At 36.6% G+C, this 57,671-nt stretch carries 46 protein-coding genes (1 of these 46 running past the window's edge); 37 read left to right on the forward strand and 9 right to left on the reverse strand.

Annotated elements, in window-relative coordinates:
• Positions 1–694: the 3' portion of a diphosphomevalonate decarboxylase gene (gene mvaD, locus LKW28_RS09360; protein ID WP_229140101.1), read on the forward strand. Its footprint begins 281 nt before the window's first position; only the last 694 of its 975 coding nucleotides appear in the window; the start codon falls outside the window, past its left edge; the stop codon is at positions 692–694.
• A gap of 90 nt (positions 695–784) precedes the next feature.
• Positions 785–1,891 (forward strand): phosphomevalonate kinase, encoded by a 1,107-nt coding sequence (locus LKW28_RS09365; RefSeq protein ID WP_229140102.1) that lies wholly within the window; start codon positions 785–787, stop codon positions 1,889–1,891.
• A 574-nt stretch (positions 1,892–2,465) separates the two neighbouring features.
• Here the strand turns inward: LKW28_RS09365 and LKW28_RS09370 are convergent.
• A complete protein-coding gene (locus LKW28_RS09370; RefSeq protein ID WP_229140103.1) occupies positions 2,466–3,095 on the reverse strand; it encodes a homoserine/threonine efflux transporter in 630 nt (209 codons plus the stop codon).
• Positions 3,096–3,233: 138 nt separating this feature from the next.
• Between LKW28_RS09370 and LKW28_RS09375 the strand changes: the two genes are divergently transcribed.
• The 4 genes from LKW28_RS09375 (at position 3,234) to LKW28_RS09390 (ending at position 8,492) form a co-directional block, all read left to right on the forward strand.
• Entirely contained in the window at positions 3,234–4,061 is an 828-nt protein-coding gene (locus LKW28_RS09375; RefSeq protein ID WP_229140104.1) for a TrmB family transcriptional regulator, read from the forward strand.
• A 292-nt stretch (positions 4,062–4,353) separates the two neighbouring features.
• Entirely contained in the window at positions 4,354–5,676 is a 1,323-nt protein-coding gene (locus LKW28_RS09380; RefSeq protein ID WP_229140105.1) for a short-chain fatty acid transporter, read from the forward strand.
• A gap of 147 nt (positions 5,677–5,823) precedes the next feature.
• On the forward strand, positions 5,824–7,509 hold the full coding sequence (locus LKW28_RS09385) for a hypothetical protein (RefSeq protein WP_229140106.1): 1,686 nt from the start codon (positions 5,824–5,826) through the stop codon (positions 7,507–7,509).
• Between the two features lie 71 nt (positions 7,510–7,580).
• Positions 7,581–8,492 (forward strand): MBL fold metallo-hydrolase, encoded by a 912-nt coding sequence (locus LKW28_RS09390; RefSeq protein WP_229140107.1) that lies wholly within the window; start codon positions 7,581–7,583, stop codon positions 8,490–8,492.
• A 93-nt stretch (positions 8,493–8,585) separates the two neighbouring features.
• Here LKW28_RS09390 and LKW28_RS09395 read toward each other — a convergent pair whose 3' ends face one another.
• The 4 genes from LKW28_RS09395 to LKW28_RS09410 all read right to left on the reverse strand — a co-directional run bounded on the left by LKW28_RS09395 (position 8,586) and on the right by LKW28_RS09410 (position 13,005).
• Positions 8,586–8,969, reverse strand: a complete 384-nt coding sequence (locus LKW28_RS09395) for a helix-turn-helix domain-containing protein (protein ID WP_229140108.1) — start codon at positions 8,967–8,969, stop codon at positions 8,586–8,588.
• 557 nt (positions 8,970–9,526) lie between these two features.
• Positions 9,527–10,711: an NAD(P)/FAD-dependent oxidoreductase gene (locus LKW28_RS09400; RefSeq protein WP_229140109.1), complete on the reverse strand. Its 1,185-nt coding sequence runs from the start codon at positions 10,709–10,711 to the stop codon at positions 9,527–9,529.
• A 45-nt stretch (positions 10,712–10,756) separates the two neighbouring features.
• Complete coding sequence (locus LKW28_RS09405) at positions 10,757–11,173, reverse strand: DUF1641 domain-containing protein (protein ID WP_229140110.1); 417 nt, start codon at positions 11,171–11,173, stop codon at positions 10,757–10,759.
• Positions 11,174–11,634: 461 nt separating this feature from the next.
• Positions 11,635–13,005, reverse strand: a complete 1,371-nt coding sequence (locus LKW28_RS09410; protein ID WP_229140111.1) for a LysM peptidoglycan-binding domain-containing protein — start codon at positions 13,003–13,005, stop codon at positions 11,635–11,637.
• 338 nt (positions 13,006–13,343) lie between these two features.
• Between LKW28_RS09410 and LKW28_RS09415 the strand changes: the two genes are divergently transcribed.
• From LKW28_RS09415 to LKW28_RS09430, 4 genes are all read left to right on the forward strand, one after another.
• Entirely contained in the window at positions 13,344–14,321 is a 978-nt protein-coding gene (locus LKW28_RS09415; protein ID WP_229140112.1) for a S8 family peptidase, read from the forward strand.
• A 566-nt stretch (positions 14,322–14,887) separates the two neighbouring features.
• Positions 14,888–15,211 (forward strand): PadR family transcriptional regulator, encoded by a 324-nt coding sequence (locus LKW28_RS09420; protein WP_229140113.1) that lies wholly within the window; start codon positions 14,888–14,890, stop codon positions 15,209–15,211.
• On the forward strand, positions 15,204–15,761 hold the full coding sequence (locus LKW28_RS09425; RefSeq protein WP_229140114.1) for an HAAS signaling domain-containing protein: 558 nt from the start codon (positions 15,204–15,206) through the stop codon (positions 15,759–15,761). The genes LKW28_RS09420 and LKW28_RS09425 overlap by 8 nt, the downstream gene beginning before the upstream one ends.
• Positions 15,758–16,672 (forward strand): DUF4097 family beta strand repeat-containing protein, encoded by a 915-nt coding sequence (locus tag LKW28_RS09430; protein ID WP_229140115.1) that lies wholly within the window; start codon positions 15,758–15,760, stop codon positions 16,670–16,672. Before LKW28_RS09425 ends, LKW28_RS09430 begins: the two co-directional genes overlap by 4 nt.
• Positions 16,673–16,745: 73 nt before the next feature.
• Here the strand turns inward: LKW28_RS09430 and katG are convergent, their stop codons facing one another.
• Entirely contained in the window at positions 16,746–18,962 is a 2,217-nt protein-coding gene (gene katG / locus LKW28_RS09435; RefSeq protein ID WP_229140116.1) for a catalase/peroxidase HPI, read from the reverse strand.
• A gap of 407 nt (positions 18,963–19,369) precedes the next feature.
• On the opposite strand from katG, the gene LKW28_RS09440 reads away from it, so the two are divergent.
• From LKW28_RS09440 to LKW28_RS09555, 24 genes are all read left to right on the forward strand, one after another.
• Positions 19,370–19,816, forward strand: coding sequence for an SRPBCC family protein (locus LKW28_RS09440; RefSeq protein ID WP_229140117.1), 447 nt, complete (start codon positions 19,370–19,372; stop codon positions 19,814–19,816).
• A 78-nt stretch (positions 19,817–19,894) separates the two neighbouring features.
• Positions 19,895–19,984 (forward strand): AAA family ATPase, encoded by a 90-nt coding sequence (locus tag LKW28_RS09445; RefSeq protein WP_229140118.1) that lies wholly within the window; start codon positions 19,895–19,897, stop codon positions 19,982–19,984.
• Between the two features lie 17 nt (positions 19,985–20,001).
• Complete coding sequence (locus LKW28_RS09450; protein WP_229140119.1) at positions 20,002–21,798, forward strand: M3 family oligoendopeptidase; 1,797 nt, start codon at positions 20,002–20,004, stop codon at positions 21,796–21,798.
• Positions 21,799–22,104: 306 nt separating this feature from the next.
• The gene (locus LKW28_RS09455; protein ID WP_229140120.1) at positions 22,105–22,614 is read left to right on the forward strand and encodes a GNAT family N-acetyltransferase; all 510 of its coding nucleotides are present in this window, start codon (positions 22,105–22,107) and stop codon (positions 22,612–22,614) included.
• Positions 22,615–22,952: 338 nt separating this feature from the next.
• Entirely contained in the window at positions 22,953–26,732 is a 3,780-nt protein-coding gene (locus LKW28_RS09460; RefSeq protein ID WP_229140121.1) for an AAA domain-containing protein, read from the forward strand.
• 233 nt (positions 26,733–26,965) lie between these two features.
• Positions 26,966–27,940, forward strand: coding sequence for an NAD(P)H-dependent flavin oxidoreductase (locus LKW28_RS09465; RefSeq protein WP_229140122.1), 975 nt, complete (start codon positions 26,966–26,968; stop codon positions 27,938–27,940).
• Positions 27,941–28,266: 326 nt separating this feature from the next.
• Positions 28,267–31,638: a carbohydrate binding domain-containing protein gene (locus LKW28_RS09470; protein WP_229140123.1), complete on the forward strand. Its 3,372-nt coding sequence runs from the start codon at positions 28,267–28,269 to the stop codon at positions 31,636–31,638.
• 166 nt (positions 31,639–31,804) lie between these two features.
• Complete coding sequence (locus LKW28_RS09475; protein ID WP_229140124.1) at positions 31,805–33,520, forward strand: hypothetical protein; 1,716 nt, start codon at positions 31,805–31,807, stop codon at positions 33,518–33,520.
• Between the two features lies 1 nt (position 33,521).
• The gene (locus tag LKW28_RS09480; protein ID WP_229140125.1) at positions 33,522–34,757 is read left to right on the forward strand and encodes a DegT/DnrJ/EryC1/StrS family aminotransferase; all 1,236 of its coding nucleotides are present in this window, start codon (positions 33,522–33,524) and stop codon (positions 34,755–34,757) included.
• Positions 34,758–34,798: 41 nt separating this feature from the next.
• The gene (locus LKW28_RS09485) at positions 34,799–36,652 is read left to right on the forward strand and encodes a hypothetical protein (RefSeq protein ID WP_229140126.1); all 1,854 of its coding nucleotides are present in this window, start codon (positions 34,799–34,801) and stop codon (positions 36,650–36,652) included.
• Positions 36,652–37,719 carry an alpha/beta hydrolase family protein gene (locus LKW28_RS09490; RefSeq protein WP_229140127.1) on the forward strand — a complete coding sequence of 356 codons (1,068 nt, stop codon included), beginning with the start codon at positions 36,652–36,654 and terminating at the stop codon, positions 37,717–37,719. Before LKW28_RS09485 ends, LKW28_RS09490 begins: the two co-directional genes overlap by 1 nt.
• 87 nt (positions 37,720–37,806) lie before the next feature.
• Complete coding sequence (locus LKW28_RS09495; protein ID WP_229140128.1) at positions 37,807–39,225, forward strand: extracellular solute-binding protein; 1,419 nt, start codon at positions 37,807–37,809, stop codon at positions 39,223–39,225.
• Between the two features lie 64 nt (positions 39,226–39,289).
• On the forward strand, positions 39,290–41,254 hold the full coding sequence (locus LKW28_RS09500; RefSeq protein ID WP_229140129.1) for a heparinase II/III family protein: 1,965 nt from the start codon (positions 39,290–39,292) through the stop codon (positions 41,252–41,254).
• Positions 41,255–41,326: 72 nt separating this feature from the next.
• Positions 41,327–41,953, forward strand: a complete 627-nt coding sequence (locus LKW28_RS09505; protein WP_229140130.1) for a YesL family protein — start codon at positions 41,327–41,329, stop codon at positions 41,951–41,953.
• 207 nt (positions 41,954–42,160) lie between these two features.
• Complete coding sequence (locus LKW28_RS09510) at positions 42,161–43,072, forward strand: ABC transporter permease (RefSeq protein WP_229140354.1); 912 nt, start codon at positions 42,161–42,163, stop codon at positions 43,070–43,072.
• Between the two features lie 24 nt (positions 43,073–43,096).
• Positions 43,097–43,972, forward strand: coding sequence for a carbohydrate ABC transporter permease (locus LKW28_RS09515; RefSeq protein ID WP_229140131.1), 876 nt, complete (start codon positions 43,097–43,099; stop codon positions 43,970–43,972).
• 76 nt (positions 43,973–44,048) lie between these two features.
• Positions 44,049–45,662 (forward strand): extracellular solute-binding protein, encoded by a 1,614-nt coding sequence (locus LKW28_RS09520; protein ID WP_229140132.1) that lies wholly within the window; start codon positions 44,049–44,051, stop codon positions 45,660–45,662.
• A 129-nt stretch (positions 45,663–45,791) separates the two neighbouring features.
• Positions 45,792–46,808, forward strand: coding sequence for an NAD-dependent epimerase/dehydratase family protein (locus tag LKW28_RS09525; protein ID WP_229140133.1), 1,017 nt, complete (start codon positions 45,792–45,794; stop codon positions 46,806–46,808).
• The gene (locus tag LKW28_RS09530) at positions 46,809–47,861 is read left to right on the forward strand and encodes a dihydrodipicolinate synthase family protein (protein ID WP_229140134.1); all 1,053 of its coding nucleotides are present in this window, start codon (positions 46,809–46,811) and stop codon (positions 47,859–47,861) included.
• An 86-nt stretch (positions 47,862–47,947) separates the two neighbouring features.
• A complete protein-coding gene (locus LKW28_RS09535; protein WP_229140135.1) occupies positions 47,948–48,811 on the forward strand; it encodes a gfo/Idh/MocA family oxidoreductase in 864 nt (287 codons plus the stop codon).
• A 347-nt stretch (positions 48,812–49,158) separates the two neighbouring features.
• Positions 49,159–50,532, forward strand: coding sequence for a hypothetical protein (locus LKW28_RS09540; RefSeq protein ID WP_229140136.1), 1,374 nt, complete (start codon positions 49,159–49,161; stop codon positions 50,530–50,532).
• Positions 50,533–50,688: 156 nt separating this feature from the next.
• Positions 50,689–50,898, forward strand: coding sequence for a hypothetical protein (locus LKW28_RS09545; RefSeq protein WP_229140137.1), 210 nt, complete (start codon positions 50,689–50,691; stop codon positions 50,896–50,898).
• 81 nt (positions 50,899–50,979) lie between these two features.
• Complete coding sequence (locus LKW28_RS09550; protein WP_229140138.1) at positions 50,980–51,357, forward strand: SET domain-containing protein; 378 nt, start codon at positions 50,980–50,982, stop codon at positions 51,355–51,357.
• 183 nt (positions 51,358–51,540) lie between these two features.
• Positions 51,541–52,098 (forward strand): hypothetical protein, encoded by a 558-nt coding sequence (locus LKW28_RS09555; protein ID WP_229140139.1) that lies wholly within the window; start codon positions 51,541–51,543, stop codon positions 52,096–52,098.
• A gap of 38 nt (positions 52,099–52,136) precedes the next feature.
• Here the strand turns inward: LKW28_RS09555 and LKW28_RS09560 are convergent, their stop codons facing one another.
• Positions 52,137–53,468, reverse strand: a complete 1,332-nt coding sequence (locus tag LKW28_RS09560; protein ID WP_229140140.1) for an NAD(P)/FAD-dependent oxidoreductase — start codon at positions 53,466–53,468, stop codon at positions 52,137–52,139.
• A 149-nt stretch (positions 53,469–53,617) separates the two neighbouring features.
• On the opposite strand from LKW28_RS09560, the gene LKW28_RS09565 reads away from it, so the two are divergent.
• Together LKW28_RS09565 and LKW28_RS09570 are read left to right on the forward strand one after the other, a co-directional pair.
• Positions 53,618–54,346: a phosphate ABC transporter ATP-binding protein gene (locus LKW28_RS09565; protein WP_229140141.1), complete on the forward strand. Its 729-nt coding sequence runs from the start codon at positions 53,618–53,620 to the stop codon at positions 54,344–54,346.
• Positions 54,343–55,095, forward strand: a complete 753-nt coding sequence (locus LKW28_RS09570; protein WP_229140142.1) for an ABC transporter permease — start codon at positions 54,343–54,345, stop codon at positions 55,093–55,095. Before LKW28_RS09565 ends, LKW28_RS09570 begins: the two co-directional genes overlap by 4 nt.
• 124 nt (positions 55,096–55,219) lie before the next feature.
• Here LKW28_RS09570 and LKW28_RS09575 read toward each other — a convergent pair whose 3' ends face one another.
• On the reverse strand, positions 55,220–55,930 hold the full coding sequence (locus tag LKW28_RS09575) for a cell wall hydrolase (protein WP_229140143.1): 711 nt from the start codon (positions 55,928–55,930) through the stop codon (positions 55,220–55,222).
• A 176-nt stretch (positions 55,931–56,106) separates the two neighbouring features.
• Entirely contained in the window at positions 56,107–57,270 is a 1,164-nt protein-coding gene (locus LKW28_RS09580; RefSeq protein WP_229140144.1) for a M20 family metallopeptidase, read from the reverse strand.
• Positions 57,271–57,468: 198 nt separating this feature from the next.
• Here LKW28_RS09580 and LKW28_RS09585 point away from each other — a divergent pair, with 198 nt between their 5' ends.
• Positions 57,469–57,594 carry a YjcZ family sporulation protein gene (locus tag LKW28_RS09585; RefSeq protein ID WP_229140145.1) on the forward strand — a complete coding sequence of 42 codons (126 nt, stop codon included), beginning with the start codon at positions 57,469–57,471 and terminating at the stop codon, positions 57,592–57,594.
• Positions 57,595–57,671: the final 77 nt, after the last annotated feature.

The following is a 57,671-nucleotide window of genomic DNA, read 5'->3' on the forward strand; positions in this document are numbered from 1 at the left end:
CAAGGTGCCAACAGCAGCGGGATTTGCCTCATCTGCATCTGGTTTTGCAGCATTAGCTACTGCTGCCACAAAAGCCCTTGATCTTGATGTAGATAAAAAAGCACTATCACAAATTGCTCGTCAAGGTTCAGGGTCTGCTTGCCGTTCAATCTATGGCGGATATGTTGAATGGCAAAAAGGGGAAAGGGAGGATGGAACAGATTCATATGCCTCTCAGGTCTTAGACGGAAAAGACTGGTATCTTAGCATTCTTTCGGTTACTTTGTCATCTGAACCAAAACATATATCAAGCAGAGAAGGAATGAAACGGACAGTTGAAACATCACCATTTTACTCCAGTTGGGTTGTTGAGGCGGAAAAAGATCTCCAAATTGCAAAGGAAGCCATCAGGAAGCGTGATTTTGAAATGCTAGGAAATGTCGTGGAAGCCAATGCCTTAAAAATGCATGCCACAACACTTGGGGCCAACCCACCATTTTTATATTGGCAGAGTGGAACATTTGAAGTCATGCAAGAAGTTCAAAGCTTACGGCAATTAGGCATTCAAGCATATTTCACAATTGATGCCGGTCCGAATGTTAAGATTTTATGTCAGCCTGATGATGAGCAGTATATAAGGAAGAAAATGTTGAATTTGCAAACTGTTCAGGATGTGCACCTATGCCATCCGGGACCAAGTGTTTCACTTATTTAGGTAGGGACACGGGGACAGGTTCGTATCCCACCTTGGGACAATAAACCTGTCCCTCTGTCCCATAATCGATTTTTGGAGGGAAAATTCTTTATGACATATTCAGGATATCGTATAAAAGTACCAGGAAAACTTCTAATTGCAGGTGAATACGCGGTTCTTGAACCAGAACAGCAAGCAGTAGTTATTGCAGTTAACCGTTTTATTACAGTTACAATCGAACCAAGTACACAATACATCCTTTCACTGCCGGATTTAGATTTTGATTTTTTGACTTGGGAAAATAGCGGGAATACGATTCAACTTAGCGATTCGGATTCGCAATTACAGTTTATTCAACATTCGATTGAGGTCGCTACTCAATTTTTACAAGAAAGTTCAATCGATGTACGTCCTTTTCATTTAACAATCAATAGTGATCTTAATGACTCCTTAAGTGGTAGAAAATATGGGCTTGGCTCAAGTGCCGCTGTGGTTGTGGCTGTTATATCAGCTATATTAAAGCTGCATTGTACTGAAAATCCCTCACTTGATCAGATATTTAAACTATCTGCAATTTCCCATTTAAAAACACAAAAGAATGGCTCTGGGATTGATATTGCAGCCTCGACATATGGCGGCTGGCTAATGTATTCCTCTTTTCAACCCAAATGGGTATTAAATGAATTACAGAAAAGGACAAGACTCATCAATCTGGTTGAAAAGCCTTGGCCAAATTTATCCATCACCCCATTACATGCACCCACATGTCTTAAACTATATGTCGGCTGGACGAAAGAAGTCGCATCAACCGTGTCAATGATTAATAAGGTCAAAAGCTTTCAAAATAAGCAACCTAAAGAGTATTACCAGTTTTTAAAAAAAAGCTCTTTTGCTGTTGAAAGACTGCGGAAAAGCTTTGAGGAAAATGATTGCATGGGGGCTCTTTTAAGTCTATCAATAAACCGACAAGCCCTTAAGGAGCTAGGAGAGCATGCTGGCATTAAAATTGAAACCTTGGGGCTTGAAAAATTATTATCTGTAGCCTCAACATATGGCAGTTGTAAATCATCAGGGGCTGGAGGTGGCGATTGCGGAATTGTTTTCATGAAAGGCGAAGGACATAGGGAGGCGCTTTATAAGGAATGGAGAAAAGTAGGCATCATTCCTTTAAATTTACGTATTTCGGAACAAGGTGTAAAGGTGAAAAGGCGGGAGTAAAGGAATATCAACAATGAATACTTTTAATAAGAAGAAAGTATAAATGAGGAAAACAAAGAGGATCTAGATGTCATCGTAGATGCATTCAAACGCGGCATCTTTTTAAATGTTTTGTCAAAAATAAAAGGATTTCGGGAAAACCATCAAATCAATAAAGAGTTCAGTAGGATGTTAACATTAATTGAAGTTGCCAGTCATTCTCAAATAGGGGAAGGTAAGCAGGCCTCAGATATGATAGGAACATATATCAGGAACACGACAATAAATCGATTGATGAATTAATTTTATATGGAAATTTAGCATTCATGTGCGACTATAAACTTGTTCGGAAAATCATATCAGATGCAGTGGGCCAAATAGAAAGCAAAGAACCGGTTGATAAGAAAAAACAAATGATCAGGAGTTAGTTGCAGGTGCCCTTGGGGATACTATTTTATTTTTTCAAAATATCGGGAATAAGAAGAAACGTTTCTATGAAAATAAATTTGTAAAACTGGCTAATGAAAAAGCTCATAGAAGATAAATAGAAAAACCGTTCAGTTGACTGAACGGGAAAAGTGTTAGTATTTAAAATCTAAATTCCAGTTTTAACGCCAAAACCTACTAAAATTAGGCCAGTTGATTTTTGGAATACTTTTTGGAATTTTGAGTTATTTAACCATTTCTTTGCATAATCAATTACATAAACAAGGGTAAGAAACCATAATACAGCGAGTAAAGTAAGGATGGTTGCTAATAAAATCAATTGCTGATTTACATTTCCGTTCAAATCAATAAATTGGGGCATGATGGTTATATAAACCAAAACAGTCTTTGGATTAAGAATATTACTTAGTAAAGCTTGCATAAAGGACTCTTTATTATATCGACTTGAAGAAATAGTAGGTACATTTGCTTGGGCTTGAATGTCCTCTAGAGAAAATACACTCTTTGCAAAAAAACTTTTTATTCCTAAATAAATTAAGTAAGCAGCACCCAAATATTTGATTGTACTGAAAAGAATGACTGATTTTGCAATAACAACGGATAATCCAAGAATCGCAATAAGCGTCCAAAACGAAAGGCCAGTTGCCATCCCAAGAACTGTATAACGCCCAGCCTTTGACCCGTAGCGGAGTGTGTTCTTGATCAAGAGCATCGTATCTACCCCGGGTATAATAACCATCATTGCAGCAATTGATATGTATGTTAGTAAACTATCCATCTATTTTTCGCATCCTTTCCAATAGTGACTACATAGGTAACTACTTAAAAAGTATATCAGATCGACTTGGAAAAAATCAACAAAATTTGCTAAGATATTAGTTACATTGGTAGCGACTAAGGTTGTGGTGGAGGGTTTATGAAAGAAAACATTTTAGAAACGTTAAAAAATCTAAATTTTACTGAATATGAAGCGAAAGCGTATCTTACTTTATTGGAAGATTCACCATTAACTGGTTATGCCGTAGCAAAAAATTCTGGTGTACCTCGTTCGAAAATATATGAAGTTCTGGAATGTCTTACCTTACGGGGGGATATTCTTGTTAGTCCCGGAAATACAGCACAGTATATTCCTGTTCCTGCAAAAGAGCTAATTAAAAACCGTCGAATGAAAGCAGAAGAGAACTTTGAACTAGCGGAAAAATCATTGGCGGAATTTGAACGTTCCACAAATGACCGCGAAAATATCTGGAATATCACGGGACGCAATGAAATACTCGATAAGGTCAAAGATTGTATAGTATCTGCAAAAAAAAGAATTCTCTTGGAGGTTTGGAAAGAGGAATTTGAGGAATTGGAGCATGATCTAAGGCAAGCAGCAAAAAGAGGGGTCAACGTAACGATTATTGCTTATGGGGAAATTAACACTGATTTTGCTCATGTTTACCTACACTATATGGGTGACAAAATTACGGAGGAGTATGGTGGACGCTGGCTAGTTATTAGTGGAGATGATTCAGAAGTAGTAGCAGGAATTGTCTCGCTAGGTAAAGATAGCCGTGCAGCATGGTCAAGGCATGTAGGCTTAGTCATGCCAATTACTGAAGTCATGATTCATGATTTGTATATCATGGAAATAATGGAGAAACATAGAGAAATTTTAGAAGAAAGTTTTGGAGAAAACCTTGTCAATTTACGTCGGAAATTTTCGATCCATCCAGATTTCAAAAAACATTATATTAAATAAACTTGGACTTTTTTATCTGTTCTAAAGACTAGTAAAGGGGATGGTTTTAAGATGATGAAGGTTTTCGGTAACTTTTTCGGAGCAAATCAACAGCTCACCTTGGAAAAAATAAAAAAAAGTAAATAGGGACCTTTGGGGTTCGTTTTTTGGGGGTTAAGTGGTACATATACCGCAGCTTTGGTTGCGAAAAATAGACCTTTTATACTAACTTTTGTGAATCTCCCTACTCCTTTGTATATTTTAAAATTACTCCGAATATAATCAAGTTGAATACTTACAAGGGAGTGTGTAAATGGGGGTAGTAACAAGGTTTTTTGTCCGTCTCGTTCAACGTTTTCTTCCTGATGCCTTTATTTTTGCGATTATACTTACTTTCTTGGTGTTTGTCTTGGGGATCTTGTTTACAGATAGCGGACCGGTTAAGATGGTGACCCATTGGGGAACAGGATTTTGGGATTTACTTTCTTTTACGATGCAAATGGCTCTAGTAGTGGTAACGGGGTATGTCTTGGCCAACGCACCCATTATTAAGAATTTCCTTGCTCGATTGAGTAATTTGGCTAAAACACCGGGACATGCGGTTATGCTTGTAACTTTTGTATCTGCTATCGCTTGTTTAATTAACTATGGATTTGGACTAGTAGTTGGAGCGTTGTTTGCCATCCATGTGGCAAGGCAAGTACCATCCGCAGATTTTCGTATTTTAGTAGCTGGGGCATATAGTGGATTTTTAGTTTGGCATGGTGGATTTTCAGGATCAATTCCGTTGACAGTAGCAACCCCTGGTCATTTTTTAGAGAAAGACATGGGAGTCATTCCGGTAAGTGAAACTCTTTTTAGCCCAGCGAATTTATTTATTGTCGCAGCCCTAGTATTAACACTTCCGATATTTAATAGATTCTTGATGAAAAGCAGCAATGCGATTTACCAAGATCGATCCCGTTGGGTGATTCCAGAGGATTCAATTGATACAAAAGAAGTGGTAACCCCAGCCACTCCAGCAGAAAAAATTGAAAACAGTGTGATCGTTTCGATGCTCATCGGCATAATGGGTTTGGGCTTTATCGTCTACCATTTTGTTACCAAAGGCTTCGATTTAAATCTTAATATCGTAAACTTTATTTTCTTATTCTTAGGAATCATGCTACATAAAACACCGAAACAGTTCTTAGACACGGTAACGAACGGAGTAAAAAATGCAGGGGGCATTATCATTCAATTCCCCTTCTATGCCGGGATTATGGGAATGGTTACTTTTTCAGGACTATCCGAGGAAATGGCTTTGTGGTTTGCTTCATTTGCAAATGAGCAGACTTTGCCGTTCATTTCGTTTATCAGTGGAGGTCTTATCAACGTTTTTGTACCATCCGGTGGTGGTCAATGGGCAGTGCAAGGACCGATTATGATCGAAGCAGCGGCGGCAATAAATGCGGATATCGCGAAAACGGCCATGGGTGTTGCGTGGGGAGATGCCTGGACAAACATGATTCAACCATTCTGGGCCTTGCCTGCTTTAGCGATTGCCGGATTGCATATTCGGGATATCATGGGGTTCTGTGTCATGATTCTATTTTATAGCTTTATTCCGATTACAATAGGATTATTATTGTTTTAATGCGAGGCAAACGGGCGTACCGTTTGCCTTTTCTATATCTCAATATTGCTTAATTATTAGAAACTGATGAATAAATGTATTCATTACAAAAGAAACTTTTTATGATGTTATCCGTATATACAGTTATGAAACTTGAAAGGAGACAATATGGAATCAATTTTATTATTTTCAGTCATTATCGGGTTGGCTTCAACTCTTATCCTCTTTCCGTTTTTACAAAATACGAACAAAAAGGAAAAGGAACAGAAAGCTAAACCCCATACCGGCCTTCTCCTGATTGGTACGGTTTTAACTACTACTTTCATCTTTATTTTTTTCTATCTGACAAATCTTGACCGAAACTTTTCTTCGGTTTGGCTTTTAGCGCTTGTTGTTACTGCTGTTGGTGCATTCTTTGCAACGGGATTTGAAAGAATGGTCAAAGGGATTTTATTTCTAGGAAGTCTTCTCTTCAGTATCTATTTAGGAACGGCTTTCCTATTCAATGCCGACGAAAAGTATGAAGTTTCCAGTATGGCTCAAGAAACGGAGATTGAGGTGTTTGATGAAACAAAAACACCAGCTAGTGTTCCACCGCAGTTTGCGCGTAATAAAATGAAAAAAGCGTTTGGTCAAGTTCCAAATACGAGTTACTATGAGCTTGGAAATTTACAAATTCAGAAGGTAAATAATGACTATGTTTATATCGCACCAATTGAATTTTCTGGACTTTTTAAATGGTGGAAAGGGGAACGTACTCCAGGCTATTTCACGATTAGTGCCACGGATTCGACTGATAATCCTAAGTTTGTGAAGGCAGAAATGTCTTATACGCCATCCTCTTATTTTCATAAGAATTTAGAACGGCATATGCGCATGAAATATCCAAATATGATCTTTTACGGGGAGCCTCAATTGGAAATCGATGAGGAAGGAAAACCCTATTATATCCGCTCTTATGGGAATTTTATTTCGGCACGAAACGGCTTTGAGGTCCATGGAATAGTACTTGTTGACCCAGTCACAGGAAAAACGGAAATGTTTGCATTAGCAGATGTCCCTGAATTTATTGATGGAGCCGTATCTCCGGAAGTAGTTAGTTTGCAAAATAGCTATTTTGGGAATTATGTAAATGGATTCTGGAACAGCAAGTTTGGTAAATCTGATGTAAAACTTCCTTCTGATGAAGGAACGGAAGCGAATGTAAGTCCAATTTTTGATGAAAATGGAGATATGTATTATTTCACTGATTTTACCAGTCCGAAGGAAGGGGTCGATTCAATGCTAGGCTATTCCCTCACGAATTCAAGAACAGGGGAGGCTACTTATTTTACTGGTAACTTACAAGAATCATATATGGATTCGCAGGGCGCTCTTCAAATTATCGAAAAGAAATTCATTGAAAAGAAATGGGATGGCGAAATGCCGATTCTCTATAACTTTTATGGAGAAGCTAGCTGGTTAACCCCCGTATTAGATGCGAATGGGTTTTTACAAAACTATTTTATCGTTTCTGCTGCCAATCCGGAAATCTCCGTGTATGGAAATACGCCAAATGAAGCATTAAAGCTATATAAAACGGCTTTGCAACGTGGTGGAGGAAAGGTTGATGGCACCTCAAAAGCGGAAGAAAAGCAAATAAGCGGGAAAGTCGTGCGTGTCTATAAAGAGAAAGCAGAAAATGCCACAATTGTTTATTTTTTATTAGACAATAATCAGAGTTATATGATCTCATCTGAGAATAGCCCAAAAGCGATTTATTTACAGGAAGATGATACAGTTAATGTGACATTCCTAGATACAGGGGAAGAATTTTTACCGGCAAAATCAATTGTGATTCAAGGATTAGATTAATACTTTTAATTGTCCGAAAGTTAATTACAAGTTGGCGTATTCTAGTAGAAGCTCTTTAAAAAGGTGAGAATATGAAAAAAAGATATTCTAATTTAAATAATGTAACCAACAAAAAAACGTTTCAGGATATGCGAAAGTGGCAAAAAGAAAGACGAAATAAAGTGAAAGATTTAACCAAAAATATACCACAGTGTCCAAACAAAAGGATTGAAGAACTTAGAGAAAACCGAAGTAGAGATTCCTACACGTGGATTGGACATTCTACCTTTTTGCTTCAGTTGAATGGCCTAAATATTCTTACGGATCCGGTATGGGCAAAGAGAATGGGTTTTGAGAAGCGATTAACCGATCCAGGAATTTCATCGGTAGAGCTGCCTGAAATTGACGTTGTAGTGATATCACATGGACATTACGACCATCTTGATTTTCCGACGTTAAAAAAAATACCAGGAAACCCGCAATATTTTGTTCCCATAGGCTTGAAGTCCCTTTTTAGAAAAAAAGGGTACCAAAATGTTAGCGAGATGACATGGTGGGAAACGACTAAATACAGAGGGGTTCAGATTCAATTTGTCCCTGCTCAACACTGGACAAGAAGAACGATGGGCGATATGAATACTTCTCATTGGGGTGGGTGGATTTTTCAGAATGCCAACCAAACGTATTATTTTGTTGGTGATACAGGCTATTTTCCAGGGTTTAAGGAGATAGCAGAACGACATATGATTGATACTGTATTTATGCCAATTGGCGCGTATGAGCCTGAATGGTTTATGGCTGACTCACATATTTCACCTGAAGATAGTGTGAAGGCTTTTATCGAATTAAAGGCAAAACAATTTGTTCCAATGCATTATGGTGCTTATCGATTGGCAGACGACACAGGACCCGAAGCCTTAGACCGCTTATTGCAAGAATGGAAAAAACAGCAATTACCGGAGGAGCAATTGAAAGTTTTACTAATAGGGGAAACTGTGATGTAAATATGATGTTACAAAAATGCATTGAGGAATTGAGCTCTCAATGCATTTTTTTATATCAAAATTTATAGGTTTCATTGTGTTTCCTTAATTGGGCTACTTCCTAAACTCCTTGTGTAAGTTTTTTGGAGATAGATTATATTCCTTTTTAAAAAGCCGATAAAAGCTGGAATAATCTTGAAAACCGCATTTTGTGGCAATTTCCTCAATTGAGAGTTCATTTTGTTGAATGAATGCAACGGCGGTTGCTAGTCGTTTCAATAATACATATCGATAAAAGGGCACTTTCATGTGATTCTTAAAATAATGGGAAAAATAATATTTGTTTAAATGAAAATGACTTGATACGTTGTCTAAGTTCATTCCTGGATCGGTCAAATGGTTTTCAATGTATTCGATAATTGAATGTAAGCGTTGATCGGTGTCACTGCTTAGACTGCTTGTAGTCTCACCACTTTCCGGATCTAAAATAATTTCCATAGCCCTAATTCAGCACAAAAGCCCATTGGGAAGCTGCATATGAAGCACATAAAAAATCAGTGACTGTACTGAAAAACTCTAACGAAACCTTGCCGCTCACTACGGACAAGTTGAATTCTAAAAAGGTATATATTGAAGTTTTCCATAAAGATCTGGAAAGAGCTACCTCTTTTAGAATCATAAACCAACAGGAGTCTTACCAATAACCTTACCGGCAAGTGAAGAAGTGATCGCCGTTTACCAAAATGGAGATTGCGTATCCCCTAATGACGTACCAGGATATGATAAAGACAAATATATGCCAGCCTTTATGAGCTATGCTTATAAAGATACTGACGGTAATGTCTATAAACTTGGACATGGTTTGAAATATTAAGTAATGAAAATCACAGGTGCGATGCCTGTGATTTTTTTGTATAAGGATGGGCATAAGCTTTAGGTACGGTGGTATTGTTAGGGGGAAAATAAATGTATCAGTTAAGTGATACATTATACATAGAAAAAGCCAATTTTCAATTGCAGAAAATTGGCTTTCTTGGCTTATTTTAATGTAAATCTTAGTATGCTAAGCCGAAAAGGGCCTTGATGTGAGTTAAGTAACGAACATGACTTGCTTCCTTCATTAATGAAGCCGGAAGACCTTTTAGCGGAATATTGTTACTGCCAACCGTTGCTACACCGTCTTTACGACCAAGACTGGCAAGTGTACCAGAGTTGATTGGGTTAAATTCCTCGAGTTGTTGACCTTTAAGGATTGCAAAAAGGTTGTACCCACATGTTTCTCCCATTTGCCATGCGTTTTGAGCGGTAGGCGCATATAATGGACGACCTCCATCAGCTGGAAGGGCAACAGATGCGTCACCAACCACAAATACTTCTGGATGTGATTTAGAACGTAAGTATTCGTCAATAACCGCTTTACCACGATCACATTCAAGACCTGATTCTTGAACGATTGGCAGTGCTGCAACGCCACCAGTCCAAACAAATGTGTTTGCTTCGATTGTAGATCCGTCTTTGAGGGAAATTTTATTCCCTTCAACTCCTGTAACCGGTAGCCCGGTTAAGAGATCAACGCCACGCTTAGCTAAACTTTCAGTAGCTCGTTCAATTAGGTTATCTGGAAGAACTGGTAAGATTTTAGGGCCAGCTTCAACTAATTTGATGTCTAAATCATTGAAGTTAACGCCGTATTTTCTAGCAATTTTAGGGAAGTGGTCAACGATTTCACCAACGAGTTCAACACCAGTTAAACCACCACCACCGATTACAATAGTTGCATCTGCTTGGTTTTTAGATTCCGCATAGGAAGCGATTTTACTTTCAATGTGTTTGTATATTTGGTGTGCATCATCAACTGATTTTAATACGAAACTATTTTCTTCAAGTCCTGGGATACCAAAGAAACCAGTTTGGCTCCCAAGAGCAACAACTAAGTTGTCATAACTCAAGACAGCACCGTCCGCCAGGTGAACTTCTTTTTTGTCTACTGAGAAAGTTGTCACTTCGCTAATTACAACGTTTATATCTTTTTCCTTAAAAAGTTTTGTTAAAGGGAAAGAGATTGCGCGCTCAGTTGTTGAACCTCCCGCAAGACGGTGTAATTCTGTAATAAGTGTGTGATTAGGGTATTTATTCACCACAGTAATTTGGGCTTCCTCTTTGCTTGCATATTTACGTAATGTTAGAGCAGTTAATAAGCCTCCGTAACCCGCACCTAAGATGACGATTTCCTTTGACATAATTTATCCTCCGTCCATACTAGTAATAAAAATGGGTATAAAATATTATGCTTTACGTTCAGCTTGAACTTCTAAAAATGCGCTCACGAAGCGCAACATTTTTTGTGCTTCAGGATCTTTTAATAATTTTAATACACCAAATAGACCGATATTCTCATTTGAAGCTTCTGCACGGTCCTTTGCTTCGATAGCAGTTGCCGCGATCGTTTTAACCGAGCCAATTACAGGTTCAGAAAATTCTTTTAGGGCACTAACTGTATCATTTTTTAATACTTCATCGGTTGCTACTAATTGGGCTAAGTCATATGTTTTTGTTAACAGATTTACAGCCTCTGTTAATTTTGGTAGTTGCTCCACTAAAGTAGTGAGTGATTCTTGAACTTCAGGTTTTAATAATTGATCAAGTACATCTGTTTTTTCTTTGCCTAGTGATTCTTGAGTTTTAGTCAATACTTCTGTCATATCCAAATTCTCCTTCTTAGTTGAATTTCTACAAAGCATATCTTGGGTGAAAATGCTGGTAGATTTCGAGTCATGTTCACATATTCACATTTTATAAGGGCAAGCAACAGTGATTAAAGCTAAACATATAATTTAATTTTTGTATTAAAGTATACATTTTTTAGAAATCTAAACTTGTTTGAACCGTGTTTTTATGTAATTCCCTTAACGTTATTTCAATGTGATATCTATTTGACAATATAACTATAACGCTGTTTTTGAAATTCGTAAACAACCAGCATTTGGTTCCGTATATAATAAAGTGGTAAAAGGATTAATTGAAGCTAAATAATATTAGTAGGAATGACTAAACTAATTCAAATTAATGGATGGTGGAAATGTTCATTCGAAACATGGACTCTTCATTATAGAAAAGCCCCGTTTTTTGCGAGTAAAGTCCGATTATAAAAACACTCTGAAATCTAAAAAGCAAATACATGGCCGCCTATTTTGGTTGAAACTGTACGGCTTCGAAGGTAGGAGCTTGACGTTTTATCAGGATTATAAAAAAATAATGCGCCATTAGTTGGATCTTCACCATTCATCGCCCGTTTTGCTGCTTCTAAATGTTGGGAATTAGGAGTGGCTGTATTTATTGCACCGGTTTCTGCTGGGGTAAATTGATAATATCCGTAGCTTTTTTCAAATAATACATCTTTAACAGTATTAGGGAATAAAGGGCTTTTTACCCGATTCATAATTACCGCACCAACAGCTATTTGTCCTTCTAGTGTTTCACCTCTTGCTTCACTAAATATCATTTTTGCAAGCCACTCGACTTCTTCCTGGTTTTTCGCTGGCTGTTGCTTGGAAGCGAATGATGTTTCAGTTGTGATTGGCGTACTCATAGAAGGAATTGTCAATGTTTGTCCAAGACTTAATAAATCTGAAGATAGATTATTGGCTTTCTTGACGGCGTCCACTGTTGTTCCGTTACGTGTGGCAATACTGTACAACGTATCCCCAGCGACAACTTCACATTTATTTTTAGTGGTTGGAGATGGGGAAGAAGTCTTACTTTTGGGGATGGTCAACTCTTGTCCAACCTCTAATAAATTTGAAGATAAATCATTTGCTTTCTTTAAAGCATCCACCGTTGTGCCGGTGCGTTTAGCAATACTGTATAACGTATCCCCGGAAACAACTTGATGTGTAGTAGTATCAGCAGTTTGAGCAGGTGCAGGAGTACTTACGTTTGGAATTGTCAACGTCTGCCCAATCTGTAAAAAATCCGATGACAGATTATTCACTGATTTAATGGCATCCACAGTTGTTCCGTTACGTGTGGCAATACTGTATAACGTATCTCCTGAAACAATTTTATATATCATTTGATTTGGGGTTGATATAACGCCATTGGGAATTGTCAACTTTTGTCCAATTTGTAATACATCTGAAGATAAATGATTGGCTTGCTTTAGAGCATCTACCGTTATCCCGTGACGCATGGCTAGACTATATAAAGTATCACCGGATGAAACGGTATACGATAAAGAAGTTATCTCCGATTGTTGAATATCGTTTTTTGCCGCAGAAGCTTTATTTGTTGGCAGTGCACCAACGCCTAGAACAGACAACAACATTCCCCCAGCCATAATTTTACAGGTTTTTATCTTCAATAATGGTAATTTGCTTTTGATATAGTTAATCGCATCAGCCGTAATACTGGACTCATTCACTTTAGAGAGAGTTCCTAATTCTGCCGAGAATTCTGTTAAGTTTTCATTCATATATAAGACCACTTCAATTCCGTTGTCGGTATGGTTAATTTTGTAATGAGTAAAAGTTTCCATGTCAATCACCCTCCATTTTCCTTTTTACTATCCCCCTATATTTCATTTTTACAATAATGAAAATGCAGAATATCATGTTTAAAAGTGTGTAGGATCGCGCAAATTTGATGCAAAAATAAGATCTAAAGCTAAGAAAATAGTCCGTAATAAAAACTGGGACAATCTATTCATTTTCTGAATTTTTAGTATTCTATCTTGATAAACCTATTTACCATTGGTATAATAAAACAAATGTTCCCATACAACCGAGAGATAGACTTGGTTTATGACAACCCAAGACTAGGCAGAAGGGAATAAGGTAATTTTTTTGAAAATCGATTTTAAGGAGGAAAATCTTCATGAAAAATCAAGTCAAATTATTACCATTTACCATTCAGTCAGTTGTGGATCAAACAAATGAAACACCAAAGGGGATTCAAATTGTACAAGCACCTTCTTTATGGGAAGACAGCAACCAAGGTGAAGGCATTGTCATTGCGGTGATTGATACCGGTGTTGACACTTCACATTCAGATCTAAAGGACCGAATTATTGCAGGACGTAATTTTACAACGGATTACAATGGAGACTCAGAGATTTTTGAAGACAATAATGGTCATGGCACACATGTATCCGGTACCATAGCGGCTAGTCTTAATAATGAAGGAGTTGTGGGGGTTGCCCCAAGGGCTAAAATTTTAAGCCTAAAAGCCTTGACGGGAGAAGGGGCAGGCAATTATGAATGGATAATCGATGCCATTAGCTTTGCGGTTGATTGGAGAGGACCTAACAACGAAAGAGTTCGTGTAATTTCTATGTCACTGGGTGGTCCAAAAGACGTACCTGAGATGCATAAGGCGATAAAAGATGCTGTTAATCAAAACATTTCGGTCGTTGTTGCAGCAGGGAATGAAGGGGATTCCCGTGAAGATACATTTGAATATGCCTATCCTGGGGCATATAACGAAGTGATTTCTGTCGGCGCTGTGAACATGGATTTGGAACTTGCTCCATTTTCAAACACACATACGGAAATTGATCTGGTGGCACCTGGGGTGGATGTGGTTTCAACATTTCCTGACAATAAATTTGCAGAATTAACAGGAACCTCCATGGCGGCCCCTCATGTTGCAGGTGCGATTGCTTTACTTATAAATGTAAGTGAAAAAGAGTTTGAACGAACACTAAGTGAAGCCGAAATCTACGCGCAGCTCATCAGAAGAACTGTACCACTGGGTAACAGAAAAAGTGCTGAAGGAAATGGATTCCTCCAGCTGGACATTGTAGAAAAATTAAACGATTTAATCCAAACATCGAGCATGAATGTAACTCACTAGTACAAAAAACTGAATAACCAAAAAGCCCTTAAGATCAGCAAATTTTAAGGGCTTTATTACGTTAGAACAGAGAAACAAAAATTGCAGGTGCATAAGGGATTCAACAATTAAAACTTAATTTCTATCATCTATTTGTAGAGACTTTTTCCTTAATGAATCTGAAGATTTACTTGGAGATGTTGGTTGATTATTGTCTGTATTTGTGTCCCATATACTAAATTCAATATTAGTCAGTGGTTCTTTATGATTTTTTGACATATCGTGTACCTCCGTTCACAAGAATACGATCACTTCCATTATATATTGTGTAAAATTTAAGAATATAATCATCCTATCCAATTTTAAAAAGAGATCTTTTATAGTTTGCACACTTATAATAACTTGTGTTTTAGGGACCAAAATGTAGGAAATCACATTTCAAGGTAATTAAATATATAGTACCTTGCAATGTATAGTACATGATGTTATATTATACACAACTTCTAATTTTTTTGACTAGGTATTGTTTATTGCAAGGTAGTGAATGTTGTACTATATATAAACCTGATGAGATGAGGTGAATAACAGTGAACGTTCAATTTAAAAAAGGTGTCTTAGAGCTTTGTGTACTTGTACTGTTGGATAAGAAGGATCGATATGGATATGAGCTTGTCCAGAAAATTTCCGACCAAATTGAAATATCGGAAGGAACTGTTTATCCATTGTTAAGAAGGTTAACAAAAGAAGAGTTTTTTACAACATATTTACAAGAATCCAGTGAAGGACCACCTAGAAAGTATTATAGGCTTACCGATAAAGGACGTGAATACTCACATCAATTAGTGGAAGAGTGGAAGGAATTCACGGAGGGAGTCAATCTATTAATTAAGGAGGGAATGTCGAATGAATAAAATAAAATTTCTTTCAGATTTGGAAAGGCAATTACGAAAACTGCCAAAAGATGAAAAAGCGGATATTTTACAAGATTACGAGGAATATTTTTCAATCGGTGTAGAAGAAGGAAAAACAGAAAGTCAGATTGCAGCATCACTTGGTTCACCTAAGCAATTAGCGAAAGAATTACTTGCTGCTTATCATATTGAAAAAATGGAAGAAATTTCATCCACTCGAAATATGTTCAGAGCAGTTTGGGCAGTGATTGGACTTGGTTTTGTTAATTTAGTGATTGTTCTTGGACCATTCCTAGTAGTAGTTTTCCTTTTATTAGCTGGTTGGATTTCTGGTGTGGCAGGGATTTTGAGTCCATTATTGGTAATCATCAATACCATCATCAATCCTGAAATTTTTGAATGGTATGATGCTTTCTTTTCAATCGCGTTATGCGGACTTGGAATATTAATCTCAATTGGCATGTATTATGGGACAGTTGGTGTAAAAAATGGATTTCTTCGTTATCTGAAATTCAATGTTTCCATAGTGAAGGGTGGGAAACCAGCATGATTAAAAAGTTAACTTTATTAGCACTCCTATTATTTCTCATAGGTGTAATCGGAAGTGTTGTAACATATGGTTCAATGAATAAAGAAGTTAAAATTAATGATAAAAAGCCAATTGAAAATGAGAATATCACTTCCATACAAATTGATGTTGATAGTACAGATATAGAGTTTATTTCAGTACCAAGGATGGATGAAGCAAGAGTCGAGCTTGTTGGAACAGGTGTAGAAAATACAATACATGATTTTTCTGTCAAAGAGGAAGGCGAAACTCTATTTGTTTCATTGCAGTCTGAAAATAAAAAATGGTTTAGCTTTAATTTCTACATTCCAGCTCTGAAATTAAAAATATTTGCACCAGAAAAAATGTATAATAGTGTGAAAATTAAAAGTTTCTCATCTGATGTACTTGTACAGAAGCTTCAGTCGAAAACGATTGATCTGGAAACAGATAGTGGCGATGTGAAAGTAGAGAATATCACTTCTGAAAAAATGACTTTAAAAACATTTTCAGGTGACGTCCACATGGAACATGTGCAGGGAGCGATTGAAACGGTAACAGACAGTGGTGATTTATATGTCCTAGATGCTCCTGTAAAATCATTCGGTGCCGTTACATTCTCTGGAGATATTAAATTAGAAAAAATAAATGGTGAAATATCAACAAAAACGGATAGTGGTGACGTCTTTATTTCAACCAGCGAAATTTCGCAATCCATACATGGGAAAACATTCAGTGGTGATATCAAAATTGAATCAGAAAAAGAGCCGGAGGACATTTCTTTTGAGGTAAGTACATTTTCAGGTGATGTGAATTTATTTGATAAATATAAAAACAACGCGGAAATCGGAAATGGAACTATCTTGATTCAATTAGAAACAGATAGTGGTGATATCACGGTTATAAATAAATAGAAAAAAGGGGCCTGCCCCTATTGTATTAAAGCGTTATATTGCAAGAGGGCAGGCACCATTTTTAATTATAATTTTATATACTTTCTACTTGAACTTTTTTATTTTCAACCGATTTAAGATCAAAACGATCTGCATTCATTACCTTTACCCAGGCTGCAATAAAATCACGCACAAACTTCTCTTTGTTATCATCCTGTGCGTACACTTCTGCAAGGGAACGCAGGATGGAGTTAGAACCGAATACAAGGTCCACTCTAGTAGCTGTACGAACGACTTTGCCTGTTTTGCGGTCGCTGCCTTCGTAGACATTTTCTCCTGCCGGTTTCCATTGAATTCCCATGTCAAGCAAGTTCACAAAGAAATCATTCGTGAGTTGGCCTACACGATCAGTGAATACTCCGTGCTCTGAGCCGCCATGGTTTGTACCTAGAACACGCATACCACCAATAAGAACAGTCATTTCTGGTGCAGTAAGGCCAAGAAGTTGAGCTTTATCGACGAGAAGTTCTTCTGGGCTTACACGATACTGTTTCTTTTGATAGTTACGGAAGCCATCAGCAATAGGCTCGAGTACGTTAAAGCTTTCTACATCTGTCTGCTCAAGTGTTGCATCGCCACGTCCAGGAGCAAATGGTACTGTTACCTCAAAGCCCGCATCTTGGGCAGCTTTTTCGATTGCCGCACAACCACCTAGTACAATCAAATCAGCTAGGCTGATATTGATATCTACATCTTGTTGAATGCCTTCTAATACTTGAAGTGCTTGTGCAAGCTGTTCTGGTTGGTTTACATCCCAGTCCTTCTGCGGAGCAAGACGAATGCGCGCCCCATTTGCACCACCTCGATGATCTGAGCCACGGTATGTACTTGCAGAAGCCCAAGCTGTTTCTACAAGCTTACTGACTGTTAGTCCAGAGTCTAGGATTTTCCCTTTTAATTCAGCTATTTCAGCATCTGTTAAATCATAATTACCAGCTGGTACAGGATCTTGCCAGATGAAGTCTTCTTCCGGAACCTCTGGACCAAGATATCTTGCTTTTGGACCCATGTCACGGTGAATTAGCTTGAACCATCCACGTGCAAATGCATCTGCAAATTCTTCTGGATTCTTATGGAAATGACGAGAAATTTTTTCATATTCTGGATCAAAACGTAATGCCATATCTGCTGTGGTCATCATAGTCGGAACTTTAATCGATGGATCCTCAACATCTGGTGCTAGATGCTCCTCGGCTGGATCGACAATAAGCCATTGCCAAGCACCTGCTGGACTCTTTGTCAGCCACCACTCATATCCGAACAATAGATCAAAGTAACCATTGTCCCACTGTGTAGGATTCGCAGTCCAAGCACCTTCAATCCCGCTGCCGATTGTATCACGGCCAACACCTTTGCCATAAGTACTTTGCCAACCTAACCCCATTGCTTCAATAGGAGCGGCCTCTGGTTCGGGACCAACATGTGAAGGATCTCCTGCACCGTGTGACTTACCGAAAGTATGTCCTCCCGCAATAAGTGCCACAGTTTCTTCATCATTCATTCCCATACGGGCAAAAGTTTCACGAATATCTTTCGCACTTGCAATCGGGTCTGGTTTGCCATTTGGACCTTCAGGATTCACATAAATGAGCCCCATCTGAACAGCAGCAAGCGGATTTTCAAGGTCGCGTTCGCCGGTGTAACGATTATCACCAAGCCATTCTGTTTCAGTTCCCCAATAGATGTCCTCTTCCGGATGCCAAATGTCTTCGCGTCCAGCTCCAAACCCAATTGTAGGACCACCCATATCCTCGATGGCAACATTACCTGCTAGAACAAACAAGTCTGCCCAAGAAATCTTATTCCCATATTTTTGCTTAACTGGCCAAAGGAGGCGTCGTGCTCTGTCAAGGAGAACATTGTCCGGCCAGCTGTTAAGTGGGGCAAAACGTTGGTTACCAGTTCCGCCGCCACCTCGGCCATCTCCAATACGGTATGTACCAGCAGAATGCCAAGCCATACGAATAAACGCAGGACCGTAATGCCCATAATCTGCTGGACTCCAATCTTGGCTATCTTTCATTAGAATACGAAGATCTTGCTTTAGAGCATCGTAATCTAATTTTTTAAATTCTTCAACGTAATCAAAGTCATCTCCCATGGGGTTTGTTTTTTTGTCATGTTGATGGAGAATATTTAAGTTTAACGCATTTGGCCACCAGTCCCGATTAGTTCTACCGCTTGATTTGTTACTAGTAGCACCCCCGTGAAACGGGCATCCTTCGATGTTAGCATTACCTTTTGAATCCATTTTTTACATCTCTCCTTCTGTGAAAATTAGTAATTTTAATCTATTCATCTAGTTTAGAAAACTAGGATGATCATACTTTTTATTATGTAATTGCTACAATAGAAGAAGGGCTGAATTGAAAGATAACTAGACTTTGAAAATTATAGAACATCATGACAAGTATATTTTAAAGTTAAGTCAATTATGATAGATACATAAACCTAAACAAAGAAGTAAATTCGTAGAGGACAGAAAAATGTTGTTACAAACATAGAAGAAGGCTCACTAAGGAGTTATAATATTTGGTATATTACCATTATAATGATAACGATGAATATAAAGCAAGTCAGATGCACTCACCTGGCAACATTCAAAAATATTAAATTAGAGGTTCAAAAAAAAGTAAAGTAATTGGATGGAGGATTGTGATGATGCCAGAAATAAACCACAAAATCTATATTAAAGTAGCAATAGAAGAGGTGTATAAAACAATCTCAACAGCTCAAGGTTGGAATGCTTGGTTTACAGATAAAACAACTTTAGAGATAAACCGTGATGGAACCGGTGAAATACGATTGAGATGGACAAATTTTGGTAGTGAACAAGAAAATATTGATGATGGGGGGAAAATTCTTGAGGCAACTCCGAATAAAAGATTTGTTTTTCAATGGTCACCCGGAGAACAAAATTCAACAGTAACTTTTAATCTAGAACCCTATAAAGACGGAACACTAGTTGTTCTTAATGAGACGGGCTACACCAATTCAGATAAAGATGTAAAGGCTTGTATTGGGTGTGCAGTAGGTTGGGGAGAAGCATTGACACTATTAAAAATATACTTAGAACATGGAATTGTGTATAAACAGGATCTATAATCTTGTTTTATGGAAACCTAGAAAAGGTGATTGTGGTAATTATCTATTATTTTATTTATCTTTGAAGGGGGTAGTTTAATGATCATAATGATAAACGGAGCCTTCGGTGTAGGAAAGACCACAATTGCGAACGAGCTTCAAAAAGAAATAAAAAATAGTATGATATAAACTTTCGGGGGTAAAAAGTGAAAAATACAATATACCCTAAAGTCTGGAATCTAGATAAATTGTATCCAGATGGAAGTAAGTCTACACAACTTAATAACCATATAAAACAATTAGAAGTTATGGTAGGTGAATTAGAGGGGAAATTAGACTCTTTTAAAAACATAGTGGAAGAAAATGTATTACTTGAAGTTGAATCTATAATAAACCACATTGCGGACATTCGGATTATCCTATCTCAAGTTAATTCTTTTATAACCTGTCTTCTTGCACAAAAGCCAAAGGATCTGAATGCTATGACCCTAAGAGAGGTTGCATCTTCCATAAATGCTCGCATTGAATCAGCAATAAAAACATTTCAATGTGGTTTATTAAACATAGATCAATGTTTGTGGAAAAGAATAATAGAAAATAAGGATTTACATAACTATAAGTTTCTACTTAATGAATGGCGTAAAAAAGCGGAAATATTACTTTCAGAGGAAAAGGAAAGTTTAGTTTCGGACTTAATAGTAGATAGTTATCACGCTTGGGGGCAGTTTTATAATTCATTCTTATCTAGTATAAAGGTCGAGATACAAATCGAAGAAGAGCGCAAAGAATTATCTGTTGGTCAAACCATTAATTTGCGTTCTCATCATAGTAAGGAAATTCGCAAAACGGCTCATTATGCTTTAGAGAGTATCTGGAAAGAAAAAGAGGAATTGTTTGCTCAAATATTAAATCATATTGCAGGTTTTCGATTAAAAGTGTTGGAAAAAAGGGGGCTAGATAATGTCTTAGTAGAACCTCTAATGGATAACCGTTTGACAGAGGAAACACTGAATGCAATGTGGACAGCAGTAAGCAAATATAAAAAAACATTTTTGGATTATCTTAATACAAAAGCAAAAATGGATGGCGATAAAATGATGAAGTCATATAACTTTTGGGCACCTATTGGAAAAAGTAATCAAAAGATAGATTATGAAGATGCTGTCGATTTTATTTTGAAGAATTTTAGCCAATTTGGAAATGAGATGGAAAGATTTGCTCTAAAGGCATTTAAAAATGGATGGGTTGAGGCCGAAAATCGCTCAAATAAATCAGCTGTGGCATTTTGTGCAAGTTTTCCTCTTACTGGAGAATCAAGAGTTTTTATGACATATGGAGACAGAATAACAAGTCTGTTAACCTTAGCACACGAATTAGGTCATGCTTTTCATAATGATGCGATGAAAGCCGTTGATGGATTGAATCGAATATATCCATTGAGTATTGCAGAAACCGCTTCAACATTTTCCGAACAAATCATCTTAGACGCAGCATTAGATAATGCGGAATCTACTGAAGAAAAATTGTTTTTACTTGATGAGAAATTGAAACGTAGTGTCATGAATTTCATGAATATTCATTCTAGGTTTCTATTTGAAAAGAAATTTCATGAAGAACGTAAAATGGGGTTTGTTTCTTCATCACGTTTAAATGAGCTGATGCAAGAGGCCTTAGATGTGGCTTATGATGGTTCACTTGATGGTGCTTCTCAATACACGTGGGCTTGGACACCACATTATTACCTTACAAAATCGCCATTCTATAACTTTCAATATACTTTTGGGTACCTATTATCTCTAACTCTCTATGCAAAATCAAAAGAAAAAGGGAAAGAATTTGAAAATGATTATATAGAATTGCTACGTGACTCAGGTAGTATGTCCATGGAAGATTTGGTTATGAAACATTTAGGTGAGGATATTACTTCAGTAGATTTTTGGGAAAATGGAATGAAATTATGTGTCAAAGATGCTGAAGAATTTATTAACTTAATTTCCTCTTAAAATATTCGATTAATTCAAAAGGAATATCTTAAGTATTTATCATAAAGCAGAATTAAAGAAAGGGTTAATTGTTGGCGGATTAGTGCTTATGTTAAAGAAGGAAGAGATAAATATGTCATTTAAGCAATGCCAGAGTATTACTTCACTGATGGCAGGATTTAAAAAAACATGGATTATCTCAATTATGAGAAGAAAAAATGGCTTCGTCATGCACTGGAATTGCATCAACCTGAACACCATAAGTGGCTTCAATATTTGTAGTGGAAAGTAGAATTTAAGCCGTTATTTATAATTGGAGGGAATAAGTTGGCAAGGGTTGAAAAAATAGAATGGGATGAAAATTTACTAGAAACGATTGATGACCTTTATAGACAAGTATGGAATCAATCCATTATAGAACGATTAAAAAAACACTTAAATTATGATGGTTTTAGGGGATATATCATGAAGTCAGATGCAGAGAAAATTCTAGGATTTTCGTATGGCTATTCATCAAGACCAGGGCAATATTATCATCAGTTACTTTCAAATGAACTTGGTCCGATGAAATATGAAAAATGGCTTGAAGACTGTTTTGAGTTTGTAGAATTAACTGTGCATCCAGCATATAGAAACCAGGGTTATGGAAAAATGCTTATTCGTGAATTGCTAAAAGAAGTAACAAATAAGACTGCTCTACTAACTACTCAGGTAAATAATAGATCGGCACGTAATTTGTACAAAGGTTTGGGATGGGTAGTAGTAAAGGAACCTTTTCTTCCAATTAAAAATGATTCTCCATATGTTATTATGGGCAAGGTTCTGGATAAAGGGTAAACAAAATTTTAGTAAAATTTAGAACGTTCTTGTTGAGTGAAGTTTTAAGTAATTATATTGAACGAACCGGTTGCTAGGTAGAAATGAGTTGCCGGTGTTGGAGGATATTATGGAAATAAAATTTAATTTATGGTCGTTTTATTTTACATTCCTTTGCATAGGACTATCAAAGCGGGCTTTATTCCGTCAATAAAAAACTTACTGCATGTGATATCCTACGTATATTCCCCTTGTACTGCAACACCCCTAAAATTTCCCACCTTTTGATATATTCATCCTTAAAGAAGTATATACTGAAACTATGGAATTGAACGAACTGGAAAATTAGGTGATCTAAATTGAAAGAAAAATTAACGGTTTTGAAGGATCGATTGAATGACATTAGTCGCCGAAATCGATCCATTCGCATGCTTAAGGTGTACAACAAATGGAATTTTGATGTAAGTGAAGTAGCTAAAATCAATAAAAATCCTCAGGATATCTTGGATGCTATTATTAAAAATAGTCGAAATGTTGAACTAATCAAGCAGAACGTAAGGGATGAAGAATCTCTGAATTTATCAGGGAAGTTAACAACCCTTTTTCGTAATTTAAAAGCAATAGAAGACGAAACCGGATTGTATGATTTATATATCGGTTATCCGTTCATAAGCGGCGCAATGTTAGATGGAACGTACATACGTGCTCCTCTGTTTTTACATTCCGTTAAATTAGAGAGAATGAAGGAACTTGGTACAAAATGGGTCCTTCATCCAATGGAAGATTCTGAGCCGATGTTAAATCGACCGCTGTTTTTAGCTATGCAAAAAATGAGTAATCTTTATGTGCCCGATGAAATGTACGATGAGGCTGTGGCTCAATCGACGGAAATGGATTTTCTAAGTTGGTTAACGTGGTTGAAAAAATACAATATTAATATCAATTGGTCGAATAGCCAAGAACTAGAATCTTTTAAAAATCTAACAACTGATCTTATTCCCCATTTTAAGAAAGGTGAGTTTCAGTTAGATAATTATGCGATTCTTGGCCACTTTCCTCAAGGAAACTCTGCCATTTTAAATGACTACGAAGCTTTCTTGCAGCATTTGGAAGAAGGTACAACTGATTTTGGATTAGCCGGGGAATTAATGAAGGTCGGGGAACAGGACTCTGACTTCACTACTGATAATCTTGGTACGGGTGAAATGACTGCTGAAGCTCCTCCTAAAAAGGAAAAGGAAAAGTTCTTCGTTCTGGATACAGATGCATCCCAAGAAGAAATCATCCATTCAATTGAACATTCGCAAGGGATAGTCGTTCATGGGCCACCGGGTACAGGAAAATCGCAGGTCATTGTCAACATCATTGCAAATGCCATTGCCGATGAAAAGAGAGTTTTGTTAGTTTGTCAAAAACGTGCTGCGCTAGACGTTGTTTATCAAAGGCTTGACAGCCTCGGACTATCACCAAGTGTAAGTCTTTTACATGATGAAAAAACAGATCGGACCGGGCTTTATCGCAAACTACATAATCGCTTGGTAAAAGATGAGTATGTACAAGAGATAGAGTTAGAATATGGCCAGCTATCACAGAAAATTGAAAAATATGAGGATGAACTAAACGCAATCGCTGAAGGATTGTATGAAACACAGCTTCATGGATATCGGGCTTATGACCTGTACGGACTTGGAAAACCGGTTAACCAACAGGAAGTCATTCTTAATTTAACATCAGTGATTAACGATTTAAACAAGAATAATTTGGATGATGTGTTGACAACGATTTTTTCATATGGGAACTATTATAGTCGGTTCGGACAGGAGAATTACCCGTTAAAAGACCGAAAATCCTTTGCTAAGCTTGAAATAAAGGACCGTTTGACGATTGTTGAAATCCTTAAGAAGGTCATAGAGAAGGCTGAAAAAAGCATTTCCTATCTGGAGCATTTTGAACAAGATGAGATAACGCCTGAGTATAGCTGGGAGGTTGGAGGAAAGCTTGAAAAAATTTATGAGGATCTTAATCCACAAGAGAAAAAAACACTCCAGAAACTTAGACTTTGGTGGTGGACATCTTTTACAGGAAAAACGATTGTTGAAGAATTGATCGAAGGTGACAAGTTTAAAGGGTTATCATCGACTGAGTGGCCAAAGCTTAGGGAGAGTTTACGTATTCTCTATGATTTGTCACATGTGTCAACCGACATGACGAACGAGATGAAACAATTAACACCTTATTTTATAGAAGAAAAATTACAGAAATATAAGGACCAAATCTCAAAGGGGGATATTCCGCTACCTGAATTTCAAAAGCAACAGGAATATGTGATTCAAGATTTTGATGACCTTCGCAATATGGACAGAACCTATGACGAGAGTATGGCTTATATCAAATCGCTTATCGATGAATTAAAGGATAAAAGTAAGGGAAATATCCATCGTGAATTAGCAAAGCAATGGGTTGAGTATACAAAGCAATCCACCTATATTTACTGGATTGATGAAATCGAGCGGAAACATCCGGAACTAACGAAGATTGGAACTGAAAGCTTCCAACGGTTGCGAACAAGATTCAAGGAACTTTTAGAAGAAAAGAAGGAGCTTTCCGCTAAAGTCTTGCAAAATCGTTTAATAAAAGCGCTCGCTGAAGTGAAGGAGCAACATTCTAAAGCCATAAAGGACCTAATCTATCAAACAGGGAAGAAAAGACAGATATGGCCAGTCCGTAAGCTTGTTAATAAGTATGCCCTTGAAGGTTTGTTAGATGTGCTGCCGGTTTGGCTTGTGTCACCTGAGACAGCGTCGGCCATTTTCCCATTAGGGAAAGATTTATTTGATTTAGTCATTTTTGATGAAGCATCCCAGTTAACTGTTGAAAATGGAATTCCATCGGTCTACAGGGCTTCTAAAGTGATTATTGCCGGGGATGAAAAACAATTACCGCCAAGTAATATGTTTAAAGGAAGTATCCAAATTGATGAAGATGATGTCGATGAGGACGATCTAGTAGTATCAGAAAGTCTCTTAAATTTAGCAAAACGAGTTTTCCCTAGTAAAATGCTGCAATGGCATTATCGGTCAAAGTCTGAGGAATTGATAAATTTTTCAAATCATGCGTATTACAACGGCAATATCCAGATTGCCCCAAACGTGGAACATCTTAAGAGTCCAGCTGCGATTCAATGGCGTAAAGTTGATGGCAGGTGGATCAACCAATGTAATGAAGTGGAGGCGAAGGAGGTTGTTCTTTTGTTGAAGGAGCTTCTTCAAAAGGACTCGACAAAATCAATTGGAATCATTACTTTTAATGCCAAACAACAGGATAAAATTCTCGATTATATTGATAAATTGGCAGAGGAAGATGAGGAATTTAATACCATATATCACCAAGTCATGAGGAAGGATTTGGATGAACAAATTTTTGTGAAGAATATAGAAAATGTGCAAGGTGATGAGCGGGATATCATCGTCTTTTCGGTGGGCTATGCGAAAGCTGAAAATGGAAGAGTATACAATCGATTTGGTCCTCTTGGCCAACAGGGTGGAGAAAACAGACTGAATGTTGCAGTTACCCGCTCAAAAGAATCTATCTACGTTGTCTCTAGTATTGAACCAAATGAGCTGGATGTATCGAAAACCAAAAACGTCGGACCAAAGTTTTTCAAAAGATATTTAGAGTATGCGCAAGCGGTTTCAAGTCTACAAAAAGAAAGAATCGGTACAGTCCTTTCAGAGCTGAATGAAGAAATGAATACAAAGCGCCAGGAAAAGGCACTTCATTTTGATTCGCCATTTGAAACACAAGTGTATGAACAATTAACCGATATGGGCTATAAAGTAGACACACAAGTGGGAATGTCTAATTATCGAATCGACCTTGCCATCGTCCATCCTAAAAATGAATCAAGATATATACTTGGGATTGAATGTGATGGCGCCATGTACCATAGTTCTCCGTCCGCTAAAGAAAGAGATGTGTATCGACAAAAATTTCTGGAAAGCAAAGGCTGGACCATCCACCGTATTTGGAGCAGAAACTGGTGGAAGGACCCAAGTGCAGAGTTGGAAAATGTCGATCAATTGATAAGAAAGATTTTAGAGATAGAGAAAAATTTGGTGAAAGTAAAGCAGATGATGTAATAGGTGAGTCATGCGCAAAATTTCGAACACTCACAAATGTAATTTTGTGAGTGCTTTTATTAATGTTGGTTACTGTTATTTCAAAAGGTTGACGAATACTCTATAAATATAGTATTACTTAATTGAAGGATTATTGAAAGCGATTTCTAACTCTCATATACATACATCTTCTATTAATCCGAATGACTTATTTTCAGTTCAGTAAAAATGTTTTGAAATTGGGGGAAGTAAACATGTCAAACATTCCAACTATCCTGAAATCATTAAGGATACCTGTTATCGGATCACCTATGTTCATTATCAGTAATCCAAAGCTTGTGATTGAACAATGTAAGGCAGGGATTGTGGGCTCGATGCCCGCGCTAAATGCCAGGCCAGCTTCACAACTGGATGAATGGTTAGCCGAGATAACGGAGACCCTAGCCGATTACAATGCGAAAAATCCTGATCGTCCTGCAGCACCATTTGCTATTAACCAAATCGTACATAAGTCAAATGATCGACTTGAACATGATATGGAACTTTGTATAAAGTACAAAGTTCCGATTATTATCACTTCACTAGGGGCACGTGAAGAGGTTAATGTAGCTGCCCATAGCTATGGGGGGATTGTGTTACACGACGTCATCAATAATAAATTTGCCCACAAGGCAATAGATAAAGGAGCAGATGGTTTAATTGCGGTTGCTTCAGGTGCAGGAGGACATGCAGGAAGTAAGAGTCCTTTTGCTTTAGTACAGGAAATTCGTCAGTGGTTTGATGGCCCATTAGCGTTAGCGGGTTCAATAGCAAATGGAAAGTCAATATTGGCAGCTCAGGCGATGGGAGCAGACTTTGCCTATATCGGCACGCCATTTATTGCTACATATGAATCACGAGCAGCGGAAGAATACAAGCAGGCTATCGTTGAAGGTACGTCTGATGATGTTGTATATAGCAATCTATTTACAGGTGTGCATGGGAACTATCTGGCACCATCCATTCGTGCAGCCGGTCTGGATCCTGAAAATCTTCCTGAAAGTGACCCATCAAAAATGAATTTTGGGGGAGATGGGAAATCAAAGGCATGGAAAGATATTTGGGGAAGTGGGCAAGGAATCGGTGTTATTAACGAAGTGTCAAGCGCATCAGAATACGTTAGGAAACTTCATCAGGAATATATAGAAGCAAGAGACAGCTTATTAAAAGCTAGTCAAGTATTTTCATAGAAACTAAAATTATGCTTCTTGATTCTCAATTAATTTTCATCTAAAATGAATAACCCAAGGAAGGCCTGAGTCTATCTAAATAGATTCAGGTCTTTATTTTGTAAGTTGGAAATGTATCCCATACTATAATTGCCACCTATTGATATTAAATAACCATATAGGAAAAAAGTAGCATTTATTTTTTAAAAAAATTAGACTATTCTTAAAATGTATCGAATACTCATTTTCTAGTAGTCTTTTTTTTACTATTAAAAATACAGGATATATACCTGTATTGGAGGGAGTGAAGGTTTGCGATTTATTAATTAAATAAGGAGGATGAAGCAATGCAAATCAATTGGGGAATCATGAAAAAAAGATTAGCAATATTTGCCTGTATGTTAATGCTTCTAAGCGTCACACTTCCAAGTACCTATTTTGCTGCTGAGATAAAATCATCTGAAAAAATTTTGGAAATAGATAATTTTGATTTTGAGGAACCGGCATCAGAAGAAGGGAATATCCCTGAATGGACACAAATTTTTGGCACGGATGGGATTTTGGTAGATAATACGAAATCTTTTAGTGGAGAAAACAGCCTAAGATTAGAAGATGCTAGTTCTTCTGGAAATGTTGGGATCATTAGTAAATCTGTTTCTGCAAGCCCTGGTAAGGAATATAGAGTATCAGCGAAAACTTTGTCTGAAACTTCTGGAAATGCGGAAATCTATTTGAGGTTTTTTGATGGTAATGGAAAGTATATTACAAGTTATAACGAGGTTAAAAAGGGTCCAACACTAACTTGGGAGGACATTACATTAACCGCTGTTGCACCTGATAATACAGCTGAAGTCGCTGTTCTATTTTACTCAGGAAAAGGAAATGTCGGTACTTATTATTTTGATAGTGTGCAGCTCATTGAAAGCGAAGTGGAGCCCACACAACCTGAAATAACAGACTTCCCAGTAGTCAATGGCGGTTTTGAAGATTATCTAGTTGACGGTGCAATTCCGGGTTGGTCTAAGGATGGCTCATCGAATAGTGATAATTTTGGTGTGACTGATGAGAAGTCGTTCAAGGGTTCAAAAAGCCTAATAATCGAAAATGAACCTGATAAGTATATGCTTGTTCGCAGTGATTTTATTGAGATCAATCCTAGTGATACATACACTGCGATTGCTGATGTATTCCTTGAATACGGCTCTGTTGATATGTATGTTCGATTCTATGATGAAAATGGGAAGTACACTGGAGACTTCGAGTGGAATAAATTAACTAGCCCAACAAATGAATGGACAAAAAATATGGTAACAGCGACAGCACCTGAAAATGCAACAAAATTAGCGATTTTATTTGCTGGAAGTAATTCAAAAACATATAAACACTATGTTGATGAGGTTCAGGTAGTGAAAGGTATCGTTGAACTTCCGGAGGAGGAAATCGTGAATCCAATCGAAGAAGTAGGTATGGATTTAGGAGTGCAAGTTTCAAAAACAACCGTTATGCTAGGTGATATTGGCAAGGATGCTAATGGTCGCGATGTTCTTTATACAGTTGTAGCGGGAGCACCTTCTAAACTTGCAATTGTCGATATTGAAACAGAAAAACTTGTGAATAGTTATCCATTGGAAGATACATCTGGTGCATGGGCCGTAACAGTTGCTGCTGATGGAACTGTTTATCTTGGTGCATACAATAAGGGATATTTGTACCGCTATTTCCCAAAAACTGACACATTAGAAAATCTTGGTTATCCTGTGGTATCAACAGATCCTGTATTATATCCAATCGATATTGCTAGTAACGGAAAAATCTACGGTGGTACCTATGGCTCAGGAAGTGTATATCAGTACGATCCGGATACTAAAGAATTTACAAGCTTTGGCACAATGGTCCAAGGACAACAATGGGTGAGAAGTGTTGCATATGATGAATCAACAAATAAAGTATATGCAGGAATTGGTAGTGTTGCTCATCTAATTGAATACGATATAAATACAGGAAAGAAGAACAATATTTTACCTGAGCAGTTTTCCGATATTATTTCGGTGTATGATCTTGATTTAGTTGATGGAAAGCTATTTGCTCAAAAAGAATCAAGCTATGAGATGTTTGTGTTAGATACTAAGACTAAAGAAGTAATTAAAGCAACGAATGGAGATACGGGAGAAGTGGTTGAAAATATTCCTGAATCTTCTAGGGGTGTATCAGCTAAATCACCAATCGCAAATAAAATTTATTTTACACATTACGGAATTCTTTACGAGTATGATTTAGACTCAAATACATTTAAATCATTAAATGTAGATATTCAAGGAAGTGCGATTAGTTATGAATTTCTACAATTAAATGAAGAAGGCTTCCCTGGCTATTCACTTGTTGGCTTGTCGGGAAACGGAGGAAAACTTTATAAGTATAATTTAGAAACAGGTAAATTAAAATTGGTAGATTTAGAGCTTCCAGCAGAGCCAGTGCTTATTCATGAATTAGCAAAAGGTCCGGATGGGAAAATTTACAGTACTGGTTACTTACCGGGGAATATGGGCGTCTATTTGCCATCTTCTGATAAAAATATTCGTCTTGATGGAATTGGTCAGGGTGAAGGAATGGCAAGTTTAAATGGAAATCTGTATTTGGGTGTGTATCCTAATGCCCGTATTTATGAATATGATTTAAGTTCACCTTGGAATAGAACCGATTCAAACAAACTAAATCCAGATACTTTATTCAGTTTGGAAACAAACACGAAGATTGAAGGATATACACCTCAGGATCGGCCTTTTGCTATGTTAGGTGTTGAGGACTATAATAAGCTCTTTATTGGAACAGTTCCCAAAAATGGACATTTAGGTGGAGCTTTTGCAATTTATGATGTTGTGGAAAAGGGTGATCCAAAAGTTTACTGGAATATCATGCCGGATCAAAGTATCGTTTCACTAACCTATAAGGATGGAAAGGTGTACGGTGGAACTACGGTCGCAGGTGGACAAGGATCTGAACCTACGACAACTGAAGCGAAACTGTTCATTTGGGACATTGAAAGTGGAGAAAAAACATTTGAAACTGTTCCGGTACCAAACAGACAGGCGATTACAGCATTAACGATTGGTCACGATGGAAATGTGTGGGGGATGGCAAATGGTACCATCTTTACATTTGACCCGGAGACAAAAGAAGTAATTTATTCTAAGGATATCTATCCAGAAGCTGCGAATCGATGGAGAGAAGCCCAATTAGAAATTGGTACAGATGGAAATATTTACGGCATTGCAGCAGGGAAATTTTTTAAATTCGACGTAACATCAAAAGAAGTTTCATTGCTTGCTAGTAAAGTAGAACATATGACTCAAGATGATTTTGGAGCATTCTATATATCAAATGGAAATCACCTATATAAGTATTCAGACGAAAAGTTACTTGTTGATCTAACAGGGGCTACTATTACTGTTAAAGAAACGAAAATAACAGCTGGCGAAAGGATCCCATTAAATATTCATGCCCAGCTAGAGAATCAAAGAAGTACTTTTGAATTATCAGGTGCAAAAGTTGAATATGAAATTAGTAATGAAAAAATTATCTCTGTCGAAAACGGCGAGATCACAGCTTTAAAAAGTGGTGCATCCAAAATTACAGCTACAATCACTTTGAATGGAAAAGTTGTTAAAACCAACACAATTAAAATACAAGTTAATAATAAATATGGAGAAAGCGGTAAATAAAAATAGCAGAGAACCCGGGACAAGGTATTAAACTAGTCCCGGGTTTTATTTAAATTCATCTAAATATTCTAAAATTTATTGAAAGAAAATTGTTTTTATATTATATTAATGGTAATAGATAAATACATGTCATATACATGTTTATAAATAATGGGCGGGTGATCATGTGGAAATAGCAAAAATAGGTGTTTTTATTGATGAAGCAGAAGCAAAGGAAAAATGGTCTAAAGGATTAAATAGTTTTGAATTATATATTTTGGAGATTTTTGAACATTTACGATTACCTTATCAAATCGTTTCTGATCTTACCGAAATGAATCAATTTGATATAGTTGTTATCGCTTTGCTAAACGAGAATTCAAACTCAATATCAAAAATTGTGGATTTTGCCGAATCTGGTGGAGTTGTAATTAGCTATGGCGGATTAAATTTGTTGGCAGATTGGTTTGGCTACCGAAAAGGAAATGAAATGGAAACAGGATATGCATTTTTACATCAGGAGCTTAACCAAGAAAATCCCCTACGTTTTTTAAGAGCAGAACCCTGGGTGGAAGTAAAATCAACTTATAATGTAACCGAAAAGGGATGGTTGTCTAGAACTAATAAAGGAAAAAGCGAATTAAATATATCGGCATTACAACAATTTAGCGTTGGGAAAGGAAATATAGATCGTTGGGCAATTCCTATTCCGGAATTAATTGTTGGGTTTCAGCAAGGCAAAGAACCCGTAACAAAGGATGGCTTACCAGCTCCCGATGGAAGCGCGAATCTTGATGAGGGTATTTTGAAAGCGGACGATGGATTTGAGCTTGATTGGGATTTAGACAGGGAATATACAAATACGGGCATCCCGTATTTTTCGATTCCATATGCAGATTTATGGAGAGAAGTCATTTTAGAACATCTTTTCACTAGAGTAATTGAAAAGCAATTAACACTTCCTTTTATTCATTACTGGCCGGGACATGTGAAACATATGGCAATGATTTCCCATGATAGTGATTTAAACGAGGACGCATCAGCAATAACCACCTTAAATGTATTAAAGCAAAATGGAATCCAATCTACATGGTGTATGATTATGCCGGGATATGATCCTTCCATTTATGAACAATTAAAAAGGGATGGGCATGAGTTAGCATTTCATTATAATGCGTTAGAAACTGAGGACGGTATTTGGGGAGAAGATGAATTTGGTCGTCAGTTAAACATTCTCAAAGAAGCCTCAAATACAGATGAGATTATTTCAAATAAAAATCATTACACACGCTTTGAAGGGTGGGGGGAGTTCTTTACCTGGTGTGAAAAGCATGGCATTGAGGTTGACCAATCAAGAGGACCCAGTAAAAAAGGGAATATCGGCTTTTTATTTGGAACATGTCATCCTTTCTTCCCGGTTGCATCTGCTGATGATGAAAATAGGTTTTATAACGTCTTGGAAATAGGATTTTTGACTCAAGATTTAAATCATCATGCGCTTGCTGATATAAGTGTCATTGATCCATTTTTGAAGATGGTAAAACGAGTAGACGGAGTTGCTCATTTCCTCTTTCATCAATACCATATTCATAATCAAAATGCTGTTTATAAAGCAATTAATGATGTGATCAAAGAGGCTAAAAAACAAGGCTTTTCGTTTTGGACATCCAGGGGAATTAATAATTGGGAAAGACAACGCCGTAATATATCGATTGTAGGAATTGATGATAACTATAACGTAGTTACTGAATGTGATGAAAACTATAATGATGTAGTTATCTATATTCCCATTTCAAATGCAAATTGCAAAAGTGAAAAGGTAGTGGAACGATTTGGTGTCCAATGTGTTGAGAAATTGGTTTCAAGACAGTCACTAAATATAATCGGAAAAGAGTTGGAGTAACTTGAATGAATTAGCTATTAATGGCGGACCGAAAGTAAAAGCTACCCCGTTTGGAACTGGAGAACGTTTTGGCTTTGAGGAAGCGAAGGAGTTGATTGAAGCATTAAATCAAAATACTCTATTTTACCATTTCGGAAACAAGGTAAAGAAATTCCTTGCTGATTTTAATGAGATGTATGGTGTGAAGTATAGTGTGGCTACTTCTTCCGGAACCGCTGCATTACATGTTGCCTTGGGTGCTGCTGGGGTGACAGTAGGTGATGAGGTCATTACAAGTCCAATTACTGATCAAGGAACAATCGTGGGAATACTTTATCAAAATGCAATTCCGGTGTTTGCTGACTTGGATCCAAACACGTATAATTTGGATCCAAAATCAATTGAAGAAAAAATCACTTCAAAAACAAAAGCGATTATTGTTGTTCATTTAGCCGGTAATCCCTGTGATATGGATCCATTAATGGAAATTGCAAAAAAGTATAATCTTAAGGTAATTGAGGACTGTGCCCAAAGCTATTTAACAACTTATAAAGATCGCTTTGTAGGTACAATCGGGGATTATGGCTGCTTTAGTACAAATGATTTTAAACATATTTCTACTGGAGATGGTGGTATTGTAACAGTCAATTCTAATAATCAAGAAGATTATTATAGAACCCATGCATTTGCAGATAAAAACTATCAACGATTTGATAAATCTGTTGTAAGGGAAATTGAGTATTTGGCACCTAATTATCGAATGACCGAGTTACAAGGGGCTGTTGGCATTGCTCAGTTAAAAAAATTAGAATGGATTTGCCAAACAAGAAATACGTACGGAGAGCAACTTACTAGCGGGATTAGTGGGATTGAAGGAATCAATCCAATGAAAATCACGGAAAATGGTTGGTGTACATATTGGTTCTATATGTTCCGATTAAACGAAAGTAAGTTTTCATGTTCAAGGGCGGAATTTTCAAAGGCCTTAGAAGCTGAAGGTATTCCGAATCAGGCAGGTTATATTCCGAACGTGTTATACAAAATTCCGTTGTTTCAGAAAAAGCAGGCCTATTTGAGTAGCCAATTCCCGTTTGAGTTATCCAATCAAAATTATGAACCTGGTTCTTGCCTGGAAGCCGAAAACATTTTAAGTACTGCGATACGTATTAACATAAGTGAATTTTATACAAAAAATGATATTGAGGAGATAATTGAAGCGGTAAGAAAGGTATCTCATTATTTTTCACGAAAATACTAGATTAGAAGTCTTATGTTTAACGTAGGAGCAGGGGGATGATGATGAGAAAAACAATTGAGGTTACAGATCATGGAATACCTGTACAATATGATGAAGCAAGAACTGCAGCTTTCTGCACAAATAAGACAGGAGAATCTCGTTTTATTATTGCAGCAAAAGGTTTTGTAGTAATCGTCGACCCCGAGACCTCCATATCTAAGCAAGTATTTTTTCCTGAAGGGTATATCGAGTATCCATTTGCGTCCTTTAGTAGTAATGGTTTGTTCTTTACAGGTGCAGGGAAGCTTTTTATGATTTTGGACCCTTTTAAAGAAAAATTTATATTCTATAAGTTTATCGAAAATGGGGAAGAAATTGTAGGCTTTAGTTTTGCAGAAGATGTAAACAATAGTATTTACTTTACGACGTATCCAAACTGCAATCTTCTTACTTATTGTCCAAAGACAAATAGAATTACTGATTACGGTTCGATGGATGATACAGAAAAGTATCCTGGTAGTCTTGCGGTTGATTATAAGGGTTGGGTATATATCGGAATCGGAACTGAAAGAAAAAATATAATTGCATTCCATCCAGCTAAAAACATTAAAAAATCAATAGTGACAGAGGAACTAAGGACAAAGGGAGCTGGATATGTATATCAAGGACAAGACAATAAGGTTTATGGTCACTGGGATGCAGCTGATTTAAAAAACACCCAAATATCGAATAACTGGATGGTCTTTCTTGATGGAAATATGAGCCTTGTTGAAACAACGGAGATTTTTCCCGGCTATTATACGGGGCAAGGATTTCAGAAGATACATAGAAATCATGCAGGAGCATTCAGTGTTGTTGAGTATAGTTTATCCGAAAAATTCGTCATTTTTAAAACTAGAAATGGTACAAGAAAGAAAGTTAAGGTAAAATATCAATCTAATGGTGCCGATCTTTCGGTTTTATATTTAGGACCTGATCGAACCCTATATGGGACTTCAATGCATCCATTACATTTTTTTAATTATGATTTTATAAAAAATGAGATATATCGTTTTGGTCCAATTGAAAAAGGTGGCGGTGGGAATATAGCTGCGTACGCATCGCATGGTCAGGTAATGGTTGGGCTTGCCTATGCGGGCGGGAAGTTGTACGAAATTGACTTAAGAAAGAAAATTCAGAATGGTAATGTGGATAGAAATCCGAAACTGTTGTATGAATGTGAAGAAATCCATCGGCCAAGATGTGCTCTTGCCCATCAAGATGGAGTACATATCGTTTGGGGAGGGTTTCCTGGGTATGGCTTGGTAGGTGGAGGGTTGGGTATTTATAATGTTCAAACCAAAGAAAATACAATTATCCCCCACACGGCCCTAGTTCCAAACCAAAGTACCTTCTGTCTTGGACAATTAAAATCAGGATCTATCCTTGCGGGAACAAGTGTTGAGACTCCAGGAGGAGCCATGTCTAAAGAAAGGGAAGCTTGTTTGTATTCTATTAATCTAGAGAATAGACAAGTAGAATACATGGTAAAACCATTGTCTGGTATTCAAGAAATCTCACAGTTATATATTGATGAGTATGATCGTGCTCATTGTCTTACCAATGAAAGTCTTTATTTTGTATTCGATACGGAAACGAAAGATGTAATTTATACGAATGATTTGTCAAAGTATGGAAGGGTGGTTAGAAATAGTTTTATTTATGATTCGACACATCAAATTTTGTTATGTTTACTGAGTGATTCAATTGTAAAAATTAGCATCGAAGCAAACAAATCAATAATGGTAAATGATGCTAGAACCCTTTCAATAAAAGCAACAAGTGGTATTGTATTTTATCATAATAAAATTTTCTTCGGTTCAGAAAGTCACCTTTGTAGCATGAATATAGCTGATTTATATAAGGAGGACAATTAATGGTATACAAGCTGGATTCTTTAAATCAAATTGGAATTCCTCCTTTACTTGATGAGATTGATTCATTTAAAAAATGGGAAGAGAAACGTGATGTAATTTATCAAACCTGGCTAGAGTTCATAGGAGAACTTCCTCCCTGTGAAGGAAGTGAGTTTGAAATTATCTCTTTTAAAAAGGAAAAGGATCACTATCGAATCAAAATGAAATATCTTACTGCTTTTAATGATTTTGTTTCAGCTTATCTTTTAATACCTTTGGATCATAAGTTAGAAGATTCCCTGGATAATATTAAGAGTTTCCTTTTGCAAAAAAATGTTTCAAAGGAGAAGAAACTGCCGGCAGTTCTAGCTTTACATCCAACATCTTCTGACGGAAAAGATGATATATCTCTTAATAGTGGAAGAGATGGCAGAAGATATGGATTGGAGCTTGTTCAACGGGGATATATTGTTTTAGCTCCTGATACAATAACGGCAGGAGATCGCATTGACGATGGTTCAAAGCCCTTTTTTACAGCACCATTTTATAAGCAGTATCCAGACTGGTCGGCTGTTGCAAAAATGCTTGTTGATCATATCTATGGGGTCAATGTACTATCTGAAATCGGATTCGTTAATCGTGAAAAAATTGGTGTAATTGGACATTCACTAGGTGGTTATAATGGTTATTTCCTAGCTGGGGTAGATAATCGGATAAAAGCCGTTGTGTGCAGTTGCGGCTTTAGTACATTTACCAATGACCCTGAAACACATCGTTGGGGAAAAAGGGAGTGGTTTTCCCATATACCAAAGCTTAGTGACCTAATAATGGACGGTGAAGTTCCTTTTGAATTTCATGAAATTGCAGCATTAGTCGCACCAACCCCATTTTTTCTATGGATGGGTCAATCAGATCATATATTTCCCCATTGGGAGCCAGCAGCTAAAGGGGTTGAAGAATTAACCTATTTATATAAATGGCTAGGGGAAGAGAACAATTTCACCTCCTATATTGGAAATGGCGGTCATGATTTTCCTGCCGAAATACGTAATCTAGCATACTCATTTCTTGAACGATATCTCTTATAGTTGTTTTAGCTTAGTTATTATTATTTTGCAATCTCCCAACATTTGCTATAATGAAGTCGTCAATATGTTGTATAGGAGCTGTATATGTTGTTACGGAAAATTAATGATTTTGAACAGCGTTATTACAAATTTTTAACTGAATTGAAGAATGAAATTCTTACCGGAAGAATTAAACCAGGCGAATTTATACTTCCAGAAAATACATTGAGTAAACAATATGATTTGAGCAGGGTCTCGATTAGAAAGGTTCTAGCTGAGTTAGTAGAAGAAGGATTAATTGAAAAAATACCAGGTAAAGGAAACCGTGTGACTTTGCCGCAAGAAACCTCTAAACAAACTCTTACACTAGCGTGGTTTTCTGACTCGTATGAGAAGGAAATTGTAGAACAAATTATTAAAAGATTTGAACAGTTGAATCCATTTGTCAAAATTGAATTACAACTGCTTCCAGTTACAGATTATATGTATAGTGTAGCTCAATTAATTGAACATGGACATGGTCCAGATTTATTTATAGTTTCGGATTACCATTTTCGGGAACTAATCGAAACAAACAGATTAGATCTTTTGGAGCCATATATCCCTATGCATCTTGATGCTGAAAAGGATAGTTATCAAAAGGTTTTTGATATGTTTACTGCCGATGGAAATACCATTGCTACACCCTTTGTTTTTTCTCCTGTAATGATTTGTTATAACAAACGGATGTTTGAAGAGGCTGGTATAGAAAATTCATTTAAAATGGATAATTGGGATGATTTATTAACGGTGGCTAGTAAATGTACAAAAGATATGGATGAGAATGGGCTTGTAGATCAATACGGCTTTTGTTTCTCATCATCTTCAAATCGATGGCCGGTATTCATTCTACAAAATAATGGGCAGTTTATGCTCGAAGATCGACCAAAATCAGTAATGAATAATCCTAAAAATATCGAGGCCTTGTCATTTTGTGTTGATTTGATGTATAAACACAAAGTTTCACCAATTTTTTCACATGGAAGTAACGAATTGGCTGAAAATCTATTTATGCGTGAACGGGCTGCAATGATTCTTACGACCTATTATTTTATGAATGAATTTAGAGATCATAAAATTAAATGGGATGTTCTTCCAGTGCCAGCTAAAGAATCAAAGGCGACACTTCTTTTGGGAGGTGCTCTGGGTATTAACGCTAAAAGTGAAATGAAGGAAATGGCAAAGGCTCTGATAGATTATATGGTGAGTACAGAAGCCCAAACAATGCTGAAACGTAATGGTTGTACCATCCCAATATTGCGTTTTGTTGCTGAGGATAATTACCTTTTACAGCCGGGTGTTCATCCTGATAATTATAATGCTTTTAAAGAAATTATGCCCAATGCTTATACAATCAGGGATCTTGGATTAACAACCTCTGAAACAGAATTAGTTGAAAACGAATTGCAGCTCCTTTGGGCAAATATGGAAAGAACAGAGGATGTATGCAAAAGAATTGAAAAAATACTGAATGAAAAGGCTAATTAATAGCCTTTCCTTATCAGCACATATACAAGTAAATAACAGGTATAACAAAAGGAGGGAAGAGCGTATGAACTATACAAACATAACAAAATCACTACAAGGGCACCCTCGGATATTATTCACTTTAAAAGAAATCGAAGATACGAAAAAATTGGTTTTTAATCAGGTACAGAATAAAAAGATTCAATTCAATAAAATTGCAGCTCAAATATACAAGCAAGCAGATTCATTTGTTACTGAGGAAAAATTCTATGTTCATTATCCAAGTATTCAAGTTAACTTAACCATTGAACTTCCTTTAGAACAACTAAAGCCAGTACCCGATCCTGATGGTTATTTGGATTTTCCATTTTGGACGATGTATTCAAGGGCAATTGAGGAAAGGGTTAAAATCCTATCATATTCTTATGGAATGACGAAAAAGGAAAAGTATGCAAAAAAAATAAAAGAATATTTGTTAGCGTTAAGCAAGTTTGAACGATGGTTCGAGTTCCCGCATAGGGGTGCAGAAGGAAACTTAAGTAATGCTCATTTTACGCTTGCAGTTTCAATTGGATATGATGCGATTTATCATACTCTAACAAAATCCGAAAAGAAAATCATACAAGAAGCTGTTTTAAATAAAGGTTTATCTCCTTTCGAAATCGATTTTCAAAATGAAGACAACCATAATATTATTGTATCAAAAAAAGTTGCAATGTTAGTCGGCTCAGTGGCGATAATGGATGTGGTTGATGTTGAAAAATACTATTGGGATTCATATACATACCTATCAAGGTATCTAGATAATCGATTGACAAGTCCGGAGATAGAGGGTCTTTTATATACAAATGTTGCAGCAAGACATGTACTTATGTCGGCAGACATTTTTCATCGTGCTACTGGCCACTCAACACTAATCGAACATCAATACTTTGAATCATTTCTGCCAGATTTATTTTTCTATATGCTTTGCAACAATTATAAGGAAGTTAGTTTTGCAAATTTCTCAGACTCTTTTTACCACCTTGATCTCACTTACATGATGGCAATGCTTGCTTATAAAAATCGAAACCCGGTTGCTAGCTGGTATGTACACCAATTTACTGATGCAGATCCGGACATCTTGATGCATATGAGGGATGTTATCCCACCAATTGCGCCAGATCAGTATTATAAGCAATGTTCAAAGGTTTTTCCAAGTATTGGATGGGCTGCTTTTCGAAGTGGATGGCAATCCGATGACCATTTATTGGCTTTTACTTCAAGTGCATCTGCAAAAGACCATAACCATTTCGACCAAAATAACTTTATTTTAAATATTGCTGGAGAATGGTTACTCACAAACCCCGGATATCAAGATTATGTAGAAGGGCCAAGAAGGGAATTTACATTAGGAACAATCGGCCATAATTCCATGCTTATAAACGGAAAAGGTCAGACTAGGAGAGGCAGGGGCAAAATTACAGATTGGTATACGTCTGAACATATTGATTTTCTAAATGCGGATGCTACAAGAGCTTACAGCAATATTTCCCTTTGGGAAAGGAAAGTGATCCATATTGATAAGACATATTTCATTATGCTCGATCATGTCATAAAGGTTAAAGCGGATGATAAAATTACATTCGTCTATCATTCTACTTCAAGAATGAACGATGGTTTAGAAGATAAGAATCCCGGGGATGAGTTCTTAAGCAATAAAATTAATATAAAAGGTGAACATTCGGAAGTAAGCCTTTATACAATCTACCCAACAGTTACGAACAAAAGGGTGGGGATACACCCTGGAGCTGAGGAATATGGTTCATGTCTTCAAATTGAGCCTATTGGAAACTCTTTGGAACAATATTTCGTATGCTTGTTTCAACCGAAAGGAAGTAAGCAGTTATTTGGTAATGACTATAATTATAATGTTACAAAAAATGCTGAACAACTAGAGTTGGAAATTTATAGACCCGACCAGAATATTACGGATTATTTGTTGGTAACTATAAATTCGATCAAACTCAAAAACAAAAAATGTGAAGTAGAAATTCCATTAAAGAACTAGGAGAAACCAATGTGATATTGTAAACTATTAATAATCCAAAAATTACAAAATCACACCGGGAGGATATACTTCATGGAACTTTCAGGTTGGAAAAGAAGTCTTGTCTATTATGCGGATTGGGCTTTGAAACTAATGTATGTCAATCTACTTTGGATACTGGGAAACTTTGTTGGATTAGTTGTATTAGGGTTTTTCCCATCAACTATTGCTATGTTTTCAGTAATAAGAAAATGGCTTCAAGGAGAAGATTTTAATACATTCACTCACTTTAAAGAAGTTTTTAAAAAAGAATTGATCAAAGGAAATTTATATGGTTTTATTTGGGTCATTCTTGGCTTTATCGTTTATTTTGATTTGCAATTTTTCCGCTATTTTTCTAATATACCTAGTCTGCTATTAACCTATTTCACATTTATCCTTGGTGTGATTTATGTATTGGGTCTATTATTTGCATTTCCTGTATATGTTAATTTCGAATTAAAGACCATACAGTACTTAAAAAACACGTTATTCCTTGTTTTATCCCAACCCATTGTTGCGATTATCATGGCATTAGGTTTTTATATTCCTTATTACCTCATGATAAAAATACCTGGGTTGTTACCGTTTTTCTGCGGAAGCTTAATTGCTTTCTGTTTGATGATTATTTCTATGAAACTGTTTACAAGATTAGAAAAAAAAGAAAACAAAGGTTTATAATAGAGAATTCCAAATTTTTATGAAATGTATTGAAAATTAACGCAAAATATATTATTCTTAAAATACATGTTATATACAGGTAAACAAGTAAGTAAAAAATGATATAATTCCTTACTTAAAGGGGGGAACGAAATGGAGATCAAGAAACAAACCCAAGGAAAAATGACTGAATCTTCCCTAGAAACAAAAAAACAAACGCGTAGCAGAATGGACTGGTCTAAATTTGGACGAAAGATGTGGAAGGATCGGTATTTATTTTTATTGCTACTACCAGGAATCTTATATTTTCTAATTTATCGGTATCTGCCAATGGCGGGGATTGTAATCGCTTTTAAGGATTTTAGTCCATTTAAAGGGTATATTGATAGCCCGTGGGTTGGGCTAAAATATTTTAAGTTAATATTTGAAGATTCAGAGGTTATTAGAGTTATATGGAATACTTTACAACTATCTTTCCTGCAAATATTCTTTGCATTTCCAATATCCATTGTTTTAGCACTGATGCTTAATGAGATTAGAAACCAATTTTATAAGAGAATTGTGCAATCAATTGTCTATTTACCCCATTTTTTATCTTGGGTTGTTGTAGTTGGTATTACAGTAATTTTTCTTAGAAGTGAGGGTTTGGTTAATGGTTTTCTAGGTTCGACGTTTGGAATGAACCCCATTCCGTTTTTAACAGATCCGGCTTTATTTAAACCGATAATAATTTTACAAGTTATTTGGAAAGAGTCTGGGTGGGGAACGATTATCTTTCTAGCAGCTTTGGCTGGAGTAAACCCAAATCTTTATGAAGCAGCTATCATGGATGGTGCAAATCGTTTTCGACAGATGTGGCATATCACTCTTCCGGCGATAAAGAGCACAATCATTATCTTACTAATATTACGATTAGGGAATGTCATGGATTCAGGATTTGAACAAATTTTCTTAATGCTTAATCCATTTAATATGGATACAGGGAATGTGTTAGATACTTTCGTGTATTTTAAAGGTATTCAACAAGCAAATTTCAGCTTTGCAACTGCTGTTGGACTCTTTAAGGGTTTAGTTGGCCTCCTACTAGTAGTCACGGCAAATCGTTTAGCTAAAAAGTTTGGCGAGGAAGGTTTATATTAATTTTGCTTCCAAGGAGGTTTGTATATGTATAAGCGATCTAAGGGTTCTGTTATCTTTGATAGTTTCAATGTTATCGCTTTGTTTATCATTGCAATCATCATGATTTTTCCGTTCTTTTATGTGTTTGCAGTATCATTTTCATCATTAAGTGATTTTTTGAAAAATGAGATTATACTATGGCCAAAGGAATGGGTTGTTGATGCATATTCGTATATTTTAGGTTCTGACCAATTTATTCGTTCCATCTTTTTAACAATCTATATCACGGTTATCGGAACAGCAGTTAACTTATTTTTCACTTCCACGATGGCTTATGCTCTAACTAGACCAATTGTGGGACAGAGAACGATCATCTTTCTAGTCTTATTTACCTTATTATTTTCTGCTGGGATGATTCCTACATATATCGTTGTTAAGGAAACGGGTTTAATTAATAGTATTTGGTCCTTGATTATTCCAGTAGCTATAAGTCCTTTCAATTTAATTATAATGAGGCAATTTTTCCTTAGTATCCCAGAGGAATTAAAAGAGGCGGCACTAATAGATGGAGCAAATGACCTTCAAATTTTCGGGAAAATCATTTTACCATTATCCAAGCCCGCATTAGCAGCTTTTGGTTTATTTTATGCGGTTAGTCACTGGAATAGTTATTTTACTGGGGTTTTATATTTAAATGACCCTGCGAAATGGCCGATACAAGTCATATTGCGACAAATTGTAATTGTGAATGAACCCAACGCAGCACTCGGGGGACATGAAATGATGTTAGAAGCAATGCCACCACCTGAAACAATTCAGATGGCTGCTATATTATTAGCAACACTACCAATTTTGATTGTTTATCCATTCTTACAAAAACATTTTGCAAAAGGGGTGATGCTAGGGTCAGTAAAGGGATAACTCGAATGAAGAGCTGCTTTGCCACTTTAATATTTAGAACTGAAAGCGCTTAATAGTAAAAAACGGGGGGATAAATTTGAAATTAAGAAAACTTTTGATGTTGTTAGTTGTCATGGTTCTTTCGATTAGTATTATCGCTGCATGTACATCTAAGGATACTGGTGGAAAAGAAGAGGAAAAACCATCGAAAGAGGATGACAAAGATACTGCGCAAATTGATCCATTCGATCATTCAGAAAAATATACAATTACTGGTATGACATTCCGTTTTGGTGATCCGCCACCAGTGAAAAGCCCTGGTCTTGATTTAATCAATGAAAGATTTAACATTGATTTTAAACCAGAAATTATTCCACAGGGAGATTATACTGAAAAATCGTCTGCAATTGTTGCAGGTGGAAGTATGCCAGATTTGGTTGGTTTCCAAGCAAATGATTCAAGATTTTATCAATGGGCAGAAGAAGGGGCATTTTTACCTTTAGATGACTACCTGAAACATTATGAAACTCTTGGTGCTATACCAGATTCAATTTACAATGCTTTCAAAGTAAACGGACAAATTTACGGAATTCCAAGATATTCAAATCCATATCCGCTAACACCGATTATTCGTAAGGATTGGTTAGATAATCTAAATTTAGAAATTCCAACAAATTATGAAGAATTTAAATCAGTTGCAATCGCATTTACGAATGATGACCCTGATCAAAATGGGAAAGATGATACGTATGGAGTAGCAATTGGGGAAAATGTTAATCCGAATTTTAATATGGGTGCATATTGGGATTTTAATACATGGTATCACCAAAACGAAGAAGGTCAATATATTCCTGGAATCATTTCTGAAGGACGCAAAGAGTTAGTTCAATTTTTTGCTGATTTATATGCTGCAAATGCAATGACGAAGGACTTTGCTGTATTAAACTGGGCTGATACAAATGCTGAATTTTATTCTGGCAAAGCAGGTATCTTTATCGGTGGTGTATCAGGAATGTCAGAGGATTATATGAGTGGATTACTAGAAATCGACCCAGAAGCAGAATTTGTAGCAATTCCACCATTTGAGGCAAAAGATGGTTCTGTTGGGTTTACAATGGGTTCGGGTAACTCTGGTATTTTAGCATTAAATGCAAAATTAGCTGATGACCCTGGTAAAATCTATCGTGCACTTGAGCTTGTAGATTTTGGTAAAAAGTTCTTCCCGAAAGAAGAACGAAATTCAGAGAATGAGGATTTTGATTGGATGTGGGGTAAAGATGGGGTTGGATACAATATGGAAGATGGAAGTCCAGTTCGTGTTCCAAATTTCTCATCAGATGGATTGGCTCCATCTACTTATTTCATAGATAATAGAGAACATGTCCCTGCAGATGCTCAAATTAAATACGCTGATGATTATTCATTACCAGCCATGAAGGGATTAGTTGATTCATTACAACAAATGTTGGAATCAAACAAAATGTATGTAAACCCTGCTAACGGAGTAATCTCTCAAACTGACCAAGAAAAAGGAACTGATCTAACTCAATTTATTATGAATGAGCAAGCAAAAATGATTGCTGGTCAACGTCCTGTTTCTGATTGGGATAAACTTGTTGAAGAGTATCTGAAGCGTGGCGGCGAACAAATTATTAAAGAAATGAATGAAGGTATTAAAGAAAAAGGTTACACAGACAGAGTTTGGGAATAATAGACTGCCAATAATATAAAGTCTTTCAGTAATCCTTTTAAAATCTAAAAGCCCACAGAATTTTATTATGTTCAGTGGGTTTTTGCAGTTTTTATGGTTAAAGAAATATTTTACTAGGGGGAAGTAAAAATGGAAACAATTGAACAACTCGAGGAGATTATGACCACACCCTCTGCTGAACTGATAGAGGATTTAAAAAAATTAGATGGTGACATTCTTATACTTGGTGTTGGCGGAAAAATGGGACCCACATTAGCAAAGTTAATACAAAGAGGAATTAACAAAGGTGGACTAAATAAAAAGGTGATCGGTGTTTCACGTTTTTCTTCAGGATCCTTACAACAAGAACTTAATGACTTTGGAATTGAGACGATTCCGGCAGACTTATTAAATGATGAAGAACTAGATCAACTACCTGATATTAAAAATGTTATTTATATGGCTGGCACGAAATTTGGCACTACGGGTAATGAACATTTTACATGGGCTATGAACACATATCTCCCTGGTCGTGTTGCGGAAAAATTTAAAGAATCTCGAATCGTTGTTTTTTCTACAGGTAATGTATACCCGTTGACCAATATCTTAAATGGTACTTGTACCGAGGAAACACGGGTAAATCCAATTGGTGAATATGCACAATCCTGTTTAGGTCGAGAAAGAATATTTACTCATTTTTCACGGAAAAATGGAACACCCATTTTAATTTTTCGGCTGAACTATGCAATTGATCTTAGATATGGTGTTTTACATGAAATCGCAAGACAGGTATACGAAGAACAGCCAATTGATCTAAAAATGGGACATTTTAATATAATTTGGCAAGGGGATGCAAATGAATATGCCGTCCGTTCTTTACTACATTGTGACTGCCCTCCACAAACTTTAAATATAACCGGACCGGAGATTATATCTTCCCGCTGGATTGCAGAAGAATTTGCTAAACGTTTTAATAAGAAACCTCATTTTGTAAACGAAGAGGAACCAACTGCTTTATTAAATAATGCAGCTAAAGCACACCAATTATTTGGTTATCCCAAAGTGTCCCTTCGACAAATGATTGATTGGACTGCAGATTGGGTTAAAAATGATGGTGCTACAATCAATAAGCCTACTCATTTTCAGGAAAGGGAAGGAGCTTTTTAAATGCTGCAAAAGGATATTCATGAACTCTTACACGAAGGTACAGTCATACCAGCTCACCCATTAGCATTAACTGAGGATAGGCAGCTTGATGAGCGCTCGCAACGAGCATTAACCAGATATTATATGGATTCAGGAGCGGGTGGGATTGCTGTTGGTGTACATACTACACAGTTTGAGATAAGAGACCCGGAGTTTGATTTATATGAAAAAGTGTTATCCCTTGCAATGGAGGAAGTAAACAATGCAAATTTGAACCGACCCTTCATAAAGATTGCGGGTATTTGCGGGCCAACAGACCAGGCAATAATAGAATCCGGAATCGCAAAAAAATTAGGTTATGATCTTGGGCTACTTAGTTTGGGAGGTCTACCTTCACTTTCAGAGGATGAACTCCTCGAAAGAACAAAACAAGTTGCAGATATTATCCCTGTATTTGGTTTTTATCTGCAACCATCAGTAGGTGGTAGAATTTTAAGCTATGAATTTTGGAGAAAGTTTGCAGATATTCCAAATGTCCATGCCATTAAAATCGCACCATTTAACCGATATCAAACAATTGATGTTGTAAGGGCTGTTTGTCATTCCGAACGAAATCAGCAAATTGCCTTATATACCGGTAATGATGATAATATTGTGATTGATTTACTGACAAAATTCAAAATAAATGTTAATGACGAAATCGTTGAAAAGAATATTTCAGGTGGATTACTTGGACATTGGGCTGTTTGGACAAGTAAAGTAGTTGAGCTTTTTGAAATAATTAAAGCAGAACGTGAAAAGTCTAAGATTCCGATAGAGTTATTAACACTATCACAAGAAATTACGGATGCGAATGCTGCGTTATTCGATACAAAAAATCAATTTAAAGGGTGTATTGCAGGTATAAATGAAATTCTCGCAAGACAAGGAATTCTAAAAGGACGTTGGTGTCTCCTTTCGAAAGAAGAATTAAGTGAGGGCCAAGCAGAAGAATTAGACAGGATCTATCAACAATACGCACATCTTACTGATGATGATTTTGTAAGGGAGAATTTAAATAAGTGGCTTTCGTAAAGTTGATAAAATGGGACTTTCTATTATAAATAGGAAGTTCCTTTTTCATAAATGTACAAGATACTAAGGTGGGAAATATGCACAATATGAAAATAGGAATTATAGGATTAGACAGTTCTCATGCAGTTGAATTTACAAAAATATTAAACGACACAAAAAATCCTTTTCACATAAAAGGCGCAAATGTTACGAGTGTTCTTCCTTTATCAAATCCAAAAATTGCACTCAGCTACCAAAGAATTGAAGAATTTACTAATGAGATCAGGAAATTTAAGAATATTCATTTCAAAAATTATCTACAAGAAGTAGCAGAAGAAAGTGATGCAATTCTGCTAACTTCGGTTGATGCAAAGAATAGAATGAATGTATTTAGAGAGATTTGTAAATATGAGAAACCTATTTTTATAGATAAACCTCTTGCCTTATCGGAAGAGGAGGGTAAAGAAATATTTCTTTTAGGCGAGAATTTCAACACCCCTATCATGAGTACATCGGCATTAAGGTATGACTCGGTTCTTACAGATCTACTTAATCAATATAATAACCAATTACAAGGGATTTATTTGCATGGACCATTACCATTTGAGGAAAGTCTTCCAGGCTATTACTGGTATGGAATTCACATGATTGAAATTCTTATAACTGTCTTTGGTACGAAAATTAAAAATGTTTCAGTTGAAAGGAATGATAAGTGTGAAATAGTGGTTGTTCAATGGCAAGATGGACGCTTTGCCACCGTAAGAGGGGATCGCGAAAATTACCAGAAGTTCGGTGGTTTGCTACATACAATTGAAGAAACAATTCCTTTTGATATCGGCAATGGTGAGAGGCCTTTTTATGTAAGTTTACTAGAAAACATCACCCAATTCTTTCACTCAAGGCTTTCTCCTATTCCAAAGGAGGAAACATTAGCAGTCCTTCATGTAATTGATGAAGTGAATAAAGTTTGATCCATTAAGCGCTTTATTTCTATTCTTTTCTGTAAGAACTTACGATTATTGTCATTTGTCTCGTGCCATTTGTTTAATCGATGATTGGCTGGAAATATACATTTTTGATTCTTTTACCTGGACCAATACTCGGATTCATTTCGATGTATCGATTACATCGATTAAAAACAAGGGGTACAATAATACTTAAATATTGAATCCGCAGAGGTTGTAGTTGCAGCCTCTTTTTTTATGTTGATGCAGAATACATTATCCCACAAAAGAAGAAATGGAAATTCGCCTTGTAGTTTTTTCCACCTATGCTATACTTTGATTGTTTGATTTATACACCTTAGAAGGAGGATAAAATGAAAGAAATCCCGTTGTTCCGCTATCTTTATATTTTTTATGCATTCGTATTTTTGCTCCATACGATTAATGTTTTCATAGATAGCGGGACGGTCAATTACATACTTGGAGTACTTGCCATTTTCATGCTTATTGTGTCATATCCGCTGGCATCCAGACTTTTTAAAATTTTAGGAGGTTCTTTTTTAGCGATAGGCGGGTATTTATTCTACACTACTGGTCAATCATTTCATGTCATTCCTAGTTTACTAACTACTAATCTTTCATTATTAACCCTTTTATCTATGCTGCCTTGGATGAATAGTATTGTGCGAAGTGGAAGGTTTGATCGAAATTTAAATTTGCTGATGAAAGTGAATGCTTCAGATCTGGGGAAACTGTATCCACGGAGTTCGCTTATTACACATATTCTTGCTGCCTTTTTAAATTTATCAGCGGCTACAATCTCACAAGATGTACTTAAAAGCATGTTGTCGTCTTTTGGTAAGGAGATTCGTAATTCCTTTATTACAACAGCATCACTACGAGGTTACTCAATAGCCCTGTTGTGGAGTCCATTGGAGATCATGGTTGCTGTATCGATATTTGCCACAGGTGTTGATTATGTCACACTTTTGCCATGGCTCATTTTTATGGCGGTTATCGCCTTTATGTTAGACTCTCTTTTTGGACGCATTTATTACAAAAAATACAAATTTGAACATGCGGGTATAGACACACAATCAAAAATCAATAAAAAAGTAATCGTGAAAAAAATGATACAGTTCATCATTGCACTTGCTTTGTTTTTGACACTTGTTATTTTGATTGGAAATCTGTTTAAATTAAGTTTTATTTTAACCGTAACGATCATTATCCTCCCATTTGCTTTCATTTGGTCGATTCTCATTAAAAGAAGGAGAAGCTTTTGGGCAATTGGCTGGAATAACTGGAAAACAAAGACAAATACCATGCAGAATTTCATTGTATTATTTATCTCTCTATCTTTATTTTCTACAAGTTTAGGAGATACTGCGTTTTTAGAGTTCATTCAAAAACCATTATCCTATGTTTATGATTATCCGATGCTCATTTTGTTCCTTATTCAAGCAATCTTTGTTATCTTTAGTATGTTCGGTATTCATCCAATCGCGACAGTGGGGATTTTAACAGGTATCATTACTCCATTGTTAGAGATAATGAATCCTATAAGTATTGCTTTAGTCCTAATAACGGGTTCTGTTGCCACATTCACAGTAGGAACATACGGTTTGCTTGTTACCTTAACCGCCATGGGAACAGGGCAAAGCCCATTCCGAATTACCATAAAAAACATGCCATTTGCAATAGGCATGTCAATTATCGGAACCCTAGTTGCCTACTTTTTATTGTAAATAACATAGATACCGCTACAACAATGGCCCATTTCATAGTTAGGAGGTGGGCCTTGTTTTTTGAACCCTAATAAAATCAATCTGTTTTATTGTGGTTCAACTCATGTTAAAATAAGACACTACTTATACTAGTGATAAATCTGGAGGTGTCAGTGAATGAATAAAAGATGGACAATTGAAAAAATTAGAGCATTTGTTGAGAATAATTCTGAAAGTAAACTGCTTTCGACGGAATTTCATGGATTTTCTCAAAAATTGCTTTTCAAATGTGCTTGTGGCAGTAATTTTGAAAAAACATTTACGAAGTTTAAGAATAATAACCAGCGAAAATGTGATGTGTGTCAACCTCCAAAGCCGTCACGTTAAACGTATAACATATTGGGTTACCGGCCCCCAATTTTATTTTGTTTTAAGAAATAAAAATTTAAAAAGTGAGTAGGCGAACACATGATTGAGATAAAAACATCTTCACTAAGTGATGGCGAATTCAATAGAGGAGTATTTGCCAAAACTGATATAAAAAAAGGGCAGCTCATACACGAAGCACCTGTCATTTCTTATCCGAACGACCAGCATCAGCATATTGAGAAAACCTTACTTGCTGATTACGCTTTTGAGTATGGGATCAATCATACGGCGATATTACTAGGGTATGGAATGTTATTTAACCATTCTTATGAACCCAATGCCATCTATGAAATAAATTTTGATAATCACACATTTGACTTCTATGCTTACACAGACATCAAAGCAGGGGATGAAATCCTCATCAACTACAATGGTGATGTTGATAACAAAGACGAGCTTTGGTTTAACAAGGAGTAGGGACAATAACATCAACCCAGCAAAAAATAACATTCATTAGCGGAGTAGAGGTTGTGTTTTTTTGCAACCTCTCTTTTCTTTGACATTCGAAAGGTAAACTTAATGTTCATCCAGAATCTAACACTTTTCGACACCTCCATAAAGGTATAATGAGAAAAATGATAGAATTGGGAGGTTTGATTCTTGTTAGATTCTAGTAACGAATTCTATTTAAGCAGTGTTGAAAGGCAAATAATTATTAAAGGGATTAAACGTGGATTAGAGCGTTTTTATAAGGATAGGGAGGGTAAGTCAGTTCTCATCACTGAAAGAAATTTCATCTCCAGACAACGCGCCTCCTATGTTTTCGACTCCATCTACCACATCGCGAATCAACACCCAGAATTGAATGTAACACCTGAAATTAGAACAGCAGGCTTATCATACGAGTATGTATCACTATTTTTTGAAACCCGAAAAATAGTCGTGACCTTCAGCCAAGTAAAACGCCCAGAAGATTTACCGGAGTATAGTGAATATCGAAACGAGTACACAGAAGGAAACCGACTCTATAATCCTCAGCTTTCCTTTTTCAGAGAAGAGGATGAGTTCAATCTCAAAATCTACAAACATCTCGTCGTCACCTTCAATGGCACCCATGGAGCAGATCCACTTTTTATATGGATTGGGGCTACTACTCCTGAACAGAATGCATGGATTTATCATGAAGAGCTAATGGCAGATGTTGGAGTGGGGAGTTAGCGAAGTTATCTCACTTTATAACCACGGAGACTGTTTTATCACAGTCTCCGTTTTTTAGTTAGTCCTTTTTTTAAAACAGCAAATACAATCAGCGGCTGCATTAAGATGGTCATTGGACGTTTCAGATTCATTACCTTAATAAAAGAATCATAGATATTCTTATCTTTTGCCGATAATAGGAATACGTTTCGGGCATACCATTGGAGAATGGGAAAACCAAGTGGTTTTTTACCAGTCGTCTCCGAATAACGAAAATCTTCTGTCAGTACCATATTCCAAATCGGAGCGATGATTTTTGCCGCCTTTTTATGAAATTTCTGGGCAATGTTGTCTTGCGATTGATTTTGTAAAATATCTTTTAAAGCAAGTGCCTCTAACACCGCAATGCTCATACCCTGTCCGAAAAAGGGATCAATTCTACATAGTGTATCACCAATCATCAAGAGCCCAGAAGGGAATTTCTTCACTTTTTCAATTTTTCTCCATGTAATATGTGGCACCTTATAAATCGAAATACCAGTAAGAGGTTGAGCGTTTTGTAATTCGTGAAATATATCCGTTTTTGGTAGTTTTTCGGCCAAAGCTAGTAAACTATTTTCTTTTAAAGTATCTTTATCATTGATGATGTTATGATATCCAATAAAAGTTGCCAAATATCGATTTCCCTCAACTTTCGAAAGGGATCCGGCCATTTTTTCATGAGGTGGATCTGGATAAAGCAACTTTATTGTCCAATCCCGGTCATTGTTGTCCGGTAATTCGACAATTTGACTGACGTAAGTTAACCCAATTTTAACTTTTTCTTCTGGAACCTGTACGCCTTGTTCAGTCAGCCAACGATAGGAGAAACTACTTGCTCCGCTCGCATCAATAATAAGATCAGCATAAATTATTGAGCCGTTCTTTAGCTCAACACCAATAATTCGATTTTCACCCTTATCAAAAACATACTTTTTAACAGTTTGATTATACCGAATGGTAATATTTTCATCTTTTTTTATGTATTGGTTAATATGCCATTCTAAGTGTGGTCGGGTTTGGAGTGTTGTTGTGTAACCACCATCGTATCGAAGTTTCCAAACTCCATGATGGTGCCAAGCCAGGTCTTTTGTAGAATTGATTTTTATCGCACCAGTTGAATAAAAATGTTCAGTGATTCCTGGAAAAAGCTGCTCTAAACCATGTTCTCCAGCGTGAAGCAATGCATGGATATGATTGCCTTGTGGTGCACCCTTTCTAGGATTAGGTGAAGTAACTTCGGAATCTTGCTCTAGTATAATTACGCTTTGAAAAGAAGCAGATAGAACACGGGCTGCTAACTTTCCGGCAATTCCTCCGCCAATTATGATTGATTTCAGATTTTGTTTCATTTAAAATACACTCCTATGTAATTCATATGTTTATATTTTAAATTGTGTTTGATAAAAAAGGTACATAATATACAAGAATGATTTAAAATTTATCCAGTAATGTTAGCCTCTATGTTATCTTTAGTTATCGAGTTAAAGGAAGTGAAACAGTGGAACCATTAAAACCAGCCATTCATTTTAACCATGTAAATTTTCATGCAGACAATAAACATATTTTGAAAAATATTACAGGTTCCTTTTATGAAGGAACGATTACGACCTTGGTTGGACCATCGGGTGCAGGAAAATCAACATTGCTGAAGCTTTGTAATGGTCTTTTGTCCCATGATTCTGGTGAAATTTATATAAAGGGAAAAGACATCCATTCATATGAACCAGTGCAATTACGACGGATTGTCGGTATTGCTCTTCAAAATGCACCAATGGTGAGCGGTACGGTGCTTCAGAATTTAGCTTTGCCATTAACGCTCCAAGGTAAAAAATTGGAAGAAAATACAGCGAAAGAATTATTAGATGATGTTGGATTAGAAGTTGAATATTTAGATCGGGATATTCGAGATTTATCAGGTGGACAGCGTCAAAAGGTGTCCATTGCTCGAACACTCGTTAATCATCCAAAAATAATGTTGTTGGATGAAATCACGTCGGCACTTGATCGGGTCTCTAAAACCGAAATTGAGGAACTGATTGTCAAAATCAACCAGAAATACAAGGTAACAACTATTTGGATTACCCATAATCTTCAGCAAGCCATCGAAATTGGAAATTACGTTTGGGTGCTTATGGAGGGGGAAGTCATTGAAACGGGAAAGAGCACTTTATTGAAATCTCCTTCACACGAAAAAGTAAAGCTATTTGTGAAGGGGGAGATGGCATGAGTACACTTGGATTAGCAATCGCCCTCATCTTTGTTCTCATCCCGATTTTTTTATCGAAAACATTTAATCTAGGTTTGGAAAAGGACACCACAATTGCGGTCATCCGATCAATCATTCAGCTATTTGCAGTTGGCTACATTTTAAAGTTCGTCTTTGAAACGGAAAGTCTCATTTATATATTTCTAATGGTTGTCGTAATGATTGTTGCGGCCACTCAAAATGCAAGGAAAAAGGGGAAGGCGATAAAAGGTATTACGTGGAAAATTGCCGCAACCTTGATTTTTATGGAGGTTCTCACACAGGCAATTCTCTTAGGGTTTAAAATTACACCAGCAACCGCCCAGTATATCATTCCAATCAGCGGGATGGTCGTCGGTAATTCAATGGTGCTCGCAATTCTATTTTTGAATAGATTTACAGCAGAGGTTGATACCCATCAAGAACAAACAGAGCTTATACTCTCCTTAGGTGGGACGCCAAAACAAGCGATTCATACCCAGCTTATTACTTCAATCAAGGCGAGTATGATTCCAACCATTGAGAGTCAAAAAACAATCGGACTCGTTCAACTGCCTGGGATGATGAGTGGACAAATTATTGCAGGAGCTAGTCCAATCCAAGCAGTTCAATTTCAATTACTCGTACTCTTTTTACTATTAACTACTGCAGCAGTAACAAGCATTATGCTTGGATTTTTGTCCTATCCAACACTATTCAACCAACGTATGCAATTTTTGAAAATGAGATAAAAAATAGTGTGAAACTAAAAATGCCTGAACCCACATCTCAAATGATAGGGCTCAGGCATTTATCAATTATATGAACGGGATATTTTAGTTTCCCAGCTTATTTTCGATATTCAATAATACACATTTAATATTTAAACACATGCCTGCCGATTTTCGCTGCAGTCGTTCTTGAATCTAGCCAACGACTAGTGGCAATCGCAGGGTTATAGAAGAACAAGGCTTCTTTAGCAATATATCTCATTTCATTAAGTGCTGCATGCACCGCTTTTTTCGATTCTTCATCAGCAGGTTTATTGATTGCTCCATTACGAACAGGCTGGAACTGGCCGCGTTGATAAATAACACCTTGAATTGTATCAGGGAATTTTGGGCTTTCTAAACGATTTAACACAACTGCCGCGACGGCTACTTTTCCTTCAAATGGTTCGGCTTGAGCCTCAGCTCGTACAATTCTCGCTAAAAGGTCTAACTCTTGGGAAGAAAATTTATATTTACTTGAAACACTCTTAACATCTGTCACAACTTGCTCTGTTTTTGCCGTTTTTACCGCTTCTAGTGTAGCAACGACAGCTTCTTCTTTTTCTTCAATGTGCATTCCTTCAAATAATTTTGGTGCATTATCATGAATTACTTCCGTAATTATATTTTGCCCGACAATAATAAGGTCTACATTTTCCACTTGAGGGTTCATAACCACTAATTCATCTAACTTCATTCCATGCTTTCGAGCGATTTCAGACATTGTGTCACCGTCTTGAACAGTATACGCAAACGCCTGATCCGCAAAAAATAGAGATGCTATAAAGATCGCTAGTCCTAATAGTAATTTTTTCATAGTAATAGTCCTCCTAGTTAATTTAAGTACTGGTTAACTCTCTATGACTCATTACTATGAACCGAAAAAATAGATTAGTATTACAGTTTCGTTACAGGTAGATTACACCTTGTCTATATTCCAAAAACTAGCAAAAAAATGGTTCTCTTTTGATTAAGAGAACCATCCCTTGGTACTTATTTCTTCTTGTCAAATTCCTCTTTAATGTTTTCTAGTAATTCTGGTTCTGTTAAAATTTTGAATCCTGTTAACGCCATTGTTTTTGCACCAAGGATCATTGCATCCTTCCCTTGATTGCTCAGGGCAGCTTCACGGAAACCGTGAGTGTGGCACGCAAATGGCTCATCACAAATTTTTACGTACGGATGGATAGAAGGGACAACATGGCTTACATTTCCCATATCAAGTGATCCGCCTTCTGCACGTTCATAAATTTCCTCCGGATTAACTCCTAAATCAATTAATGTATCGGTAAATACATCTGAAAAAGCTTCATTTGTAACCATATCATCATAGGAGAACTCATAAAATGACCATTCCATAGTTGCACCTGTTTGAAGGGCTGCACCTTGGGCACATTTTTTAACCTTTTCAACAAGCTCATCCACATACTCTCGCGTTGCAGCGCGAACATAGAATTGTGCCACTGCATAATCAGGTACGATATTAGCCGCTTTCCCACCTTCTGAGATAACTCCATGAATACGTGCATCAGATGTAATATGTTGTCTTAATGCATTGATACTGTTGAATGTTTGAATGACCGCATCTAGGGCATTGATTCCTTCATGTGGAGCAGCGGCTGCATGTGCCGCTTTCCCGAAAAATTCAAATTGGATAGCATCCTTTGCAAGGGATGCACCACTTTTTTCATAGTGGCTTAGTGGATGGACCATCATGGCCACATCCAGATGATTAAAGATACCTTGCTCCGCCATTGTTACTTTTCCACCTTTTGTTTCTTCAGCCGGAGTTCCGTACACAACAACCTTCCCGCCAGTTTCTGAAAGAACCTTCGATAAACCAATACCTGCTGCAATTCCCATCGTTCCAATCAAATTATGCCCACACGCATGACCTAATTCAGGCAGTGCATCATATTCCGACATGATTCCAATTGTCGCACCAGGTTTTCCACTGTCAAAAATAGCTTCAAAGGCGGTAGGGAGACCAGCTGTTCCTATTTCTACATCAAATTTATGTTTTTTGAGTTCATCTGTTAAAATTTTACAGGCCTTGAACTCCTCATGACCCAACTCGGGATTTGCCCCAATGTATGCACTGATTTCGTAAAAACGATCCTTATTTTCCTCGATAGCCGCAAGTATTTCTGCTTTCATAATGAACCAACTTTCTTTTATAGGTTTTCTATGGATTATTATAAAACAACATGTATAAAAATTCAATTAAACTCTTTGTCTACTATATTATTTTTATATAATGATTAAAAATTATTAAAAAATAGGCACTAGCACATACAGTACAACCCATAGGCTCATATCCTAACAATGTAATGAAAAAGAAAGGGAGATGACATTATGAACTACGGATACCACGATCACTGCGGATACGGATATGGTGGATTTGGAAATAACAACGGTTTTGTATTAATCGTTGTATTGTTTATCTTATTGATAATTGTTGGTGCTTCTTACGTACGCTAATCATATACAGAGCAAATAAAACAGGAGGTTCCTTTCACAAATAGTGGAGGGAGTCTTTTTTTTGTTTGCGATAATAA

Source organism: Bacillus sp. REN16, from assembly GCF_020731355.1.
Lineage (GTDB): Bacteria > Bacillota > Bacilli > Bacillales > Bacillaceae_L > Ferdinandcohnia.

Bases quoted from the DNA above. Each gene is read 5' to 3' on its own strand.
- LKW28_RS09470 (WP_229140123.1), top strand. From the start codon at position 28,267: ATGCAAATCAATTGGGGAATCATGAAAAAAAGATTAGCAATATTTGCC.
- LKW28_RS09390 (WP_229140107.1), top strand. From the start codon at position 7,581: ATGAAAAAAAGATATTCTAATTTAAATAATGTAACCAACAAAAAAACG.
- LKW28_RS09570 (WP_229140142.1), top strand. From the start codon at position 54,343: ATGAGTACACTTGGATTAGCAATCGCCCTCATCTTTGTTCTCATCCCG.
- LKW28_RS09540 (WP_229140136.1), top strand. From the start codon at position 49,159: ATGAAAGAAATCCCGTTGTTCCGCTATCTTTATATTTTTTATGCATTC.
- LKW28_RS09535 (WP_229140135.1), top strand. From the start codon at position 47,948: ATGAAAATAGGAATTATAGGATTAGACAGTTCTCATGCAGTTGAATTT.
- LKW28_RS09370 (WP_229140103.1), bottom strand. From the start codon at position 3,095: ATGGATAGTTTACTAACATACATATCAATTGCTGCAATGATGGTTATT.
- LKW28_RS09445 (WP_229140118.1), top strand. From the start codon at position 19,895: ATGATCATAATGATAAACGGAGCCTTCGGTGTAGGAAAGACCACAATT.
- LKW28_RS09545 (WP_229140137.1), top strand. From the start codon at position 50,689: ATGAATAAAAGATGGACAATTGAAAAAATTAGAGCATTTGTTGAGAAT.
- LKW28_RS09465 (WP_229140122.1), top strand. From the start codon at position 26,966: ATGTCAAACATTCCAACTATCCTGAAATCATTAAGGATACCTGTTATC.
- LKW28_RS09515 (WP_229140131.1), top strand. From the start codon at position 43,097: ATGTATAAGCGATCTAAGGGTTCTGTTATCTTTGATAGTTTCAATGTT.
- LKW28_RS09385 (WP_229140106.1), top strand. From the start codon at position 5,824: ATGGAATCAATTTTATTATTTTCAGTCATTATCGGGTTGGCTTCAACT.
- LKW28_RS09505 (WP_229140130.1), top strand. From the start codon at position 41,327: ATGGAACTTTCAGGTTGGAAAAGAAGTCTTGTCTATTATGCGGATTGG.
- LKW28_RS09410 (WP_229140111.1), bottom strand. From the start codon at position 13,005: ATGGAAACTTTTACTCATTACAAAATTAACCATACCGACAACGGAATT.
- LKW28_RS09575 (WP_229140143.1), bottom strand. From the start codon at position 55,930: ATGAAAAAATTACTATTAGGACTAGCGATCTTTATAGCATCTCTATTT.
- LKW28_RS09430 (WP_229140115.1), top strand. From the start codon at position 15,758: ATGATTAAAAAGTTAACTTTATTAGCACTCCTATTATTTCTCATAGGT.
- LKW28_RS09425 (WP_229140114.1), top strand. From the start codon at position 15,204: ATGAATAAAATAAAATTTCTTTCAGATTTGGAAAGGCAATTACGAAAA.
- LKW28_RS09525 (WP_229140133.1), top strand. From the start codon at position 45,792: ATGGAAACAATTGAACAACTCGAGGAGATTATGACCACACCCTCTGCT.
- LKW28_RS09490 (WP_229140127.1), top strand. From the start codon at position 36,652: ATGGTATACAAGCTGGATTCTTTAAATCAAATTGGAATTCCTCCTTTA.
- LKW28_RS09380 (WP_229140105.1), top strand. From the start codon at position 4,354: ATGGGGGTAGTAACAAGGTTTTTTGTCCGTCTCGTTCAACGTTTTCTT.
- LKW28_RS09375 (WP_229140104.1), top strand. From the start codon at position 3,234: ATGAAAGAAAACATTTTAGAAACGTTAAAAAATCTAAATTTTACTGAA.
- LKW28_RS09395 (WP_229140108.1), bottom strand. From the start codon at position 8,969: ATGGAAATTATTTTAGATCCGGAAAGTGGTGAGACTACAAGCAGTCTA.
- LKW28_RS09500 (WP_229140129.1), top strand. From the start codon at position 39,290: ATGAACTATACAAACATAACAAAATCACTACAAGGGCACCCTCGGATA.
- LKW28_RS09550 (WP_229140138.1), top strand. From the start codon at position 50,980: ATGATTGAGATAAAAACATCTTCACTAAGTGATGGCGAATTCAATAGA.
- LKW28_RS09510 (WP_229140354.1), top strand. From the start codon at position 42,161: ATGGACTGGTCTAAATTTGGACGAAAGATGTGGAAGGATCGGTATTTA.
- LKW28_RS09530 (WP_229140134.1), top strand. From the start codon at position 46,809: ATGCTGCAAAAGGATATTCATGAACTCTTACACGAAGGTACAGTCATA.
- LKW28_RS09415 (WP_229140112.1), top strand. From the start codon at position 13,344: ATGAAAAATCAAGTCAAATTATTACCATTTACCATTCAGTCAGTTGTG.
- LKW28_RS09560 (WP_229140140.1), bottom strand. From the start codon at position 53,468: ATGAAACAAAATCTGAAATCAATCATAATTGGCGGAGGAATTGCCGGA.
- LKW28_RS09440 (WP_229140117.1), top strand. From the start codon at position 19,370: ATGATGCCAGAAATAAACCACAAAATCTATATTAAAGTAGCAATAGAA.
- LKW28_RS09405 (WP_229140110.1), bottom strand. From the start codon at position 11,173: ATGACAGAAGTATTGACTAAAACTCAAGAATCACTAGGCAAAGAAAAA.
- katG (WP_229140116.1), bottom strand. From the start codon at position 18,962: ATGGATTCAAAAGGTAATGCTAACATCGAAGGATGCCCGTTTCACGGG.
- LKW28_RS09485 (WP_229140126.1), top strand. From the start codon at position 34,799: ATGAGAAAAACAATTGAGGTTACAGATCATGGAATACCTGTACAATAT.
- LKW28_RS09585 (WP_229140145.1), top strand. From the start codon at position 57,469: ATGAACTACGGATACCACGATCACTGCGGATACGGATATGGTGGATTT.
- LKW28_RS09580 (WP_229140144.1), bottom strand. From the start codon at position 57,270: ATGAAAGCAGAAATACTTGCGGCTATCGAGGAAAATAAGGATCGTTTT.
- LKW28_RS09365 (WP_229140102.1), top strand. From the start codon at position 785: ATGACATATTCAGGATATCGTATAAAAGTACCAGGAAAACTTCTAATT.
- LKW28_RS09400 (WP_229140109.1), bottom strand. From the start codon at position 10,711: ATGTCAAAGGAAATCGTCATCTTAGGTGCGGGTTACGGAGGCTTATTA.